Source organism: Nitrospirota bacterium, from assembly GCA_020846775.1.
Lineage (GTDB): Bacteria > Nitrospirota > 9FT-COMBO-42-15 > HDB-SIOI813 > HDB-SIOI813 > RBG-16-43-11.
The window spans coordinates 1-54,076 of record JADLDG010000102.1 but is presented as its reverse complement, the minus strand read 5'-3'; the positions used below and the strand labels follow the sequence as shown (position 1 = coordinate 54,076).

Sequence of the window (54,076 nt, the reverse complement as noted above, 5' to 3'; positions counted from 1 at the left end):
ATTGACATCTCATTTCCTGAATTCTCATGCCTCTGTCCGCGCTCTGGCTATCCTGACTATGCAATAATTAAGATTACATATGTACCTGACAAGTACATAGTAGAGTTGCGTTCACTAAAGCTATGCCTGAACAAGTACCGTGATCAGTATATCTCCCATGAGTCTGCTACTAATAAGATATATGATGATTTAAAGACCCTTCTGGAACCTCGCAGGATTTTGGTAGTCGGCGACTGGAATCCCCGGGGCAATGTGAAGACGGTCATAACAGTGTCAAGCGGGAAGCAAGTTTAGCAGCCTCTGCTATGCAGTGTCCGACTGATACCCCGTTAATATAGTTTCCTGCCAGGTAAAGTCCCGGAATACCCTTTAGATTTTCCAGAACCTCCTCTATGTGAGCCTGATGCCCGACATTGTATTGAGGGATTGCCTTAGTGTGACGTATTATGCGAACAAAATCGGGTTTATCATCTATCCCAAGGATAAACCTTAGATCTCGCAGAGTCATCTCTAAAAGCTCTTTATCACTGTGCTTCAGTATTTCACTGTTCCTTGCCCCGCCAAGCATTGTTGTTAATGCGGCCTTCCCCTCAGGCGCTCGTCCCCGGAATATTGCAGAGCTCCAGATACTTCCGAGGATATTGTAGCCGCGTGCCCGTGATTCTTTCCGGGGTATAAGACAGCCGAAGCCATCGAGCTTATGACTGATATGCTTTCTTTCAAAGCCTGTAAAGATTATAACTATAGGAACATGTTTTATTTGCATTAGATGGGCCGAAATAAACTCTGAAATAGGCTGGAGTAACCTTGCAGTCACATATGCCGGGGTAGCAATTACAACTGTGTCGGCTGTAAAGACCCACCCTCTCCCTATCCCTCCCCCTGAGGGGAAGGGGAATTTGGGGACAGAATTAAATTCTGTTTCCGGTGCTGGCGCTCGTCCTTTTGCAGCGGCCGCGGCTCTGCTCGTCCCGGAAGCGAGCGATGATTCTTCAGCGATAACTTCGAATCCATTATCCGTCTTTCTAACTGAAAGCACATTGCATCCACCGATAAACCGGTCTCCAAGCGACTTGTGTATTGCAGCAGGCAGTGTCTCAAGGCCATCCCTGAAAGAAAACAACCTCATCTTACGTTTAGGTTCACCCTTCTTTTTTCTTCCGAATAATGCGCCCTTCACGAGCCCGCCGTAGTCCTTTTCTAATGCATACATCTTCGGGAAACAACTCTTGAAAGAAAGCTGATAAGGGTCGCCGGCAAAGACTCCTGTAACAAACGGGTCAATGGCATAATCCAGAAACTCCTGTCCTGTCCTCCTTATGACAAACTCTGCAATTGATTCTTCCCGGGCGCCATTAAACTTACTGATGAACGGCTCGCACATAAGACGTAGTTTTCCATTTAGGGTCCAGAGGTCTGTGGACAGGAACTGGAGAGGCCCCATTGGTAAAGGTCTCAACCTGCCATCCCTTACTACATAACGGTTTTTTGCGCTCTCATTACCAAAAATCTTCTCTGCACTGAGACCGAGAGAGTCACAGAGATCGTCCGCCTCCGGGTATAGATCGAGCGTAGAGTTGGGGCCGCATTCTATCAGATAGCCTTTATCCTTAACTGTGCGGATAGAGCCGCCAGCCCTGTGCTCTTTCTCCAGCACAGTAACATCGTGGCCGCTTTTGTGCAGCCGGTAGGCTGTTGTCAACCCTGATATGCCGCCGCCTATGATAATAATTTTTCCCACTTGAAAATAGCCTTTCAAATCCCCCCTCACCCCCCTTTACTAAAGGGGGGAAAAACGAATTTCCCCCTTTGAAAAAGGGGGATTAAGGGGGATTTCCTAATCCTTGTCAGAAAAATGGGTTTGATGGGGGAATACATGCTGTAAGTACCATTTCCTTCAATGCATCAATCAACATTGGAGAGTCATTCAGGGCTGGTACCCTGTAGAAGTTTGTGATCCCGTAGTCCCTTGCCTTTTCCTTATAAAGGATATCCATCTCATAAAGGGTCTCAACATGGTCAGACACGAAGCTTATAGGTGCTAAAACAACATCTTTTATCCCGTCCTTCCCGAGCCTTTGCAATACTTCATCAGTTGATGGCCCAAGCCATTTCAATGGCCCCACTCGGCTCTGATATGAGAGATGGCAATTCTTCAGGTTCCCAAGCTTCCCGGTTACCAGCTCAACACTCTTTTCTACCTGTTTGGCATACGGGTCACCTCGTCTGATAAATTTCATTGGTAAACCATGTGCGCTAAAAACGATTGGTATCTTATGGATATCAAGCTTATGTAAAGCGGCAGTATTCTCTATAGTCTCACACACGGCATCTATATATGAGGGGTTATCATACCAGTCATTGATATAACGAATTTCGATAGTAGGAGTGCCTATCCCTTTTAAAACCCGTTTAAACTCATTGAATCCAGATCCGGTGGTTGTAACCGAATATTGTGGGTACAGCGGCAGCACTATTAGTTTCGTCAATGGAAATTCAAGCATATCCGTAACGGCCTCTTCTATCGTCGGGTGACAGTAGCGCATGGAAACAAAGACCCAGATATTTCCATGTTCCTGAAGCGCCTCTTCAAGCGCCTTTCCCTGCTGCATGGTAAGTTTCACAATAGGTGATTTACCCCCGATCAAACTGTAATATTTTTTTGCCTTCGGGGCCCTTTTCCGCGCAATGTATCTGGCCAGGACCTTTGTCAGGGGGGCTAACGCCTTGTTGTAGCCCATGATATCAGGGTCGGAAAAAAGGTTATACAGGAATGGTTCAACAGCCTCAAGGGAGTCAGGACCGCCCATATTTATCAAAAGGACTGCTGTAGTGGGTACGCGGCCAGTCATATCGTCCGTGAGAATTTCATCTCTCTGCCAGGTGCGTTAAGATGCGCATCGAATATCATTGCGATATTTCTGATGAGGATGCGTCCGGAGTCTGATATTTCTATCCTGTCGGGACTCAGTCTCAATAATCCATCTGCCTGAAATGCCTCAAGTCTCTTTAATTCATTGCTAAAGTAGTCATTGAATTTGATTCCGTATTTATCTTCGACAGCATGCTTTCTCAGTTCAAAGTCACACATCAACCTGGTAATAACATATCTCCTCAGGAGGTCATCATCTGTCAGCTCATAGCCCCTGTGAGTTGCCATTATTCCGGCATTGACGGCAGTGTAATACTCTTTAATTGCCTTGAGGTTCTGTGCATAGCAATTACCGACCATACTTATCGAAGTCATACCAAAACCGAGGAGGTCGCATCCGGCCTTTGTTGTATAGCCCTGAAAATTCCTGTACAGTGTCTTATCCCTCTGCGCAATGCATAACTCGTCGTCTGGCTTGGCAAAATGATCCATGCCTATATAGACATATCCTGCACCTGTAAATTTCTCTATGACCATCTTGAGTATCTCGAGTTTTTCCCTCCCTTTAGGAAGGTCTTCCTCATGTATCATCTTCTGACTCTTCTTCATCCAAGGGACGTGGGCATAATTAAATACCGCTATTCTTTCAGGATTTATGGCGATGACCTTGTCAACCGTCTCAGAAAATGAAAATGCAGTCTGGAATGGAAGTCCATAAATCAAGTCTACATTAATACTTTCAAATCCGAGATCCCTGCACCACTTGACCATTATTTCTGATGTCTCTTCACTCTGTATCCTGTTAACAGCCTCCTGTACCCTTGGGTTGAAATCCTGAATACCCATGCTGATACGGTTGAAGCCAAGCCCTTTCAATGTATTCACATGCTCAAACGTGGTCTCACGCGGATCGAGTTCAACCCCTGCCTCTGCATCAGCATCAATTGTAAAGTTTTCTGCTATATATCCATACAATTCCATCATCTCTGAAGGACTCAGAAAGTCAGGGCTGCCTCCGCCCCAGTGAAGCTGAACGACTCTTCTATCCCGATTGACAAGGCGCGATATATTTTCCATCTCCCTCTTAAGATGCGAGATATACTCCCCGGCATGTCCTTTTTTCCTCGTAATGATTGAATTGCATCCGCAATAGAAGCAGAGTGAGTGGCAGAATGGGATATGAAAATATAATGACAAAGGAGAGGTGCTGTCTTCCCTGTTCGTTTCAATAAGCTTATCCCTGAACTTTTCCGGACCAAACTCCTCATTCCAGACAGGTGCCGTAGGATAACTCGTATAGCGAGGGCCAGCCTTGTCATACTTCAGGAGGGTGTTAATGTCTACTTTTATTTCAGTCTTATTTCCCATACACACAAATTACATAAAATTATACGTGGATTAACTCTCTTAGACCCTGAAACAAGTCCAGGGCAGCAACAGGGACCTTTTACCAAGTCGTCATGAGTTGACGCTAAAAATGCCCCTATTTTTCAGCGACAACTGCTTTCTTCATGGACTATATCAACCAACGCCTTTGCATGATCAACCGGAATGTCGGGCAGGATGCCATGTCCAAGGTTGAATATATGCCCAGGCTCTTCTCCATATTTATCAATTATAGCCTTTGAATACTTTCTTATAACGGATGGTTGTCCATAAAGTACACATGGGTCTAAATTACCCTGAAGGGCTACACTCCTGCCGCTCCTCCTCACCGCATCTGCCATGTCTATCCTCCAGTCAAGACCGACTACATCGGCTCCTGAGGCAACCATATTTTCAAGAATCCCGCTGACACCATTTGCAAAATAGATTATAGGTACCCCTTTTTTATCAATCCCCTTGATCACCCTTTCTGCATAAGGAAGGGCGAATTCCCTGTAATCATCAGGTGCGAGCCATCCGGCCCAGGTATCAAACAACTGAACTGCGTGAACCCCGGCATTTATTTGCATGTCAAGGTAGCTGATTACGGTATCTGTTATCTTATCAAGTATTTTGTGCAAGAGTATCGGGTTTTCGTACATCATACGTTTAATCCATGTGAAATTTCTTGAGGTCTCACCCTCAATCATATAAGTTGCCAGGGTAAAGGGTGACCCTGAGAAACCTATCAGGGGAACCCGCCCTCCAAGTTCCTGAAGGATTAGTCTGATTGCCTGCGGGATAAATGGCATCAATTCCCCTGATTTAATATCATCAGGCACCAGGAGTTTTTCCAGCCCATCTTCTGACCTTACTGGGTTCGACAGAACGGGTCCTCTCTTGTCTGTAAAAGTAACCCCGATTCCCATTGCCTCAACAGGTATCAAAATGTCAGAAAAAAGTATGGCTGCATCCACGCCAAGAATATCCACAGGCAGCATGGTAACCTCTGCAGCAAGATCAGGGGTCTTACACATTGTAAGAAAATCTACCCTCTTTCTTATGTCACGGTATTCCTTCATATAGCGGCCTGCCTGCCTCATTATCCACACAGGTGTAAAATCAACTGGCTCCATCCTACAGGCCTTTAAGAAATTATCATTCTTTAACATCTAATATCCTCCAGGTTCATTAAATAGGGGGCAACACATATTTATATTATGATATGGTTACCAACAAACAGGCGTTGTCTCTAATCAATGCCCTTTCAAGTACTCTAAGCCATTTAATATTTACTTGTCAACTAACACGTGTGTCAAAATTATGGCACTAATTTTGCTATACTATACGTTGTTAACGTATTATTAACGGGGTTGGAAACCTCTGCAATGTTCTGATAATATTTCTCATTTTACAAAGAGGCAAATGGACAATAATAATTTCATCGGAGAACTAACTTCTGAGTGGACAGGGATTCTTGCCAAACTTGCAGATCTCACCTTACTATTTTGTAAAGAGGATAGATACATGGCCGGACAAAGGGACGAATCGAGGTTGTGCAAACTACTGCAGGAAGACCCTAACGGAAAGCTCTACTGTGAGAGGGATTGCTCGGCGCCTCTAACAGAAGCCCATAAAAGGAAGGAACCTGTATACTTTAAATGTTATGCCCACCTGAATAATGTAGCTATACCCGTCTCACAAAACATGGGAAATGGGGACACACGTTATATCCTTGGGGGAAGAATATTAACCTCTTATGATGACCTGGTTGCTTACAGAAAAGTTGCGGATACACTGGGGATTGATGATGACAGCATTTCTGATGTCGTCAAAGGGATTTCAACAAAAAATATAGCTGTATTCAAATCCTCTGCCGATGCACTAAAAAAAGTAGTGAACCAAATGCTTCAGAGCAGCAGCCGCCAGGCCAGAATGGAACATGATATTGCCCGTATAAACACTATAATCAGGATTGCCACTTCGCCAGGTATCTTGATGGACGAAAAGGCATTTTATGAAACTGTACTTAATACAATTGGTGTATTATTCAACGTAAAAACTGCAATGCTTATGATTAGAGAAGACGACAGTGATTATTTTTCAACTGAAGCTGTGTTCGGGTATGACATGGAATTTCTGACAGGATTCAGGGTAAATGAATCTAACCACATGGTTAACGAGGTTGTTATCAGAAAGGATGTGATGTCATCGTCAGAGGTGTTTGAGATGCCTGAGGCAGGCTTTCCCGATACATTTACATCCATTAAGATATTTCCGGTCATTATAGGTAACAGAGTTGACGGTTTGATAATAATATTCAATACCCGGATAACGGCTCAGGACGAAGAGCTTCTGAAGATGTTCTGCCAGTGCATATCAACAGTTTTGGGTAAGCACATCCTTGCGTCAGCCCGCTCAGATGTTGGAAACAGGGTCCTCGCATCATTACAGGCCCTCTACGCTATTGCATCGTGTACTGATTCCAGTGACCTCTTCACCAATATAGTGGAAAAATCCGCAGAGGTGGTCGGGGCAGAACAGGGTTCATTAATGCTGCTTAATGAGGAGACACACCAGATTGAAGTCAGGTCAACCAAAGGACTAAACTTTGCAATTCTGAGTCATATCAGGATAAGACCCGGAGAGGGAATAGCGGGAAGAGTATTGCAAACAGGGGTACCAATGGCAATAAGCAACATAGAAGAGGACAAAAGGGTCTCACGGCCTAACCGTCTCCGCTACAAGACCAAATCGTTTATTAGTCTCCCTCTTATGATACGGAATAAAGGCATCGGGGTATTAAACCTGGCCGACAAGAGAGACGGCACCGGTTTTTCAGAAAATGACATAAAACTGCTTGAGGCAATAGCCCTGTATTCTGCTGCCGCAGTTGAGCGCAGATTTTATTATCAGAGCTCTATTGACTTACGCAAGATATCCATTACAGACTCCCTTACAGGTCTCCTCAACAGGAGATATTTCGAAGAAAGACTTTCAGAAGAATTCGAACGCTCGAGGCGTCATAAACAGCCTTTTTCCCTGATCATCCTCGACATTGATAATTTTAAAAGCCTTAATGACTCCTATGGACATTTATTCGGAGATGAAATATTAAAGACCACTACCAGTGTAATAAGGAGATGTGTTAGGATAATTGACATCGCAGCACGATATGGCGGGGAGGAGTTTGCAATAATCCTCCCAACGACTGACAAAAGCGGCACAAGTATTATCGCAGAGCGTATCCGGGCCGAGGTTGAAAGCACTATAACTCATGTAAGGGACACTGGTGCAACAATCAATATTACGGTAAGTCTTGGAATTGCATCATTTCCGGAAGATGCCTCTGTTGCAGAAGAGCTTGTCAATAATGCTGACAGGGCCCTTTACAGGGCAAAGAGTCAGGGAAAGAACAAGGTGGTGATCTTTGGAAGTGTATAGAGATAGTGATGAACTACTGTCAATACTCAGGAATGGCATTGAAGGGCTTATTTCACTGAAAACAGAAGATCAGGTACTGGGAAACGCACTTAATATGTGCATGGCCATTTCAAAAACCACGGCCGGTTACATAATCAAGCGGACCGGGGAAGACCAGTGGAAGATTGTTGAGACGTGTCACAACATGTCCGTACCTTCTAACCTTTTAACAGATATAAACCGCAGGGGGACTTTTAATATCAATTCCGAATTGACCAACTTACTTCCTATTGAACTACGCAGGACGATAAACTCTATAATGCCGATCAATGTTGATGGGACAATTAATGCAGCGCTGTTGTTTCACAACGACAGCAGCACCCAGTGTTACTCTATCCTGTCACACTGTCTGTCGTCTGTCCTTTCGAGATTAAATATCCTGAAGGAGATCGAAGGGATGAAGTCTCATTATGATGATCTGCTTTTAAAGAAAGAAGAGGCAGAAAGACTGGCATCACTCGGATATGTCGCAGCAGGGCTTGCTCATGAAATTAAGAACCCTCTCGTCTCTATAAAGACGCTGGCTCAACTCCTTCCGGAAAGGTATGATGATCAGGAATTCAGATATCAGTTCACCAATGTAGCTATAAGCGAGATAGACAGGATAGACAATATAGTATCCGACTTGCTGAATTTTGCAAAAACATCAGAACCAATTTTCTCCCTGCTCGATATACAGGGTCTGATAGACGAGGTTATCGCCCTTCTCTCTGCAAGGTTCAGGGAATGCGGAATATTGGTTACCAGGCATTATCCCTCACCTGTACCTGCCATATATGGAGACAGGGCTAAATTAAAGCAACTTCTCCTTAATATCTTTCTCAATAGCCACGAGGCTATGAAAAAAGGAGGTGGGATTTCGGTAGATGTTACTGTTGGGAATGATTGCGATGGGAATAAAACAGTATTCATAAAGATAACAGACACAGGCACAGGCATTGATAAAGATACCATGCAGCATGTATTTGAACCCTTCTTTACTACAAAAGACAAAGGAACCGGGCTTGGTCTGTCGACTTGTAAAAGGATAATCTCAATTCATGGGGGAAAGATCTTTTTAGACAGTATAGATAGGCTGGGGACAACCGTTACAGTAGAACTGCCTGTTAATAATTCAACTTAGGAGTCATTCATCATGGAATTGCTATTGCTCATAACTTCATCTGCAGACCTGATAAACAGTTTCCAGTCAGCCCTTTCAGATACTGATATAATACTAACCGCTGACAGCATTAAAAAAGGCTCCCTCCTTCTTCAGGAAGAGCATATTTCAGTTATAGCAGTGGATGTTGCAATATCAGATAATATTCAAGAATTTACAGGAAAATACAGGTCTTCATCTGATACCCGGTTGATAGGCATTGTTCCTTTCAACCTGCCCGAGGAAGAACTGGACAAATATTACAACACATTTGATGAAATAATTTATACACCTTTATCACAAACCGGAGTGAGGGCTACACTTAGAAAGATTAGAGAAAGGCATAATATATTAGATAACGTCAGGAACCTGTGTCATACCTCCAATCGTTTACGGTATCAGCATCAGCCTGCCGAAGATACTATTCAATCGTCTTTGAAACATCTTGAGAAGGCCATTGAACTGTCCAAGACCTTCACCTTAAATAACTTCGATCTTGATAAGATGCTTAATATGTTTGTTGATACCCTTTTGGATACCACCGGGGTCGGCCGTGCCTCCATCCTGTTGTCAGAAATGAAAGAAGATGTTTTCAGGATAAGGTGTTCAAGGGGGCTGTCATCTGATTTCGCCTCAAAACTGCACCTCTCATATGAAAGTTCCATTGTCCTGTGGCTTTCGGCAAGCGGCAGGATATTGAAGAGAAACACTTCAGATCCTGAACATTCAGAGCAGCAGAATATCCTGAACAGCGCTTTGCGGGAGATGAAAATGCTGCACGCTGCTGTTGCTATTCCTATAGTAAACGAAGGTAAACTTCTGGGAATGTTGAATCTTGACAACAAGATAACCGGCATGCCTTTTACCAATACAGAACTTGAGCGGATATTTATACTTGCCACATATCTTGGGAAGGCGATACGTGACATTTATCACTACCAGAGTATATGCGCCCAAAAAGAATCTATTCAAAAGATACTCGAGCAAATAGAATCTGAGAAGAGGAAGGAAATTAATGAAGAGAAAACTGATGACTCCCCCAGGATATTTAATGAGTTGGTCGGAAGGATGTCCCACGAATTGAGAAACCCCCTTGTATCTATCAGGACATTTACTCAATTGATGAAAGAGCGATACAATGACCCGGAATTCAAAGATTTTTTCTTTACAACCGTAACGGGAGAGGTAGAGAAATTAAACGGCCTTGTAGAAAAATTGATTGCATTTACTCATCCTATAGAGTATAAATTTAACATGGTGGACATTGCCAAGGTACTGGATGACAGTATTTTGGCCGTAACCAGGAACATAAAACAATCTGAATTTCGTATCATAAGAAACTACAAGCGTGATATAATAAACCTCCAGGCAGACAAGGTTCAGTTGGTAAAGGCTTTTTCCCATCTTATACAGAATTCGCTAAATGCCATGACATCGGGAGGGTCCTTGACAATAGATGTTGACTGGATTGAGGAAAATGAAGCATGCAGCATCATAATTAAAGATACGGGGAGAGGCATACCTCCGGAAGACCTGGATAAGATATTTGATCCTTTTTATACTACTCCTGAAAAGGGGGTAGGTTTAGGTCTTCCATTAAGCAAGAAGATCATTGAAGGACATGGAGGAAAGATTACGGTTAGCAGCGTGCCGAATCAGGGTACTGCAATAACAGTTATTCTGCCTTCAAATCTAACAGACAAAAAACAGGAGGATTGAATGGAGGAAAATTGCAGCATACTCGTGGTTGACGATATGGTTGGTCCACGAGAAGCTCTCCGTATGATTCTGAAAAACAAGCATGAAGTTATTACAGCGGAAGATGGCAACAATGCTTTAGAGTGCATCAACAATAATGATTTCTATGTAGCGATCATTGACATTAAAATGGCCGGCATGGATGGCTTACAGCTTCTGAAGAAGATTAAGGAAAGAAAACCAGATATTGAAGTTATCCTGATGACGGCATATGCAAGCGTAGATACGGCAAAGAATGCCCTCCGCTTTGGCGCACTGGACTATCTTATTAAACCTTTTGACCACAAGGATGTAATAGAAATAGTGGAAAAAGGAGTTGCAAAAAGAAGGGAGCTGCTAAAGACCAGGCTCGAGATTGAGCGCCTGCACATAGCGACTTCTGAATTATCAAGGAAGGTGGATGACGCAAGACGCAATATTGAAAGTCATTATGCGAGCACAGTAAAGGCATTGCTCGCAACTATAGACGCCAAAGACCAGTACACAAGAGGACACTCTGAGAGGGTCGCAAGGTTTTCTGCGTTTCTGGCTGAAAAGACCTGTTTTCAACATGACAAGATATTAAGTTTGGAACAGGCGGCGCTTATTCATGACATTGGAAAGATCGGTGTAGAGGGATACATCCTGAAAAAACCGGGTTCGTTAGATTCCAGTGAATTCGATGAAATAAAGAAACATCCAATGATTGGGGCTAAGATAATAAAGTCAGTTGACTTCCTCCAGGATATGAAACCGATAATCTTGTGTCACCATGAGCGGTTCGACGGATCGGGATTCCCTGAAGGTATCAAGGGGTCTTCAATCCCGCTGAGTGCAAGGATAGTTGCCGTTGCTGATGCCGTTGATGCCATGCTTTGCGACAGGCCTTACAGACCGGCAATGCCGCTTGATCAAGTAAAAGAAGAATTAACACTCCTGGCAGGAAAGCAGTTCGACCCTGAAATAATATCTGTTGTTATAAACAGCGGCCTGCTTGAGTGTTATTCGGGTATATTCGACTTTCAACACCACTAATACTGTTTACCCTGAACAACGCCCATTTGCAGTGTAAACAGGGATGATATATTTAATAACAAGGAGACTAATATGAAAAAAGGTTTATTGTTTGTCGTGCTTTTTTTGTTCCTGATGCTGCCTCTGATACACTCCGCTAATGCTGCCGATAGTTCAAAGACCAATCTTGAGAATGAAATAAAGTCCTTGAAAAAAGACATGCAGGATTTAAAGAAAGAGGTCGAAACATTGAAGACGAAAATTGCAGCAGCTCCTTCTCAACCTTCTGAGGATACTCAGGACTTTACAGTCAGTATAGATGATGACCCATTTATGGGTAAAGCAGACGCACCTGTCACCATCGTAGAGTTTTCTGATTACCAGTGTCCCTTCTGCGGCAGGTTTGTAAAAAACACACTCCACGAACTTACTGAGAAATATATAGATACCGGTAAGGTCAAATATGTTTTCAGAGATTTCCCGCTCGACTTCCACAAAAACGCATCGAAGGCAGCTGAGGCAGCCAACTGTGCCGGCGATAAGGGCAAGTATTGGGAGATGCATGATAAATTATTCAATAACCAGACTGCCCTTACACTGGATGATCTCAGACAATATGCCAGAGATATTGGATTAGATGCTGATTCGTTTAATACATGTCTTGACAGCGGAAAACATGCTGCTGAGATAACGAAGGATTTAGAGGATGGCAGGAAGGCAATGATAAGCGGCACGCCATCATTTATCATAGGAAAGACCCAGAGCGGAAAAAAAGAAATTGTGGGAAAGAAAATAATCGGTGCGAGACCGTTTTCGTCTTTTGAGCAGGCAATAGATCAGCTGCTTTCAGAACAGGGCAATTAGAAAATAGAAGACAATCCCACCCCGTATCCGACGACGGGGTGGGATAATTAATTTCTTTTTTTTACGTCTGGTCAAACAGGGCATCTACAAACTCCCTCGCATCGAATTCTTTCAGGTCCTCAATTCCTTCCCCTACGCCTATCATCTTCACCGGAATCTTGAGATCTTCTGTAATGCTGAGGATAATCCCTCCCTTTGCGGTTCCATCAAGCTTAGTTAAAACTATACCGGAAACACCTATGTCTTTATTAAAGAGGCGCGCCTGGGACAGTGCATTCTGGCCTGTTGTTGCATCGAGAACAAGCAGGACCTCATGTGGACTGCCTGGATGCTCTCTCTCCAGGATCCTCCTGATCTTCTTCAGCTCCTCCATGAGGTTCACCTTTGTGTGAAGCCGTCCTGCCGTATCCACAATAAGGACGTCAGACCCCTTTGACCTGGCTGAAACAAGTGCATCATACACCACCGCCGCCGGATCTGCCCCGTCTGAATGCCTTACCACTGATGCCCTGCTTCTTTCACCCCATATGACAAGCTGTTCTGCTGCCGCGGCCCTGAAGGTATCTGCTGCAGCAATAATTACACTCCTGCCTTCCCTTCTGAGTTTTTCTGATAATTTTCCAATAGTCGTAGTCTTGCCGGTTCCATTTACCCCGATTATTACTATGACGGCCGGTTTAGCAACATCGAGATTCAACGGACTTTCATGCTCTGTCAGTATTGACAGCATACCCTCTTTTAATGATTTTTTTACACCATCAGGGTCATTTATCTTATCCTTTTTTACTTTTTCAATCAGTTTACCGGCTACGGCAGAACCAAGATCCGCCGCTATCAACACCTCTTCCAATTCTTCCAGGAGGAGAGGATCAACCTTCTTAAAACCTGAAAGAAGTGTGTCTATCGTTCCGACAAGTTTTTCCTTGGTCCGTGTAAGTTTACCGCTTAATTTGTCTGCTATCTTAGAGAAAAATTTCATCCGGCCCTCTCATTGCTCAATGCTTTCCACTCATTGCTGGTTGTGTGCCATGACTCATTCAGGTTCATCCGAAAATCTGAAATATCGCTATTGTAATTATGGTGCCGAGCACCGCCCCCCAAATAACCTCACCTGTCGTGTGAATGCCCATAGCCAGCCTGCTATATGCTACTGAAAATGACAATATAAACGTAAGTACAGATACTAATGCATTTTTTGTTAAAAAGGCAACTGCTGTACCAATGGCGAATGAGACTGCGGCATGACCACTCGGCAATCCACCAAGAAAAGGCCTCCCCCTCCTGTAATGAGACTTGGAAAGAACCACTGCGATAATTACAAGGATTAAAACTATTATTGTAAGATGTTCCGAAGTCTCCTCTATATAAGTTAGGCCTCCGGCAAGCGGCCGCTTCACATAGGGGAACAGGATCAGGTAACCTGTAATGATAGCGCCGGCAGAGATCAAAAAGACCGCACCGGCAGCCACATCTTTCGCAATCTTGGCAAGCTGATTATATTCCGGTGATACAAGGTCAACAATAGCCTCAATTGCCGTATTAAACATTTCAGACAGAAGGACTAACAAAATTATGAAGCTCAATATCAGAAACTCAATACGCGTGACGCCCAGCAAGAGGCTTGCTATAATAACAGCACCTGCTACCCAGAAATGATATCTCATATGCTTCTGGGTCTTGGCCGCGTAAAGAATTCCTTCTACAGCAACATTTGCGCTCTCAAAAAAGTTCCTCGGTTTCATGAAGACTTTATAATCGTGATAATATGAGTTTTTCTTTCCGACTCATCCTCTGAGCCTCCGCGCGTGATACCTCATGATCATATCCCAGCAGGTGTAAAATACCATGGATCAGCATGATTTTAAACTCCTTATCCGGGGAATGACCACGTTCTGCCGCCTGCGCATATATCTTTTCCATAGATATTACAATATCACCAAGAAACCTCACAGGTTTTCCATCTTCAGCCAACCTTCCCGAATAAGTAAAGGTAACAGGAGCGGGCAGAAATGACAGCACATCAGTAGTCTTATCAATTCCCCTGTATTGCCTGTTAAGGGTTCTCATAAACTCGTTATTCACAATGAGTATGCTTACCTCTGTATTACCCGAGCCGCACAATAATAAAATTTTGTCCGCATTACTAATTATACTTTGCCGGTCAACCTTGAACTTCCTCTGACGATTTGTTACTTCTGCAGTCATTGCTTTTTCGTCTTTTTAGATTTACCCTTCCTGGAAATAAATATATCATAGGCCTTGATTATATCCTGGACCAATTTATGTCTGACAACATCCTTTTCAGAAAAGTACACAAATTCTATTCCCTCTATTCCGGATAGAATATTTTGTATCTCAATCAGACCCGAGACCTTCTCCGAAGGCAGATCAACCTGAGTAATATCCCCTGTAACCACTACCCGAGAGTTAAAGCCGAGCCTTGTCAGGAACATCTTCATCTGCTCTGAAGTTGAATTCTGTGCCTCATCAAGTATGATAAACGAATCATTCAACGTCCTGCCCCGCATAAATGCAAGGGGGGCAATCTCTATATCGCCCCTCTCAATCAGCCGGTTCACCTTCTCAGTCTCCATCATATCGTATAGCGCGTCATAAAGCGGCCTCAAATAAGGGTTTACCTTTTCATACATATCACCCGGCAGAAACCCAAGTTTTTCTCCTGCCTCCACTGCCGGCCTCGCGAGTATGATACGGTTAACTTCTTTCTTGAGGAGTGAAGAAACAGCCATTGCCATAGCAAGATAGGTCTTGCCGGTTCCGGCAGGACCTATTCCTATAACAATGTCATTTTCTCTTATTGCCTTCACATACTCTGACTGTATATGTGACTTTGGGACAATCAGCTTACGTTTTGACGGAAGTGAAACTGCCTCCTGAAAAACCTCTTTGAGCTGAAACTCGCCATCCTTTACTGACTGCCTGATAATATAATCAACATCATCAGGTTTTACTGAATAACCTTCTTCAATCAAGGTTGTGAGATTTTTAATTACCTCTTCCCCGATCTTAACCCTGTCCTGGGGACCATCCAGAATAATCTCATGACCCCTGGCGACAACCTTGATACCCAGGCTCTCCCCTATTATTCTCAGATAAACATCACCGCCTCCAAACAGTGTACCGGGATCAATTCTGTCTTTAAGCCGAATCTTTATAGTCATATTTGCGTTACGCCTTTCTGAGCAGGCCCTGCACCATAGTATACTTGATAATGTCACTCAGGTTATGAAGATTAAGTTTCTTCATGATATTTTTACGGTGGGTCTCCACTGTATTGATACTAATACACAGACTCTCAGAAATGTCCTTATTCGTCATTCCGCCTGCAAGAAGACGAAGTATCTCTTTTTCACGGGCACTGAGTGATTCATATGATATGGCTGACCCGGCTGGCAAACTCCTGGTCTCCGTAGATATCTGAGAAAGGCCGCAAAAATATTTCCCTCCCGATGAAACGACATCTATGGCATCAAACAGCTCTCTGTCAACAGTCCTCTTTGAGAGATACCCTGATGCCCCGATCTTTTTCCCGTCTTCCTGGAGGAAATTATCTTCATGCATTGTAAGTAGAATAATCCTTGTATCAGGCAGAATTCGTTTTATCCTTTGAGTAGCCTCTAATCCATTAAGGTGCGGCATTGAAACATCCATCAGGATTATATCCGGGTTGATCTCACGGGCTGTTTTAACGGCATCATTACCATCAGAGGCTTCCCCCACGACGGTAATCCACTCCACTGACTCGAGGATGCGTCTCAATCCCTGCCTGAAGAGGACATGGTCATCCGCGATCAGAACATCAATTGCATTATCACGCAAGGCCGGTTGTCCGTAGTCACTCATATGGTATCTCCGTACGTACAGTTGTGCCATAACCAGGATCAGATTCTATCCAGACATTACCACCTAAAATTGCAACCCGTTCTCTTATCCCGATAAACCCCATGCCTGCTGCCCTCTCGTTTTTCGTAAGGTTAAACCCCTTGCCATTATCACTTATAGAAAAATATAGAATACCCCCTGCGTTTCTCAACCTTATCATGACACTTGTTGCTCCGGAATGTTTTGCAATGTTTGTCAGCGCTTCCTGAGCTATACGATACAAGTGTATCTCGTTCTGGGAATTTTGAAACCGGTGAATTTCACTGAGATAAGAATCAACATGTATTCCTGTCTTTTTTGTGAATGTCTCTATATACAACCTCAGGGCCTGAGATAATCCGACTTCGACGACATAGGATGGACTAAGGTTCTTTGATATCCTCGACACTTCATTCATAGTTTCCTCTACTTGACGAGCCAGCCCCTGAATTTCTGAAATGATATCCTCTGAAGAGTTGTTAAGAATTTTATTTTTTATGGTCATCAGTGTTAACTTCATTATTGCAAGAGACTGACCTACTTCATCGTGCAGATCACGTGAAATGCGCAGTCGTTCCTCCTCAGTCGCATAAACAATCCGGGATGTAACTTCTCTTGCAGTCATCTCCATACGTATTTTTTCCATGGCCCTTGAAACACGATGAATCAATATCTGGGAGGTAAAAGGCTTGGTCAGATAATCATATGCCCCATGACGCAGGGCCTCTGTCACTGTTTCCAGGGATCCATATGCTGTGATTATCAGCACCGCTGTCATTATTTCCTTCTGTTGGATGTAATCCAGCACCTGAATGCCACTGATGTCATGCATATTAAGATCAGCTACTACTACCGGATAGTATTCTTCTGACAGGATATGAAGGGCTTCTTTCCCGCTTTTAACTGTCCGGATTTCATACCCATGATATGAAAAAAGCGTCTCAAGATATCCCCTCGCTATTTCATCGCCATCAACTATGAGGATTCTTTCTTTAAATGTTTCGCTTTCAGTCGAAGGCATTGCTATTGGTAATATGACAATATATCAAACTATTTTATATTAGCCCATCTGAGAATGGTTGTAAAGCGGTCGCATTTACAAGGTTGACAGATTTCATGGATACTGTATGCTGTTGTCAAGATGGAACAATCGTGTGGTCTCGACCCATTTTTTTATCCACGTTCGATTGCAGTTGTAGGTGCATCACAGGACGTGACTAAACCATCCGGGATAATCTTAAAGAATCTGCTTCATGCTTTTAAGGGCATCATATATCCGGTAAATCCTAATCATACAAGTATCCTCGGAGTCCCTTGCTTCCCTTCTGTATCTGACATCCCTGATGATGTATCACTGTCGGTCTGTATCACACCAACAGCAACTATCCCATCCCTACTCAGGGAGCATGCAGGAAAAGGCATTCATCATATCATTATCGCTACAGCCGGCTTCGCAGAAACAGAGGGGGGAGAGGTTATACAGAGCGAAATAAAAGAAATTGCAGGCAACGCAGGTATACGTATTATCGGACCTAATTGCCTCGGCATCTTTCATCCTTCTGCCGGGCTCGACACTTTTTTCCTGCCTTATGACAGGGTGCCGAGGCCTCAATCCGGTAACATATCATTAATATCACAAAGCGGCTCCATACTGGGGACGACCCTTATCCTGCTGGAACAGGAGGGGCTTGGCGTCTCCAAGGCTGTGAGTTACGGAAACAGGGTTGATGTTGGAGAAACAGAGTTGATCAAGTACTTGAGTGATGATGACGAGACTGGCGTTATTGGTATATGCATTGAGTCTATAGGAGATGGAAGAGGATTCATAAGTGCAGCTCAAAGATGCACCAAGCCAATGATCGTCCTGAAACTGGGTCAACAACCGGCGGGTAAAAAGGCGTCCAGATCTCACACAGGTTCAATGGCAGGGAGATACGAGATATTTCAGGCGGCATTCAGGAGAAGCGGTATTCATGAGGCAAACACCCTTGAGGAATTCATAGACTTGTTAAAGACCTTTTCCCTGCAGAAACCACATACTGGAAAACGGGTATTGATTGTCACAAATGCCGGCGGAATAGGGGTAATGACAGCAGATTTATGTAATAAGGAGGGCCTGCTCCTGCCTGACCTGCCAGTAGAGACTAAAGATCGCCTCAGGTCATTATTGCCCCCCTATTATGCTCTATCAAATCCCATAGACCTTACAGGAAATTCTACAGATAAACAGTTTGTCATGGTACTTGAAGAATGCCTGAATCACTATGACGCGGCTCTCCTTATTCCTTTTATGACAGTCCCTGGAATTACGCAGGAACTGGGCAAACTGATTACGAATACCGTCAGGGACATTGCTAAACCAGTTGTATCACTTAATCCATTTTCAGGAAACGGCAAGAGATTGGAAAATACTTTCAGGCAGAGTAAAATACCGGTATTCCCTACACCCATCAGGATGGTAAAGTCAGCAGCAGCCCTTTTAAAAAACATTCCGGCAGAACCTTTCCCTGAGAATATAAGGGAATATCCGCTGATAAAGGGCTTGATCAAGGGTCCTCAGCCGGTCAATAGTAAAGACATGTTAGATGCAATGAGCATCAAGTACCCGGATTTCATATTCGCACGAAGTCAAAAAGAGGCATTGACCGGAGTTGTTGTACAAGAAATGGCACCATCAGGCATTGAGGTAATCATTGGTTCGATAAAGGACCCTGACTTCGGCCCTGTGGTAATGTTTGGACTGGGTGGAATATTTACAGAAATTATAAAGGACACAGTCTTTGACATCGCGCCAATAACTCATAATGGCGCATTGAGAATGATAGAAGCAATCAGGGGATATGAAATACTCAGGGGTATAAGAGGCGCCAGGGGTGTGGGCATGGGAATATTGGCTGATACGATAGTGAAGGTCTCTGAGGTTGCAACACTGTTCCCTGACATAGTAGAATTAGAGTTCAACCCGGCAGTTGCATATCCTGACGGGATCATTGTAGTAGATGTGAAAATCATATATAAGTGAACTGTCATGAGCCGCGGGCTCACAAATGTACATGAAAATAATCCCCCTCACTCCCCTTTTTCAAAGGGGGATATTAGTTACCCCCCTTTAGAAAGGGGAGGGTCAGGGGGGATTTGAAAAGCTATGTTCGGATTAAAAAATAACTTCTACATAACAGTTGTACTGGCCCTCCTCCTTCTCGGCTGCAGCTCCTATCCTTCAGCAAGGAAGGACGCATCACCTCCTCCCTCCAAGGAGATGGGGAGGGCATTTGTCAAAGAGGCGCTCCAACATTACCGGTTCGTTAAAGACCCGGATGTAGTGAATTTAGTCAATAGTGTCGGACGCCGTATTGTCAGTAAAATCGGGGCTAATCCTGACAGCTACCATTTCCTGGTCGTAAGGGAAAACCAGCCTAACGCATTTGCCATACCAGGTGGATATATTTTTGTTTTTGACGGTCTTCTGCCTCAACTCCGGGATGAGGGTGAACTTGCCGGCGTCCTGGCCCATGAGATTGCACATGTGGAGAGGAGCCACTTTTTTAAAGACGACAAGAAGATTGCGGCACTGGATATTGCAACTATTGCTGCAATCCTTTTGAGCGGAGGAAACCCCGCTGCCCTTACTCTTGCCGGAGCCGCCAATCTCGACGTACGTTTACAGTTTAGTCGCGAAAATGAAAGGGAAGCTGACAGTTATGCAATGAGATATCTGGAAAAGGGAGGTTACTCATCAGAAAGTCTCCTTAATTTCTTTGACAGCTTGATCCGGTATGAGAGATTTAATCCCCAGACCGTCCCTGCCTATGCATCTACTCACCCGGGTCTTGAAGAAAGGCGAGACCGGGTTGCCAGTTTTCTCATGAAGACACATGACTCTGCATCCACTGCAGCAGACACTGATTCCAAAACTAATACAGCCCAAAAATGGACGCGCATGCAGGCATCACTTCTGTCCCGTAATATAGCATTGAAAGACGAGTCTATCCTCCTGCAATCAATGGGTATTGAGAAAATCCCTGAAGAAAGAAGGGATGAAACGGCGAACTATCTTCTCGGCATTGTTTACATGAAGGCAGGACTATACAGTGATGCCATTCCCAGATATCTAAAGGCTATCGGGTTTAATGAGGGAAATTATGTCTATTATGCGGACCTTGCATATTGTTATCTAAAACAACAGGACATCGTTAAAAGCAGGGAAGCCGCACTCAAAAGTATTTCCTTAAACAAAGATTATGCCCCTGCTCACGTCATCATGGGCATTTTAGAGATGGATTCCGATAATCTTGCAATGGCAACTTCCCATCTTGAAGACGCACTCAGATTGGATGAAACAGACGATATGGTCAATTTCTATCTTGCAATGGCATACAGGAAAAGCGGAGAATCCGGCAGAGATGCCTTCTATTCTGCCAGATATTTCAAGATAAACCTGGACCCTGACAGGGCGCTCAAGGAGTTTAACAGGGCAAAAGATCTGGTAAAAACCGATACCCCCATGCACTTCAGGATACTGCAGGAAATAGATGAAATTAAACGCGAGGGCCTGTAAACGGCTGCTATATTTTTACTATTGACTTATTATATCCTGCTGATAAAATAACGTCTCAGCTAAAACCCTATTACCTTCCCTGAACTGGGCAATATTAAACATAAACTAAGAAATAACATGGTATATTTGCTGATTATAAGAGGCTAAGGGATGAGATTTATCAGGCTTAGAACGGCAGCTCTTGTTGTACTGATTATTATAGTTGCGGCCTTGCTGTGGTTGCTTATACCTCTGCACCCATCGGCACGAAAGGATACCCTGTATGGGCAGGCTTATATTACAGGTGTAGTAAGGATAAAGCCCCTTCTGGACAAACCCTTTTCCGCATTTGTTTCTGCAATACCTGGTAACCCTGCAGCAGCAGGCAATGTACCTTTTTTTTTAAGACCCCTTATTCCTCCTGTAATGGAGTTCTATCTTCAGGGCAGCAAAGAAGGAAACGGCTGGGCTATAGTTACAGACCTCGGATGGAGGTCAAAACTATTCAGGATGTTTCACGGAATTATTATAGGGCAGATGCAATACAGGGGTATGGGAGCTGTTGAGGGCGAATCTGTCCTGAGAGCCCCTTCAGGCCAGAGAATCCTCCTTTATCAGGATGGCCGGACGCTTTTTTTTGCAGAGGGAGAAAACATTATAGATAAGATTATCGGGCCCGTATCAACAGCTAATCCTGCTGCAGACAGGTCGGATCTTCAAATATCAGGATCTGAGACAAGTGATAACAGGATTATATCAAGCGTCTCGTTTTCAAATATTGACGGAGACGTTACAAAGGCTATTGAGTCGCTGGAGGGCAGGGCAGGCTTCGTGCTGATGCCTTCTGCAGGCAGTATGGTTAAAGGTTCATTTGATATCAGGCAAACGGGCAGTGATACTATCTCCGGAATGATCGCCCTTACAGGTCGTGAGGATGGCGATTTTGAGGGATTGGAAGGTGACATAACCTATTTGGTCAGCCTGCTTGAAAGATATCTCTACGCGCAAAATATGAAGACTGACGTTACAATTAACAGGGAAGAGAGTACAATAACAGCTCAAATAATGATTCATCCTGAAGGAGGGAAACAATGAAAAAGATATTCATCAGTATAATTATTACCTCACTATTGATCCTCGGTATAAAAGGTGGGGTCCATGCACTCACCTTTGAATTCAATAAGGATAAACCAGGGGTTAAAGAATTTATATCAAAAAACCTCCGCTTTTCTTCTGAGGGGGAAGACATAATATCGAAGACCCCATCGTCATTTTATTTAATCACTTATCCCCCCGACATCTTACCGGTAATTGCATATAAGGGCACGACGGCAAACTTAGATAAGATCGCCGGTGGTAAAATCGCTAAAAACATCAAGGGCCCGCACGGTGAAAAAATTTTCTATAATCCAAGCCAGCCCCCGGAAAATAAACAATTATCATCATATGCCCAGTGGGATGGATGGGTCTTTATAGGAAATAAGAAAGAGTCACTGCAAAATGTGCTTAAACGATTCAAGAATCCTTCAGATATTTCAAGCTCGGGTATCCTGACACCTACTTTTAAGGAATGGAAAGATGGGGGCATACGGTTCTGGGGAAATAACTCGGACGATCACATGTCTCTAATCCTTGAGGCACAGAAAAACGCCTTGTTAATCCCTGCCTTCAGAAACCCTAAGGACATTCATGCCATGGCAGGCGCATTCACCCTGACACCTTCCGGAAACATCCGGGGTAAGATCATAGTAAAGCCTGTGAACCAGCAGCAGGCATATAAAAACATTGAAGGAGATGCCAAATTTATAAGCGAGACTGTGAGGAGACGACTCCTGGCAGTAAAATCACCATACGAAGGAAAGGTAAGCAGCTCAGACGGTAATGTGGTTTATGATCTCGTCATTGGAGATTATACGGCAGCTCAGAAACAGATAGTAAAAAGTAAGTAATAAATCCATAAAGTCTAATGGGGGACACTTTCTTTACAAGGAAATGTCCCCCTGCTCTTTTCACTGCTGCCTATTTTTTAATTCCAAGAGTTGTCTCCCATATATCTGCATGTCTTTCTTCGTCAGACAGGATCTTTTCCATCATCAGCCTGCTTGTAGGGTCACCTAATTCATCAAAGAGCTTAATGTCAGCCTTGTACTGAGTTATCGCAGTATTCTCACCCTCAAGATCATCCTTCATCATCTTAACGAGATCTCCACCCTTCTTAATCTCAGCCGGAATTGTCGTCGGATCACCCCCGAGGTAATTAATCCTCTCTGCAATCATCTCCATGTGCTTCATCTCATCGCGCCCTATCTTCTCAAATAATTCAAGTACTGCCGGGCTGTCATACCCCTCTCCTGTCCAATGATGATGCAAATACTGAAGAGTTGCTGCAATCTCCAAAGCAAGGTCCTTGTTAAGCGCCTCAATAATTTTTTCTTTGCTCATTTGTCACCTCCTGGGTTATAAGTATTATTATACATGATGCATCTTCTTAACGAAAATCTCTTTCGCCAGCTCCCCGTCAAGCGCAAGCTCTGTCTCCCCTATCTTTATTAAATATGTAGGTTGTTTCTGATGCAGGCGCAAGATGCTCCCGGGGACGATACCAAGCGAACTCAGCCTGTCAAGCCTCGCATGATACTTTGATGATATAAAAACGATTCTCGCATCTCCTCCTATAGGAAGTTCTGTAAGGGGCGCTACAAGTGGCTTTAAATCATGGGAAAATCTCTTACAGCACTCACCCCTTGGGATTGCCTTTCCGTGCGGACATGTCGGGGGGTGCCCTAAAAAAGCGCAGATGCTGTCTACGACAACCTCGCTCAGGACATGCGTATGCTCCAGTTCACATGCATGGTCCTCGAGCTGTTTCTCTTCTATCTCGAAGACCTCTGACAGCAGCCTTTCAGCAAGCCTGTGCCTCCTGATTACGTTTTCAGCCCGTTTCTCGCCTTGCTGGCTGAAAGAAAGACGGCCATCATCAGTTAAAACCAGTTGTCCGGACTCAGCGATAGTTAATATCTGCTCCACGTCAGGGTCCTCTGATATTTTCCTGACATCATCTATTCGTGATTCTCCTTCTTCCCGCAGCATCCAGATCGCCTCAAGGAGTTCGTCTATACGGTCCTCTTCATGAAGGTCTTTGACCTTATTATAATCCATCATCCGTAACCTCACAAGCAGAAACAGCGACTACTAAATGTTCATACGCTGTCCCTGATTTCATAATTTAATGCCAAACAGGATAAAGACAAAGTTTAACACTCCTCCTACTAAAAATGCAAAAGGGAATATAAACATCACAATGGCAAGGGCTGTCTTAAGCCCGCACTCTTTGACCATGACAAGAAGATTTGCGACACACGGGACAAATAGGGTGATGGTCACCAGGCTCACAACAACCTGGTTTGGATTAAGTTGTCCTGACTGCGCAAGCGAGAAGAGTCCGGCCGCACCGTAGTCCCTCCTGAGAAAGCCTATCAGGAATGCCTCTGTAGCCTTACCAGGCAATCCAAGAAAACCGACGACTACCGGATTTGCTATTCTCTCAACTGCTGCAAGCCCTCCAATCTTATCGAGGGTAAACAGTATCAGCGTCCCGACAATAAACAGGGGGACAGCCTCTTTTAGATACCAATTAATCCTTGAGAGTGTCTTAAAAATAATGTTTGATAATACCGGTATGCGGAGCGGCGGGATATCGAAGACAAAATCAGACCCTTCTCCCTTCAATATTTTAGAGGACAGGAATCCTACAATAAATAATACCAGTAACACCACAAATGCCCAGATGAGAGTAGCAGAGGCTGAAACACCGCCAAGCATCCCCAGGATCACGCCCAGTTGCGCTGAGCACGGGACTCCGAGGGCAAGAAGAAGTGTCACGATTACCCTCTCTTTCCTTGTCTCCATTACCCTTGCCGTTAAGGTAGCCATTGTGTCGCAGCCAAGTCCCAGGACCATAGGGAGCACGGCCTTTCCGTGCAGTCCCATAAGTTTGAATATCTTGTGAACCATTACGGCAAGTCTCGGGAGATATCCGGAATCCTCGAGTATGCCAAATGCTATGAAGAAGGTACCTACTACAGGAAGTATGATGGCGATAGAATAAGTCAGCGCCATTGTGATGATACCGTATTCTCCAACAAACAGATCCCTGAAGAATGAGTCTCTGATAAACCGCTCAGCAATGATTGTCATATAAGGATTTATATAAACTCCAAATAGTCCTTCTTCGAGAAGTCCTGCAAGTACCTGCGCTCCGAAGACACCGACAAACTCATACATCATAAATAATACGGCCAGAAGTACCGGTATTCCCCATATGGGGTGCATAGCCCATCTTCCGAGTTTAGTGGTAACTGTGGTTCCTTTTCCCTGTGATCTCGACATGACGCCTGCTACAATATTCTCAGCCTTCTTTATCCTGGCCTGATTAATTACATACCCCAGCGGTTCATGAAACCTGTTCTGGATATCCAGTCGTATGTCTTCAATTTTATTAATATCTGAGGGGGTTATGCTCTTGCTAATCCATGGTTTCAGACTGGCGTCTCCGGCAAGGAGCATAAGGGCAATAGAACGTCCTGAGATCTTCGTTTGAGGCAGAAGTGCCTCGAGCCTTTTAATGCCCCCCTCTATAATCCGTCCATATGTAATGCCGAGAGAAGAAAATTTCCTGTCTGACAGGGAATCGCGTAGTTCTTTTATACCTTTTCTTTCCACACCAACGGTAGGTATAACCGTAGTACCAACAATACCGGCAAGTTTCTGCGTGTTTATATCCAGACCACGGTTTCCTGCCTCATCCCACATGTTAAGGACAAGAATAAACGGGAGGCCCATCTCTGCAAGCTGTATACTAATCTGCAGTCCGCGTCCGAGGTTTTTTGCATCTGCAACCTGTACAACGAGCCTTACCTCATCATTCAGGAGAATGTCCCTTGTTACGACCTCATCTTCAGACATGGGGATGAGGGTATTAACACCCGGGGTATCAGTGACCGGCAGGTCTTCACCACCTACCCTGCATGACCCTGTAGTCAGAGTAACCGTAGTCCCGGGGTAATTGGAAACCGTCGCGTATCTTCCTGTCAGGAGACCAAAGATTACACTCTTTCCAACATTGGGGTTTCCGACAATTGCAATCTTGCTGACTGTTTTATTATCCTTTACCGTGTGCCCATGCATAAGGCTTACCCTAAATATTGAAATTGGTTATCAATTTCATTGTAACTACTATAGTAAAAACTCAGGTACTATGTCAATAGCTGTTTTGTGGCAAATCTCAGACAATACAGGTTATAATCAAACGATGCTCCTTGGCGCACACATGTCAATAGCAGGAGGCATTGATAAGGCAATTGAGAGGGGTGTGTCCCTATCATGTTCGGCAATCCAGTTGTTTACTCAGAACTCCAGCCAGTGGATGGGGAAGCCTGTTACCGGGGAAGAGGCCGGCAGATTCAAGGAACTTCGCAAAGACAGCGGTATACTGCAGGTCATAGCTCACGCTTCTTATTTAATAAACCTTGCCTCAGGCAACGATGAGCTCCGAAATAGATCCGTAGACGCCCTGATCAGCGAGATGGAGAGGTGCAGGATACTTGAGATTCCGTATATCGTTTTACACCCTGGTGCGCATACCGGGATAGGTGAAGGTGAGGGTATAAAGAATATTATCATGTCTCTCGATATAATATTCACCAAAACCGACGGGTGGGGGGTTGATATCGCTTTAGAGACTACAGCAGGTCAGGGGACAACCATAGGATACAGGTTCGAACATCTGAGCAACATCATCTCTGGAGTTATACATAGTCACAGAATAAAGACATGCATTGACACCTGCCACATATTCGCTGCTGGATATGATATAAGGACAACTGAAGGATACGAAAAGGTAGTAGATGAATTTAACAACATTACAGGACTTGACAGACTTGTCTGCATTCATTTAAATGATTCAAAGAAAATGCTGGATAGCCGCGTTGACAGACACGAACATATAGGAAAGGGATTCATTGGAATAGAGAGTTTTCGCACTATAATGAATGACGTGAGATTCAACAATGCAGCCAGGATCATTGAAACACCTAAGGGCCCGGATATGAAGGAAGACAAGATAAATCTGAAGTGTTTACGACAAATGATTGTGCTATAATATTGCCAACCAGGAGGAATCGAAATTATGTCCGCTGAAGAAACACCTGTAACAATAGTGAATAAATTAAACCGGATTGCCTATAATCTATGGTGGTCCTGGAATCCTAAAGCCCAGGATCTTTTTGCGTCTATAGATAAAGTTCATTGGAAAGAAGCAAAAAATAATCCTGTGATCTTTATAAGACGCCTGAGCAAAGAGGCGCTTATTGAGGCGGTATTTAAAGAAGAAGTACTTACCCTGTATCGTAATGTAATTAAAGAATTTGACGATTACTGCAATCCTAAGGAGACCTGGTTTACAAGGACATACCCAAACCATAATAAGATGTCTATTGCTTATTTCTCAGCGGAATTCGGCCTTCACGAGTCCTTACCAATATACTCAGGCGGCCTCGGCGTCCTTGCCGGGGACCACTGTAAGGCTGCAAGTGATCTTGGGCTTCCTTTTGTCGCCGTCGGACTGCTCTACCGGCAGGGATACTTTAAACAGCAGATAAATAAAAGAGGTGAGCAGGAGGCAGTCTATGAAAGGTATGACTTTACTGACATGCCTGTCAGACCTGTTATGAATTTGTCCGGTAATGATATTGTTATCAGTGTTGAACTGCCAGGAAGGACACTGAAGGCAAAGATCTGGAAGGTTGATGTAGGACGAATAAACCTTATATTGCTTGACTCAGATATAGAAGAAAACAGTGTTGAAGACAGGAGATTAACATACAATCTCTATGGCGGCGACCATGAGGTAAGGATATCGCAGGAGATTTTGCTCGGCATAGGTGGTGTAAAGGCGCTTGAAGCAATCGGCCTGCGCCCTAATGTATGGCACATGAATGAGGGACATTCAGTCTTTCTTGGTCTTGAACGGATACTGAGATTAACAAGGGAAGAAGGACTGACATTTGCCGAGGCACTGGAGGCAGTTAAAGGCAATACTATTTTTACGACCCATACACCGGTTCCTGCCGGAAATGACGCCTTCTCACTCATGCTGATAGAGAAATATTTTAAGAAATACATAGATAAATTCAGTGTCAAATTACACGAGTTCATGCGTTTTGGCCTTCGTCCTACAGGCGGAGGATCTGACCTCTTCAGCCTTACTATTCTTGCCTTCCATTTTTCTGCACAGAGCAACGGGGTAAGTAAACTGCACGGCCAGGTATCGAGAACCATCTGGAATGACGTATGGTTCGGCGTACCCCTCGGTGAGATACCAATCGGGCATATAACAAACGGGGTCCACACAATGACGTGGATTGATCCCTCCATAAGACGTCTTTTTGACAAGTATGTCGGGACAGACTGGCAGGACGGTCTTCTTGAACCTGACGTATGGAAGAAGGTATATGATATTCCTGATGCAGAGCTGTGGGAGGTACAAAAGGGTATGAAGGCATTGATGATTAAGTCCCTTCGGAATATTCTATCTCTTCAGGCAAACAGATTTTCTGACCATGAAAAGAAGGGAACGACAGCAGAAGTCGTTCTGAATCCTGATGCACTCACAATAGGATTTGCCAGGAGATTTGCTACCTATAAGCGTGCAACTCTTATCTTCAGTGATCTTGACCGGCTGAAAAAGATTTTGAATGATAAAAAAAGACCCGTTCAGCTGTTGTTTGCAGGAAAGGCACACCCTGCTGATAAACCGGGACAGGCCTTCATTAAACGGGTTTATGAAATCTCACAGATGAAGGAATTCATGGGTAAAGTAGTAATGATTGAAGGCTATGATATGCATGTCGCACGTCATCTTGTTGCAGGTGTTGACATCTGGTTTAACACGCCGAGGAGACCTTATGAGGCAAGCGGCACAAGCGGACAGAAGGCCGGTATAAACGGCACAATTAATTTCAGTGTTCTGGATGGGTGGTGGGTCGAAGGCTACAACGGAAAGAATGGCTGGCCGATAGGCAGCAACGAAAATTATGATAATGAAGATTTACAGGACAAGACAGACAGCGAAGACATTTATGAGAAATTAGAGCAGGAGATTGTACCTCTCTATTACCGCAGGGATGAAGCGGGCATTCCTGAACAGTGGCTGAGCGTTGTAAAAGAGTCAATACGCACAACTACTCCGGAATTCAGCACAGCCAGGATGGTCAGTGATTATACCACAACTATGTATATCCCGACCTTTGAGAGAGGTGACAGGATCAGGGAAGATAATTTTGCCAAATCAAAGGAACTGGCTGAGTGGAAGGCATGGATGAAGAAGAACTGGGAGTACATAAAGATTGTCTCCATAGAGAAGGGTGAAAACCTTAAAGACGGGGAAGGAAACATCCTCCCTGATTTCGAGGTAATCATAACCACTGATCTTGGCCCTATATCTCCTGGCGACGTGACGGTAGAAATATGCAGGGGCATTATGGACAAGAATGGTCAATTTAATTCCATGGGTATGATACCAATGCGGCGCCTCGGGGAAATATGGGAGGGATTCTACAGCTATGCTGCAACCGCCACACCCGATGACAGGGATGGATACGGCTTTTTCTTTCATGTAGTGCCGACACATCCGGACCTCGGAAATAAATATGAGTTCGGGCCGATACGTACAACATATGTGGAGATGAAGAAGTTATGAAGACCTATCCAATACTTGACAACAAATAAGCATAAATGTAACATTGCCGGGGTAAGGAACTGGATCATGGGGCTGTAGCTCAGCTGGGAGAGCGCTTGAATGGCATTCAAGAGGTCGGCGGTTCGATCCCGCTCAGCTCCACCAGGATAATCAAAGACTACCTGATAATGACAATCCCTGCCCTTTTCCTCAAACCATCCGAGTATTCTTTCAAACGGTTTTCTGACTCTATACTAAATAGCCGCATCTTTATCTGATCATGAACCTCACTGTAAGTCTGCTCTCCAAATTCTTCTCTATTTTTTTCATAGAATTCCTTTATCACTTCCTCAGATATAACGATGAAGAAGTTTATCCTGAATTTAATAAACTTCTCTGCCATAACCTGATCTGTCAACCTCTTGAGAACGTCTGATTCCGTAAGACCGTATTCTCTCAGGAAATCCTTATAACGCTCTCCCGCCAAATATTCTCTGACCGACTTAAGCCTCCCCTGAACCTTTTCAATGTCTTCTTTAGCTTCTGTTATCTTGAATTTCTCTGCCTCCTGTAAATAGAGTTTTCTGTTAATCAGGTCCTGCAGGGCACTTTCTTCGTCCTTGTCGTATAAATTCAGCATGAGTTCAACCTTCACATCGCTGTAGGTGATTATCTCTTCACCTACAACTGCCGCTATCCGGTCAATAAGAAGCTCCTCAGCCTGTACTATGCATTCCCAGGACAATAAAATGCATATAATCATAAAACATACCGACAATCTGCGGGATAACATCCATGCATTATAAGTAGTGTTTCTATAACAATCAATATCGTTTTTTCAATGTGTTTCAGCCCGATAGCGGGCCAAAGCGCAGGCTTGACACTGCCTTATATAGATGATAACATGTCAAATCTTTGTAAAGTCATGACACTAATAGAAATTTTAAAAGCCAGGGGCAATGAAAACCTGGAGATAATTGCAGCAAAAATTAACGGCCAGCCTGTAGATTTAAACACGCCTGCATCTGAAGGTTCCGACATAGAGTGGATAACTGCCTCTTCTCCTGAGGGTCTGGAAATTCTCAGGCACAGCACAAGCCATCTCATGGCTCAGGCAGTAAAGGAGCTCTATCCGGAAGTCAGGGTAACCATAGGTCCTTCTATAGAAGACGGCTTTTATTACGACTTTGACTATGACAAGACTTTTACGCCTGATGACCTGATCAGGATAGAGAAGAAGATGAGGGGGCTGGCAGACAAGAACATACCAATCTCCCGGATGGAGATGTCTAAGGAAGACGCCATCACGCTCTTTGAAAATATGGGTGAGAATTACAAGGTAGAGATAATCAGAGAGATACCTGATAAGACCGTATCGTGCTATAAGCAGGGCAGCTTCGTAGACTTGTGCAGGGGACCTCATATCCCGTCTACCAATCGTATAAGATCATTTAAGCTCCTTCAAACTGCCGGGGCATACTGGCGTGGTGATGAAAAAAACAGGATGCTTCAACGCATTTATGGGACGGCATTTCCGGAACAGGCAGACCTCGACAGCTATCTCAGCAAACTTGAAGAGATAAAAAAGAGGGATCACCGGAAGCTCGGTAAAGAACTGGAACTCTTCAGCATCCATGATGACATTGGTTCGGGCCTCATATTATGGCACCCCAATGGGGCAATAATAAGAAAGACCATTGAAGACTTCTGGAGAGAGGAACACCTCAGGCATGGATACAAGCTCCTGTACACGCCCCATGTGGCAAAGCTGGATCTATGGAAGACCAGCGGCCATACGGAGTTCTATCAGGCCAACATGTATAAGCCTATGGATGTCGAGGGACAGGACTTCCAGTTAAAACCGATGAACTGCCCGTTCCATATAGCTATTTATAAATCGAAGATGTATAGTTACCGGGAAATGCCTATAAGGTGGGCTGAGCTCGGCACTGTATACCGTTATGAAAGGTCAGGGGTCTTACACGGCCTTTTGAGGGTAAGGGGATTTACACAGGATGATGCACATATATTCTGCAGGCCCGATCAGATCCGGGATGAGATCACCTCTATACTGGATTTTACAGTTGATCTGCTGACTACGTATGGTTTTGACAGGTATGACATCTACCTGTCAACAAGGCCGGAGAATTACGTAGGGACACTTGATAACTGGGAAAAGGCTACAGATGCATTGCGTAACGCCCTTGAATTAAAGGGCCTCCCTTATCAGATAGACCCGGGCGAAGGGGTTTTTTACGGCCCTAAGATAGATATCAAGATAAAGGATGTACTGGATCGTGCCTGGCAGTGCACCACAATTCAGGTTGATTTTAATCTCCCTGAAAGATTCTCCCTGACTTATGTTGGTGAAGACGGCCAGCAGCATCAGCCGATTATGATACACAGGGCGCTGATGGGGTCAATTGAGCGATTCTTTGGTATACTGATTGAGCATTACGCCGGGGCATTTCCATTGTGGTTGTCACCTGTACAGGTTAAGGTACTCCCGATAACGGATAAACAGAATGAATATGCTGAAGAGATCAGGGACTCACTTAACAGTGAAGGTGTGCGGGTGGAAGTAGACAGCCGAAACGAAAAGATAGGACACAAGATACGAGAAGCACAGTTGGAAAAAGTTCCATATATGTTTATAATAGGCGGCAGGGAGGCAGAGTCCCGCACAATAGCAGTAAGGATGAGAAAAGAAGGCGATATAGGGGCATTGCCGCTTGAAGAAGCAGTTAACAGGGTAACACAAGAAATTAACCAGAAATCATGACTGGCCGTTGACACTCAAAAATGTCCAGGTGCAAGGAAGGGCTTTAATTTTGAGCTGAGGCGTACTATGTTGTACGTTGAAGCTCAAAATTAAAGTCCTGACGCCGCACGACCCATTGCATTTGCATGCAGCAATGGGTACCCCGCGTTTTTCAGTGTCTAACGAGAGGAGGTGAGGGAATATCGCAGAGCCACGTATAAGAGTCAACAGAGAAATTCGAATTAAAGAAGTCCGTGTTATCGGCCCGGAGGGGGAACAGCTCGGGATACTACCGACGTTCGAGGCCATTAAGAAGGCTGTTGAATTCGGCCTGGATCTTGTTGAGGTAGCGCCTACGTCTAAACCTCCTGTCTGCCGTATTATGGACTTTGGAAAATATAAATACGAGCTTGCAAAGAAGCATCATGGCGCAAGACAACACCAGCGCAGTATGCAGCTTAAAGAGGTAAAGGTAAGACCTTATACTGACAAACATGATATAGAGATAAAGATCCGAAATGTCCGAAGATTCCTTGAGGATAAGAATAAGGCAAAGGTGACTCTTACTTTCAGGGGAAGAGAAATGGCATACAGGGAGACTGCAAAGGGAATAATGATATCATTTGCTGACGGGGTAAAGGATATAGGTGTAGTTGAAGTTCCGGCAAAGATGGAGGGAAACAGTATGATTATGATCATCTCTCCCAGATCAGATGCACAGAAGTCAAAGGGCACTGGTACGGAATCAGTAATAACGGCAGAAGGGAGGGAAGATGTCTAAAACCAAGCTCAAGACACACAAAGGCGCATCAAAGCGCTTTAAACTTACCGGAACAGGCAAGATAAAAAGAAGCAGGGCATCAGGAAATCATTTGCTGACAAAGAAGACCTCTCGAAGAAAGAGGGCATTGAAGAAGGCAGCAATGGTTCATGAGAGTAATGTGAGGAATGTTAAGAAACTAATACCGTACGGATAGTAATTCAGGTAAAAAGGAGGTTAGACAACAATGCCACGCGCAAAAGGCGGACCAAAGACAAGACAACGCCGTAAGAAGGTGATGAAGGCGGCGAAGGGATACTGGGGCGGCAGACACCGTTTATACAGAAGCGCCACAGAGGCAGTTGACAGGGCCCTGTGCTATGCCTACCGGGACAGACGGCAAAAGAAACGCAGTTTCAGAGGCCTCTGGATTGCGAGGATAAACGCAGCAATCAGGCTGCATGGGCTTTCTTACAGTAAGTTTATCAGCGGCCTCAAGAAGGCAAATATAAATTTAGACAGGAAAGTGCTTGCTGACATTGCAGTGAATGACCCGGCAGGATTTGCCAGGATAGCCCAGACAGTTAAAGAAGTAGCGTAAACAGCAGGGATCTATTCATACCTCAGGGCTGTAATCGGATCTTGCCGGGCAGCCCTGTAGGCAGGATAGACTCCGAAGAATATCCCTACACCCGCTGAAAATAATGTCGCCACAATAACAGACCACAAAATTACAACAGGCGGTATGTGGCTTAATACTGTCAATTCTGGTATAAAGCAAGAATCTTATCAATGGCAATTTCAAAGGCGCTGCATGGCGCATGAATGTCCCATGCGGTTAAAACCTTTGGATGCATTTCACCAATGAAACCGATGACATTTTCACCGGCATGTATCCAACCCATCCTTCCGTTGATAAATGAAGGATGGACCCCGGGAACCAGCCTGTAGTCCATCTGAAGATAATACATAAGGGTATCCAGTATCGAATGGACTTCAGAAAAATTAGCGGTGTGATGGGAGATAAGGGCGGCACACATAATAGCTGTTCGGGCTGATAAATTTTCTGACTCATCATAGACTGCTGTCTCCCCTGCCTCAAATATCCTGTGGGGATAGAAACTCTCACTGCTTGCTGATTCTGCACGTAATAAAGACGGGAGGATCCAGTGCCTCAGGACTGAATAGCTCTGTGACATTATGTTATCCACCTCAATGACCTTCTCATTCTCAAGCCCCATCTTATACATGTTGTCTTCTTTGGATGTTAATATGTTAGAGATAATTTCCTGGAATCCTGCCCCGACCATATATCCCCTGATCCTGTCTGAGAACTTTTCAATTTCTGACAAGGAGCCTACTGTCATCTGTGACGGCATAACAGGTTTAAAATGACCGTAACCACGGCTGATGGCAATATCCTCGCAGAGGTCAACAGGGTGCATAATATCATCCCTGTACGGAGGTGGAGTCACCATGACTGTTTCTCCTTCCCTCTTGACCCAATGACTATAACTATCAAGCAGAGAGGAGATCTCTTTCAGACTCAGTCTCTCACCGATGACCCTCTCAGCGTTATTTACTGTAAGTGATATATGATCTGCGAAATCACAGGGGATACTCACATTACTGCCAAATCCTGTATCGTAGGGATACTTGACTTCAACCCTGCTTATCTTAGCCCCCCGGTCATGGACGTTAACGGACAGGACGTTCAGGACTAATAACACTAGCCTCATATCTGTACCTGTTACTTCTATAAATAACTCGCTATCCCCTGCCCTGACCTCACCAACCTCCCGGCTGTTGATAACAGGCGGGAATGATAGGACACTCCCCTTACTGTCAATCAGTATTGGATATTTCTGCATACCTCTTAATATATCTTTGTATGCCTGTCCCTTGGGGTGTTTCTCCAGTATTTCCTTCGGGGTCATCTCTTCATCAAAACCAAGCGGTACAAATTTAAGGTCCTCAGGCCCTATGGCCTTATAGTGAACCGGGAAGTTTATCTTAGAGAGGCTGTATATCCCGATTGATATCCTCTTCCTCTTGCTTCCAAAGATCTCTGATATCTTTTCCTGAGTCTGGATCATCTGAACCAGCATCTCATCATCTATTGTCACTCCGGTGGCAATAAAACCGCCGACATATGGACGAATATCCTTCATCTCTCCGGATACTATGATCTCTCCTGCCTTATCACTCCCGTCTGAGTAAAAGAACTCGTAGTCTCTCCATGCCCCTGTGAGCTTCCCCTTAATCTGCCGTGCAATCCCCTCACAGCACCAGAGGTCAGGCCGGTTGCTGTCGCTTAACTCAATCTTCAGCTCATCCGTCCCCTCATCGTAACCCTTCAGCTCTCCCTTAACCAGTTGGAGGTGATGTTCAAGTTCATGAAGGGGAAAAGATATGCCTGTAAGATTTTCGAGGTCTTTCTTTTTTATGTTTATCGTTGGCAACTTAAAAACTCCTGATTCATCCAAGAATCCAGTTTCAAATCCCCCCTTACCCCCCTTTTCTAAAGGGGGGAACCTGATTTCCCCCTTTGAAAAAGGGGGATTAAGGGGGATTTTTCATGCCCCATTGTGAGCCCTGGCTCATGAGGGGTTCAACTGATTATATCCATTGCACGCGTTTAGTCCTTATCATATCCAGGTCGCCGGAGAACAGGTCTCTTATGTCATGAATCTCCAGCGCTACCATTGCCATCCTGTCGAGGCCCAGCCCCCATGCTATTACAGGGACATCTACTCCAAGCGGGATCGTGACCTCAGGCCTGAAGATACCTGCACCGCCAAGCTCCATCCAGCCGAGCTTAGGGTGTTTAACATGAAGCTCTACAGACGGCTCTGTAAAAGGGAAATATGCAGGCAGGAATTCTATCTCCTTTGCCTTTGCAACCTCCAAAGCAAATAATTCAAGGAGGCCTAACAATGTGCGGAAATTTATATCCTCACCAATAACAATCCCCTCTATCTGAAAGAAGTCCTGTGCATGTGTGGCGTCCACCTGCTCATACCTGAAACAGCGTGCTATAGAAAAATATTTACCCGGATTCTTCGGGCTGCGTGCAAGTGTCCTTGCTGAAACTGCTGTCCCCTGACTGCGGAGCATGAGCCGTTTTGCTTTTTCTATATCAAAGTGATACTTCCATCCCCTTGAACCTGTCTCGCCTCCTGAGTAATGTGCCTCTGAAACCCTTGTCCGGAATGGCTCTTCTATCTCTTTTGATAATCCCGGTTCCTTTACATAATAGACATCATGGATATCCCTTGCCGGATGGAACTGGGGCATATAGAGGGCGTCCATATTCCAGAACTCATTCTCAACAAGCCCTCCCCTCATCTCTTCAAACCCCATCGCAACAAGCTTGTATTTTACGTTATCAAGAAATTCCCTGTAAGGATGCTTCCTGCCGGGTGTAATCCTTGGTGGAGGAAGCGTAATATTGTATTTCCTGAATGATTTACCCTCCCATGAACCGTCTTTCAACATCTGTGGGGTTAACTGTGCTATTTCTTCAACCGGGATCCCCTTCTCCAGCACTGCTGCATGGATGTTGATACCTGTGTCCGTCAGTACGTATGAACGGTTGACCTGTTCATTTATCCTGAAAATACCCTTGGACTTACCCCTCTTCCTGTGCAACCCCTCTATAATCGTCTGTTCTTTTTCAGGCAGGCCAGATAAGCTGATCTCCCCTTTTTCTCTGACTAAACTGATGAGCCGCTGTATTTCATCAAACTCAGATATCAATGACTCATCATCCAGCTCCAGCCGTCCGCCTGCTGCAATCTTTATTATCCCCTTTTCCTTAAGAAGACCGACTGCCGAACTTATCTCAGCAGGCTCAATGTCATCACGCCCTTTAACATCCGCCATGGAATAATCAGGATTTGCCTTGATGGATTGGAAGATGCGGAGTTCAGGTATCTTCAGATCAAAATACCTCTCGCCTGTTTCCGTCAGGACAACAGACCGTTCAACTGTCTCTGCGGCAACCGAAAGTATCCCCTTGGCAAGCAGCCACCCTATCGCCATATCCTTCTGAGACTGCTCTATTGACGCCTCATTGATCAGGATATTATCATCTACGGACTTTCCTGCTTCAAAGACAAAGAGGATTTTCAGCTCAAGGGGGTGAAGGCTTTCAACTATATTTTTTAACTCTTCTGTATTCATATGATGCCTAAGGCAGGAACTATAGACTGACCCTCTTCTTCATTTCCCCTATTGTCATTTTATAATCCTGAGTCCCGAAAACCCCGGAGCCCGAAACGAACATATCAGCTCCCGCTGCTGCAATCTCTGCAATGTTATCAAGTTTTATCCCGCCGTCAACCTCGAGATATGCCTTTGAACCGATCTTGTCGAGCATCCGCCTTGCCTCCCTTATCTTTTCCATGGAAAACGGAATAAACTTCTGACCGCTGAAACCGGGATTCACAGACATTATGAGCAGAAGGTCAATGTCTTCAAGGACACACTCTACCATAACAAGAGGTGTTGAAGGGTTCAATGACACGCCAGCCTTCTTGCCGGACTCTTTTATCTGCTGAATCGTCCTGTGGAGGTGCGTACATGCCTCAACATGTACTGTAATTATATCAGCGCCCGCATCGGCAAATGAAGATATGTATCCCTCAGGCCTCTCTATCATCAGATGCACATCAAGAGGTAAAGATGTCGCCTTTTTAACGGCCTCGACCACAAATGGTCCAATTGTAATGTTAGGAACGAAATGCCCGTCCATTACATCCACGTGTATCCAGTCAGCCCCTGCATCCTCCACCCTCCTGAGTTCTTCACCAAGTTGGGCAAAGTTCGCAGACAGGATAGAAGGCGCTATTTTCATCTCCCTCATGATTAATTTCCTCCCGGTAATTCAAGCGCTGCCGCTCAGAGAAACCAGCCCCAGAGTCATATATAAAAACATAAGAGACCTTCAAAGTCAACGAAAATGAAGCATGGTAAATCCCGGAATTGACCAGGGAAAGTCATATAGTATCAATTTGGGTGTTTTTTGATATCTATTGACCCTTCTATGGGTTTTCTGTCATAATTTTGGAGTTTACGCTGAAAAATACCCTTTTGGGGCGTTCTGACTCCTTCCTTGCAACTGGACATTTTTGAGCGTAAACTGGGACATCGTTTTTGTCATTAATTATTCATGAGAGCCGGGTTTTGATAATAGGTATTGGGATTGATATTGTGGAGATCAGCCGGATAAATGAGGCTGAAAAGAGATGGGGAGAGAGATTTCTTGAGAAGGTATTTACAGAAGGTGAGATTAAATATTCGATGCTTAATAAATCCCCTCATCAGCGCCTTGCAGCACGATTCGCAGTTAAAGAGGCGATGTCAAAGGCGCTGGGGACGGGTATTGCCAGTGGCATCACGTGGAAGGATACAGAGGTCATCAGCAGGGACAACGGCAGACCTGAAATTCTTCTGCATGGCAGATTAAGGGAAATAGCGGAATCCATGGGGGTTACCGGAATCCATGTGAGTATATCCCATGATGGTGATCATGCCATAGCACAGGTGGTGCTGGAGGGTTGATGGAGTGAGTCATGCCATAATAGCAAAGAGTGATCAGCAATGAGCAATGAGTTGGGGACGGATAATGACAAACAACAGGTATTTTCGAGTGAACCGTCATGAGCCGTGGGCTCACAAAAGGGGGAAATTAGTTACCCCACTTTAGAAAAGGGGGGCAGGGGGGATTTGAAAGACTATTTTCGGATGAGCTTCTCATGTACATAGCCACTGCACAGGAAATGAATAATATAGACCGGCGTACCGGGGATGAATATGGCATTCCTACCCTGCTCCTCATGGAAAATGCGGCTTCAGGCATTACACGCGCCGTGGAGCAGATGCTTGTCTCAATCAGCGGGAAACGGATTACAGTTATGTGCGGCAGGGGTAATAATGGCGGGGACGGTCTTGCCTCTGCAAGGCAACTGCATAATCTGGGGGCGAGTGTGACAGTATATCTCCTCTCTGATACAGCAGATTTCAAATCAGAACCGGCAATAAATCTGAATATTGCATTAAAGATGGGTATCGAGGTTAATGAAAAAGGGAAATACAGTCTGAGGACACTGAGTTCACGATTAAGACACAGCCATATGATTATAGATGCAATGATCGGTACCGGGCTCGCATCGGCAGTTAAAGAAGAATATATGGAGGTTATAGAACTTATCAATAGCTCTAAAAGACCTGTTATTGCGGTAGATATTCCTACAGGGATCAATTCCGATACAGGTGAGGTCATGGGCGCAGCAATAAGGGCAACAGCAACAGTAACCTTTGCCCTGCCTAAGAGGGGACATTACTTATATCCGGGGCCTGACTATACAGGGAAACTCCAGATAACTGATATATCCATACCAGCAGCAGCTGTTGAAAAAGAGGCGATATACCTGAGCCTTTTGACAGGGAATGATATGCAGGACATAGTCCCGTCGCGACAGTCTGATTCACATAAGGGAACGAACGGACATGCGCTGGTAATCGCCGGCTCCATTGGTAAAGGCGGGGCTGCGGCTATGACAGCGCTCTCATGTCTCCGGACAGGGGCGGGGCTTCTGACACTTGCGGTTCCGAAGAGTGTGCAGCCTATAGTTGCAGGAAAACTGACAGAGGTAATGACTCAGCCGCTTGCTGAAACAGACGAACAGACAATCGCCGCTGATGCTGCTGAGACTATAATGGCTGCTTGCTGGGATAAGGCCGTTGTCGCGATAGGACCCGGTCTCACGACTAACAAGGAGACTGTGTCATTCGTAAAGAAGCTGATTGTAGAAATCAGCATCCCGCTGGTTGTTGATGCAGATGCTATAAATGCACTGGCAGGCTCAACTGAACTTCTAAGGGAGAGAAGGTCTGCAACTATACTTACACCTCATCCCGGAGAGATGGGCAGACTGACAGGAAAGAGTACAGCAGAGGTTCAGCAGGATCGTATAGGTACGGCAAGGAATTTTGCGATCACCTATGGTGTATACCTGATCCTGAAAGGGGCGCATACTGTGATCGCTGAACCCTCCGGAGCAGTGCATATTTCCCCTACCGGTAACCCTGGGATGGCAACCGGAGGGACAGGGGATGCACTGACAGGAATTATTACAGGCCTCATCGCACAGGGTGTTGAGCCTTCAGACGCAGCCAGGCTTGGAGTATACCTGCACGGTCTTGCAGGAGACATAGCCGCACAAGAAACAGGCATGGCAGGCATGATTGCAGGAGATCTTATTGAACATATACCAGCAGCAATTAAACAACTGGAACGTAAGAAATGGCTTTAGACAAGGAGACAGTATGGCCACAGCCAAAGACATAATGACCAAAGAGGTCATAACAGTTACAACGGACGTAACCATAGAAGGCCTCGCCCGCATCTTTACAAGGCATGACATCAGCGGGGCAGCAGTAGTAGATGAGGATGGAAAGCTCATCGGAATGGTCACAGAAAATGACCTTATAAAGATGGAGCAGAGACTCCACATTCCCACGGTAATCAACATTTTTGACGCAGTAATATATCTTGGAAGCTCTAAGAGATTTGAAGAAGATATCAAGAGGATGGCAGCAACTAAGGTCGAGGATATATTCACGAAAGTCGTAGTATCAATATCAGAGAGCTCCACTATTGAGGAAATAGCCACAATTATGAGCGAAAAGAAAATCCATCACCTGCCAGTCCTAAAGAGGGGTAAGCTTGTCGGGATAGTGGGAAAGAAGGATATTGTAAAGGCAATCGCAAAAGGCGAGAGGTAAAGGGTTACCCTATTACAATTAGGACAGCGAGTGTTAAAGAAACAATGGAGGTTGGGAAAAGACTCGGGAGTCTTTTGTCGCCGGGAGATGTAATTTTTCTGACAGGAGAGCTTGGGACCGGAAAAACATGTTTCGTCAAGGGGATCGCAGACGGGCTTGGAATAAAAGATGCCCGCGTAACAAGCCCGACATTTATCATAGTAAACGAGTATAAGGGGAAGATACCTCTATATCACATAGACCTTTACAGGATAGGCATCATCGAAGATCTGAGAGACATCGGGATGGAAGAAATCTTGTATGGTAAAGGGGTAACGGCAATTGAATGGGCTGAGAGGATTAAGGACACACTGCCGGATGAGAGGTTGGATATAACCTTGAAGTGGGTGGATGAGGAGACACGCACAATTGACATAAAGGCGTTTGGAAGTCATCACAGAGAAATATTGAAGAATCTAACAGGTGAGTACTAATTGTTAATAAAAGAACAGTAATGAAGAGCATTATTCATGGATCATAGTAAAGATGTTCTTGAAATGATAAAAGATGTCAGGGAATACCTGCTTTCGCTGAAGGAAACCGGTGTGGACGAAATTGGAATAGAAACAGTGGTTACAAAGGAGCTTAAAAATCCAGCCTGTCATCCTGAATTTATTTCAGGATCTCCTACGTTGCAGGGTCAGGAGATTCTGAAACAAGTTCAGAATGACAGGGGTATGGTTCAAAGTGACAGGGAGGATGATGAAAATAATCCCCCCATCCCCCCTTTAGAAAAGAGGGGTAAAGCTTGTCCTGAGCTTGTCGAAGGAGGGGGATTTGAGCGGCTTCAAATGCTGCGTGATAAAATTGGGGACTGCCAGAGATGTAAACTCTGGAGCGGCAGGACCAGCATAGTCTTCGGAACAGGCAATCCCGAGGCACGACTATTGTTTGTCGGTGAGGGGCCCGGACGGGAAGAAGACAAGCAGGGTATACCATTCGTTGGAAGGGCAGGAGAATTGCTTACAAAGATGATCACCGCTATGGGGCTTTCACGGGATGATGTATACATAGCAAATGTGATCAAATGCAGGCCGCCTGACAACAGGAATCCGGCGGATGATGAGATTGCAGCATGTAAACCATTTTTACAAGAGCAGATTGGCGTGATTAAGCCTGAGGTTATATGTGCCCTGGGGACATTCGCCGCACATACTTTGCTTGACACGACAACAAGGATCAGTGACCTGAGGGGAAGTGTGCATGATAAAGGTGATTACAAAATAGTTGCCACATTTCATCCGGCATATCTACTGAGAAATCCAAATGAGAAACGCCGTGCATGGGAGGATTTGCAGCTTGTGATGAAAGAACTTGGAATGGATAAGAATATCCTCTAATGACACGTCATGAGCCGGGGCTCACAAAGGGGGAAATTAGTTACCCCACTTTAGAAAAGGGGGGGCAGGGGGGATTTGAAAGGCTATTTCGAGTGAACCGTCGTGAATGGAGGATTCTGGAGTGAAGCAAATATGGGCGCCATGGCGATTGACTTATATCCTGGAAGGTAATACTGAGGAGTGTATATTCTGCGTAAAGCCTAAGGAAGATGCAGACAGAGACAACCTGATCCTGTTCAGGGGAGAACATGCCTTTGTTATCATGAACCTTTTCCCTTACGGAAACGGCCACCTGATGATAGTCCCTTATGAACATGCAAATGACCTTAACGGGCTGTCAGAGGAGACACTGCAAAGCCTGATGCTCCTGACAAGAAAGTCAGTGAATGTCCTAAAGAAGATATTTCAGGCGCAGGGTTTCAATATCGGCATTAACCTCGGCAAAGAGGCAGGGGCCGGGATAGATGATCATCTGCATGTTCATATTGTTCCAAGATGGACAGGGGATACTAACTTTATGCCTGTGCTGGCAGAGACAAAGATCATACCCCAGCATATCCAGGCAACATACGACCTCCTTTTGCCATTTTTCAGGGAGGAGTCGTCATAAACCGGGGTTTAAACTGGAAGGAAGGTAGAAAATGCTTCGTGTCATAATTGCTCTTATTATCCTGATCACACTAGCTATAATGGCAATAGCCAACAAGGAATTGGTCCAGGTCAACTACATTATTGGAGCCACATCACCGATGCCGCTCTATCTCGTGCTGATTGTAACTTTTTTAATCAGCGGATTACTATTCTCACTCATCCTGCTGCCACTATGGATACGAGACAAGATGGAAATAAGAAAGCTGAGGCGCAGATTGAAAGATAACAGCGTTGCAGACAGGTAACTGAGATAACAGCAGATGGCAAACCAGGATCAACTAACCCCTCTCTTACGGCAATACCAGGAAATAAAAAATAACCACAGGGACGCAATATTATTCTTCCGGATGGGAGATTTTTATGAAATGTTTTTTGATGATGCCGTCACTGCATCAAAGATACTCGAGATAACGCTCACGACAAGGGACAAACGAAATGATAATCCCATACCAATGTGCGGTATCCCATATCATGCAGTTGACTCATACCTTCCGAAGCTTATACGGTCCGGATACAAAGTAGCCATCTGTGAACAGGTAGAAGACCCGGCAACAGCTAAAGGTATAGTGAGGCGAGAGGTTATCCGGATAGTAAGTCCAGGGACCATACTCGACGGAAACCTCCTTGATTCGAGGGAAAATAATTATATAGCATCTGTTTATTTCGGGGACACTTCCCAACGTGCTGCACCAGGCGAAGTGTCCCAGACTGTCGCCATCGCCGGGCTTTCATTTGTAGACATCTCTACAGGTGATTTCTATATTGCGGAGATAAATACCCCTATATCCCCCTTTGCAAAAGGGGGAACTCGAATATCTCCATTTAAAGAAGAAGGAACTGGCATATTCCCATTTACGAAAGAAGAAACTCCTATTCCCCCCTTTAATAAAGGGGTGAAGGGGGGATTTAATACCGTAGACAAGCACATATGGATGGAAATTTCCGACGAAATAGCCCGCATAGCCCCGAAAGAGTTAATAGTGCCGCAAGGTCTTGACTGCTCAGGATTTCTGAGCAGCAGTCAGCTGCAAATGTTGTGCATCAATAGATGTCCCGCTGAAATGTTCGAATTTATCAGGGCTTCGGCAGTATTCAATGAACATATAAAAGAGAAACAAAATGAATCAATAAGTATTGATGCGCACAGTCCTGTTATAAACGCCGCCGGCGCACTCCTCGGCTATATTTCCGGGACTCAGAAGACCTTACTAAAAAACATCAACCGTGTAAAGGTCTGGAGGCAAGGACAGTACATGACGGTAGACGACCAGGTGCAGCGTACGCTCGAGCTCGTCAGGTCATCACAGACAGGACAACGAAAAGGCACCCTTTTTCACCTGCTGGACAAGACCATGACACCGATGGGAGGGAGACTGCTGCGGCACTGGATACTCAATCCGCTTATGGACTGTGATGAGATCATAAGGAGACAGGATGCGATCGAAGAGTTGAGGAATCATTTTACGCTAAGATACAAATTGCGCGAGCTTTTAAGAAATATTCATGATATGGAGCGAATTATCAGCAGGATTACACTCAAGGCAGCAAATGCACGCGACCTCACGTCTCTTAATCAATGTCTTTCAATCATACCTGAACTGAAAATCCTCCTGTCCGATTGTTCAGATACCTTCATCAGTAATGCAGTTGACATGATTGACGGTATCGGAGAATTACAGAAGTTGATCTCTGAAGCTATAGCAGACTCCCCTCCCCTGTCAATTACAGACGGCGGTGTTATAAGGGATGGTTTTAACCCTGACCTCGACAGACTGCGTGAAATAAGCCGGGAGGGGAAGGGTTGGATTGCAAGGCTTGAGGCAAAGGAGCGTCAGAGGACAGGTATAGATTCCATGAAGATCCGCTACAACAGGGTCTTCGGATATTACATGGAAGTGACAAAGACAAAACTTCATAATGTACCTGAGGACTATATCAGAAAGCAGACGCTTGCCGGGGCCGAACGTTTTATTACACCTGAGCTGAAGGAATATGAAGAAACAGTGCTTGGAGCAGATGAGAAGATAAAAAGACTCGAACTACACCTTTTTGAAGAAATCAGGGAAACAGCGGCGAGGGATGTAGAGCGGGTGCAGAATAGCGCCAGGGGGATTGCAGGCATAGATGTAATTGCCTCACTTGCAGAGGCAGCACACTCATTTAATTATATACGGCCTGTGATAAACCATGGCCTTACAATAATGATTAAAGACGGCAGGCATCCCGTTATCGAACAGATGGGACTTGGTGAGCGCTTTGTACCCAACGACATTGAACTCGATTATGAAAAAAACAGACTCATGATACTGACAGGGCCCAACATGGCCGGTAAATCAACATACATGCGGCAGACAGCTATCATTGTACTGATGGCTCAAACCGGATGTTTTGTCCCTGCCAGTGAAGCACATATAGGAGTAGTTGACCGTATATTCACGCGAATAGGGGCGTCAGACAACCTGAGCGAGGGGCGCAGTACATTCATGGTTGAGATGGAGGAAACTTCAAATATCCTTCGCAATGCAACCCACAGGAGCCTGATTCTGCTTGATGAAATTGGACGCGGGACAAGCACGTTTGACGGCATTAGCATCGCGTGGGCAGCCGCTGAATTTATAAACAGGAGGCTTAAGGCAAAGACACTGTTTGCCACCCACTATCATGAACTGACGGAACTTGCCCTCACAACTGAAGGGATATTCAACTCACACATGGCTGTACGCGAATGGAACGATGAGGTTATCTTTTTGCGAAAGGTAATGCCTGGCACTGCAGACAAGAGCTATGGTATCCAGGTGGCAAGACTTGCAGGCATACCTGCAGAGGTTATAAACAGGTCAAAAGAGGTGCTTGCAAACCTTGAAAAAGAAGAACTTGACGGATCAGGCATGCCGAAACTGGCACATTCTGATAAAGATAAAGCACAGCATGTGTCACAGACAGATATTTTCAGTACACCGGCTGAGACACACCCGGTTCTGAGTGAACTGAGAGAATTGGACATAATGAACTTGACACCATTGATGGCACTAACCAAACTGGATGAATTGAAAAGGAAGATTAGTAATTAGTCAGGATGAATCGAGGGATTTTCGAGTGAACCGTCGTGAGCCGCGTGCTCACAAACCAGGAGCATGAAAAAATTCCCCTTAATCCCCCTTTTTCAAAGGGGGAAATAATGTTCCTCATACTATTAATGGAGAATCAAGTTCCCCCCTTTAGAAAAGGGGGGTCAGGGGGGATTTGAAAGGCTATTTTCGGATGAGTCATGTTTCATCAGCTCTTACGCAGTAATTTCCCCATGTCATGCCAGAGTGAGTTGATTATGTTTATCGTCGCAGGTAAGTCCGTCTCTACTTCTGTTCTTGCCTTTTTCAAAGTAGCCTGAAATTGTTCAATAGCCTTCTTATCTCCATTTGCTGCTGCGGTCCTGGCTTCTTCAAGCATATTGTTCAGAAAGTCCATTTCACCCCTTGCCGAGGCAATATTATTTGAACGTAATTCCACATACACCCTCAGGAGATGGCTCCTGAAGTTCGCCAGTGAGGCACTGAACTCAATACGCTGCAAATTTCCCTTCGTCTCTTTCCTGACCGAATCGAGGGCTTCTGACTGTTTCCTCGTTGAATCATCTATTGCCTGTTTCTGTTGACTGATGGCCTTGTCAAATGCCCCATTCTGTTTATTTATGAGCTCCTTGGTCGCTGATAAACTCTTTTCGAGGGAGGCTATCTTAACAGCGTTGGAATTGACTGTCTTTATTATTTTGCCGGCCTCTGCATCAGGCGGAAACTGGGTCATCTTCATTGCCTCCTCATCATTCTTGACAAATTCTTCTATCTTATCAAACCGCTGTTTCATATCCTGGAGATCGGCTTTTATTACTGCGGTCTCGTTCCGAATGAGGATAGGTATTCCAAAATAGCCTGCACCTGCCGTAACTAAAATAAGTACGAATAAAACGATAATGATGCTTTTCATAATTTGATCCCTCCATAAGGATACTTTAAGACTATAATAAGTTGCAATTATACAGGATTTTGTTTAATATTTACAAGTAAAGTCTGGAGGCAATATGAAGGATATCTTTACAATGATATTGGCCGGCGGAAGGGGAGAAAGGCTGCACCCTCTTACGGCAGACAACGCAAAACCGGCGGTTCCCTTCGGCGGCAAATACAGGATAATAGATGTTACCCTCAGTAATGCAGTAAATTCAGGCCTCAGAAAGATAGCTATTCTTGTTCAGTATAAATCATTGTCTCTCGATAACCATATAAGAAAAGGGTGGAATATCCTGAGTAGTTATCTTGATGAATATATTATCACCATCCCGCCCCAGCAGCGGGTAAGTCAGGATTGGTACAGGGGAACCGCTGATGCCATTTATCAGAATTTCTATGTTATTGAAAATGAAAATCCGGAATACCTCCTTGTACTTTCAGGTGATCATGTCTACAAGATGGATTACATGGAGATGTATAAATTCCATAAGGAAAATAATGCAGATGCCACTGTAGCTGTTATTGAATTTGACAGGAAAGAGGCATCCAGTTTCGGGATACTTGAAGTAGAACAAGACTACCGTATAGTCGGTTTCGAAGAAAAACCGAAAAATCCCAAGACCATTCCTGGCAATCCAAATCTGTCTCTATGCTCTATGGGTGTATATTTATTTAATACAGATGTCCTTTACTCAAATCTTGACGCTGATTCAAGAGAAGATAGTGCACACGACTTCGGTAAAAACATAATTCCGCGTATGATAAAATCAAACAGGGTTTATGCGTATAACTTTAAAGACTTGAATAAGAAAGAGGCAAAGTACTGGAGGGACATCGGTACTATTGACGCATACTGGGATGCAAACATAGAACTTACATCAGTGGACCCTGTATTTAATTTTTATGATAAAGAATGGCCAATAAGGACATATCAGGGACAATACCCTCCGGCAAAATTTGTCTTTGCGCAGGAAGAAGAAGGGGGTCGCCTCGGAATCGCCATGGATTCCATTGTATGCGGAGGTGTAATCGTCAGCGGCGGACGTGTTCAAAGCTCAGTAATATCTTCCAATGTAAGAATCAACAGTTATGCTGATGTCAGGCAATCGGTAATCCTGGAGGATGCAGAAATTGGCAGATTCTGCAAGATCAACAAGGCAATAATAGACAAGAAGGTCACAGTCCCGCCTAAAACAGTCATAGGATACAACCTGGAAGAGGATAAAAGGCGTTTCTTTGTTTCCGAATCAGGAGTTGTAGTAGTCACCAGGGGCATGAAATTCGATTAACCCGTGTAAACATATAATCAAGCTCCTTCCCGTTCACTTGATTATAAAGCATCATTAGCGTATAGTAATACTGATCTATCCTGCAGGCAATAAACCGAAATCATTTTATAAAGTGCCGACTGTCATTATCATTACAGACTTGGATGGTACATTACTGCATCCGGTAAATTATTCATTTGCTGATGCCATCCCTGCTCTCGAAGTTATTAAAGAACGAAGATACCCGGTAGTCTTATGCTCCAGTAAGACCAGTGCTGAGATTCGTGAATACCGCAGCCGGATGGGGAACAACGACCCTTTCATAACTGAAAATGGCGGAGGGATCTTTATTCCTGAAGGATATTTCAATAACCCTGTATCTGGTGAATGTAAAGGAGATTACAGGATTATCACACTTGGCAAATCATATCATCATATCAGAAGGGTATTTCATGATATACGGCAAAGGACGGGGATCAGGGTAAAGGGATTTGGTGATATGAACCACGAAGAAATCGCACGTCATACGGGTCTGCCATTATCAGATGCCGTATTGTCCAAGGAGAGAGACTTTGACGAACCTTTCATATTCGAAGAAGGAGAAGACCGTGTTACGGAGTTTATTGATGCGATAGAAAAGGCCGGACTTTTCTGGACTAAGGGGAGGTATTATCACATCCTTGGTGACAATGATAAAGGTAAGGCCGTTAAGATACTCATGGATTATTATAAAAGAGAGTTGGGAAGGATCGTGACAATAGGACTTGGCGACAGTTTCAATGATCTTCCGCTACTGCAGAATGCAGACTATCCGGTTCTTGTTCAAAAGGAAGACGGAAGTTATGAAGAGAAGATACAACTTCCTAATATAATAAAGGCAGATGGCATAGGCCCAGCCGGATGGAACAGAGAAGTTATCAAACTGATTACGAGTGAACTGTCATGAGCCGCGGGTTCACAAAGCTTGAATATAATCCCCCTTAATCCCCCTTTTTCAAAGGGGGAAATTAGTTACCCCACTTTAGAAAAGGGGGGCAGGGAGGATTTGAAAGGCTATTTCGAGTGAATAACAGAGAAAACATTTTAGATATTTTTTACGCCGGACTGAAATCAGTGGATTCGTACGATTCTGTCCGTAAGGCCATAAGCCTTCGGGATAATGAAATATTTATCAATGGACAGACTACATATAAGACTAACAACTTCAGTAAACTAATTGTTGTCGGGGCAGGCAAGGCAACGGCACCAATGGCTCAGGCAGTCGAGGATATATTCGGTGAGCTTATTGATGATGGCATAATTATAGTAAAATACGGACATACGAGACCGCTAAGAAAGATACGTCAGATTGAGGCATCGCATCCCCTTCCTGATACGAGCGGCCTTAAAGGGACAGAGGACATTACAGACATCCTGAAGAATGCGGATGCTGAGACGCTTGTTATATGTCTTCTTTCTGGAGGGGCGTCAGCCATGCTTGTTTCACCGGCTGGTGATATTTCACTCGATGACAAGAAGCGTGTGACAAACCTTCTGCTTAAGGCCGGGGCGACCATAAATGAATTAAACGCTGTCAGAAAGCATATCTCACAAGTAAAAGGGGGACGGCTTGCAGAGATGGCGTATCCTGCGACAATAGCGACCATTATACTGTCTGACGTAATCGGTGACAGGCTTGATGTCATAGCATCCGGGCCGACTGTCCCCGATGGTTCAACCTTTCGTGACGCGATGGTGGTATTGGCAAAATATAATCTTGAAGATAAAGTGCCTGATAGCGTTTTAAGATATATTGAGAAGGGTTTGAAAGGAGGGGCTGAAGAAACACCCAAGAAAGACAAGTTATTTTTCCTGAATGTAAGGAATATTATCGTAGGAAGCATCAGGAAGGCCCTTTCTGCGGCAATGGTAAATGCAGAGTTACTTGGATACAAGACGGAAATAACAGCTCCTGATATTCAGGGTGATGTCAGGGATGCCGCACGATCTTTGGCAGACAAGGCAATGGCAGTAAATAAATCATTAAAGAGCAGGAGTGTCCCGGTTTGCCTGCTCTCAGGAGGAGAGACTACTGTGTGCGTAAGAGGCAGCGGAAAAGGAGGCAGAAATCAGGAATTGGCCCTTGCCTTTGCGACAGCAATCGAAGGCGAAAAAGGTATAACTATGCTTTCCGCCGGTACGGACGGGACAGATGGGCCTACTGATGCAGCCGGAGCCATAGTGGATGGAGAAACTATAAAACTTGCATTGAAATACAAGATTGACCCTATGGAATATCTCCGGAATAATGACTCGTATAATTTTTTCAAGACCCTTGATTCACTGTCAGGGACGCAACATCACCTGATCACAGGACCGACATGGACAAATGTCATGGACATTCAAGTCATAATAGCAGAGGCAGGTGATAAATAGATGGAAAATACCGACATCATCGTTGGGATCGCCAGTTATAACAACGCAAAAACCATCGGTCACGTAGTCAAGGCCGTTGGCGCAGGCCTTGCAAAATATTTCCCTGATAAGCGCGCCCTCATCGTAAATTCCGACGGAGGCTCTAAGGATGGCACACCAGATATTGTAAGATCAGCGACACTCGATCATGCCGCAATATTCTTATCTCATCCTGTTTATCCTATACACAGGATCAGCATGCCGTATATTGGAATACCAGGAAAAGGAAGCGCCTTCAGGGCGTTGTTTCGACAGGCTGTAGATCTGAATGCAGAGGCATGCTGCGTAGTGGATGCGGATTTAAGGAGCATAACACCTGAGTGGATAGAGCTTCTTCTGTCACCGGTAATTAAAAATGGTTTTGACTTTGTAGCCCCATTCTACAGCAGGCATAAGTTTGACGGGACTATTACCAACTCAATCGTTTATCCATTAACAAGGACGCTTTATGGCAGGAGGGTCCGTCAGCCTATCGGTGGTGAATTTGGATATTCCGGAAAGATGGCTGAGTTTTATCTGTCGCAGGATGTATGGGAAAGCCACGTTGCCCGCTTTGGCATTGACATATGGATGACTACGGAGGCCATTGCCAATGATTTCAAGGTCTGCCAGACCTTCCTCGGTGCAAAGATTCACGACCCTAAGGATCCTGGGTCAGACCTGTCAGACATGCTGTTGCAGGTAGTTTCCACCCTCTTTAATCTGACGGAAAGGCACTATGACAAATGGAAGGATGAAAGGGGTTCCTCAGATGTCCCGACATTTGGTTTCAGATATCATGTAGGACTTGAATCTGTAAAGGTAAACGCAGAGAAGATGCTCGGCATATTCAGGGCAGGGCTTAAAGACCTTCGGCACATCTGGCTGGATATCATGGGGCCCGGGGATCTTGGCGAGATAGAACGTATTGGAAGACTTTCCAACGGTGAATTCAGGTTCCCTGCCGGATTGTGGGTTAATGTAGTATATGACTTTGTTGTTGCCTATCACAGAAAGGTGATGTCTCCGGAACACCTTATACGGTCTCTTGTCCCTTTGTATCTGGGGAAGACGGCTTCATTTGTAATTGAAGCGGAAAATATGGAACAGGAAGGTGCAGAGGCAGAGATAGAGAGATTGTGTCTGGAGTTCGAAAATAAAAAAGACTATCTTGTAACTAATTGGAAATAAGGAGGTGATATCATGGAAAACTTTATGGATTTGTTATTGCAGCCGCTCAGGGATTTCGGATTGACAATCTTTGAGTTCATACCAAATCTTCTTGCAATGCTGATAATTTTTATCGCAGGTTTCTTTTTGTCCCGCCTGATTAAAATGTTTTTTCTGCGGGTCTTCAGGGTTATAAACTTCGACAGCTGGTGTGACAAGGCAGGTTTAACCGCCATTATAAGAAAAGGTGATGTTTGGTCAAGGCCGTCTGATGTATCCGGAGGTATAATCTACTGGTTTCTTATTATAATGTTCCTGATGATTGGATTGAATGCACTTCAGCTGGAGACCATTGATAATCTGACAGCGCAATTCTTCCTCTATATCCCGCGTGCATTCTCCGCCCTTGTTATCCTTATTGCAGGATATATCCTGGCAGGATTTATAAGCAGGGCGGTGTTGATTACTGCAGTTAACAGCGGATATCACTATGCAAAGATACTTGCCGAGGCAGTAAGGCTTTTGCTTATCGTCCTTATACTTGCAATGGCCCTTGAACAGCTCCAGATTGCGCCTGGAATCGTGATAGCTGCCTTTTCCATAGTCTTTGGCGGTATCATCCTTGCCCTTGCTATAGCCTTCGGCATAGGTGGAATTGATGCTGCTAAGGGGATAATTAAAGGCAGCGAGCCGGAGCATAAAGATGAAAAGAAGAATGAAAAAGAAAGAGAAGCTGAATATTTATAGGAGGTGAATAATGTCGGACTTCTATCAGACAGATTTGATAATTACCTTGCACAGGCTTGGAAATCCAGGTCTGGAAAGGGTAGAGTCTGAACTTATGGAATATACCAGACAACGGCCTATAGCGCTGGTGCTCCCTGCCCTTGTTACAGAGTTTGAGGGAGAGGCAATTAAGGGGATTATTTCAGAATTAAAAAAAGTCAGGTATATCCGTGAGGTGATCCTCACACTTGGAAGGGCGAATGATAAGGAATTCAGATATGTCAGAGACTTCATGTCTCAGCTTTCATGTGAAGTAAAGATTATTCATAACGAGGGGAAAAGGGTTAAGGAGTTATATGCAACCCTGGACCGCAATAACGTATGGGCTGGTGAAGACGGAAAGGGGCGTTCGGCGTGGATAGCCTACGGATATGTAATCGCTAACGCACAGTCTGAGGTTATTGCGCTGCATGACTGTGATATAGTCACATACAACAGGGAGATGCTTGCCAGGTTGTGCTACCCGGTTGCAAACCCCAATATAGACGTTGTGTTTTGCAAGGGCTATTACAGCAGGATAACTGATAAAATGCACGGCAGGGTAACACGGCTGCTTATAACCCCTTTGATAAGGGCGCTGCAAAAACTTGTGGGACCAAACCCATTCCTTATGTTTCTGGACAGCTTCAGGTATCCGCTCGCAGGGGAATTCGCAATGATAACGGACATGGCAAGGACTAACAGGATACCATGGGACTGGGGTCTGGAGGTCGGTGTATTATCTGAGGTCTTCAGGAATTATTCCCCTCGAAGGGTTTGCCAGGTTGATATAGCTGACAACTATGAGCACAAGCATCAGCTACTATCCGCAGACGATGCAAAAAAGGGGTTGATGCGGATGACTGTAGACATATGCAAGTCTATTTTCAGATTCCTTGCTGCTGAGGGGATTGTACTTTCGGACAGTTTTTTTAAGTCTCTGCAAGTTGCATACATAAGGCTTGCCGAGGATACCATGGTTAAATTCGAGGCAGATGCTGCAATCAACGGGCTCAAATTTGACAGGCATTCGGAGGCAAGCGCTGCAGAGGCATTCTCATATGCAATCAAGTTAGCGGCTGATACCTATTCAGAAAACCCAATGGCCGCCCCGCTGATCCCAAACTGGAACAGGGTAACCTCAGCCATACCTGGCATACTTGACATGCTGAAACAGGCTGTGGATGATGACAATAAATAAGACCTATAAACCTGTTGAATTTCTTCAAATATCCTGCTAAAATCAGTCGTTGCTCAAAAATGTCCAGTTGCAAGGAAGGAAGATAGATTTGGACCGTAGGCGTACTTCCTGTACGCTGAGGGTCAAATTTATCTTCCTGACGCCGCAAATGGGCGTTTAACAAAGCAGCTAAGTGTAATTTGTGTTCAAAAATGCCCAGGTGCAAGGAAGGACATATAATTTGGACCGTAGACGTACTACCCGTACGTTGAGGTTCAAATT

General features: G+C 44.7%; 48 protein-coding genes and 1 tRNA gene. 31 read left to right on the top strand and 18 right to left on the bottom strand.

All coding sequences use genetic code 11. The annotated features are described in order from the left end of the window. Window positions 1-294 (top strand): preQ(1) synthase (queF, locus tag IT392_12380; GenBank protein MCC6545272.1); only part of this gene is annotated, 294 nt, incomplete at its 5' end. Here queF and hemG read toward each other — a convergent pair. The 4 genes from hemG to hemE all read right to left on the bottom strand — a co-directional run bounded on the left by hemG (window position 263) and on the right by hemE (window position 5,409). Next, entirely contained in the window at window positions 263-1,741 is a 1,479-nt protein-coding gene (gene hemG / locus IT392_12375) for a protoporphyrinogen oxidase (GenBank protein ID MCC6545271.1), read from the bottom strand. The genes queF and hemG overlap by 32 nt on opposite strands. Before the next feature lie 106 nt (window positions 1,742-1,847). Further along, window positions 1,848-2,852: a ferrochelatase gene (gene hemH / locus IT392_12370; protein MCC6545270.1), complete on the bottom strand. Its 1,005-nt coding sequence runs from the start codon at window positions 2,850-2,852 to the stop codon at window positions 1,848-1,850. Next, window positions 2,849-4,240 carry an oxygen-independent coproporphyrinogen III oxidase gene (hemN, locus tag IT392_12365; protein ID MCC6545269.1) on the bottom strand — a complete coding sequence of 464 codons (1,392 nt, stop codon included), beginning with the start codon at window positions 4,238-4,240 and terminating at the stop codon, window positions 2,849-2,851. The genes hemH and hemN overlap by 4 nt, the downstream gene beginning before the upstream one ends. A gap of 122 nt (window positions 4,241-4,362) precedes the next feature. After that, window positions 4,363-5,409 carry a uroporphyrinogen decarboxylase gene (gene hemE / locus IT392_12360; GenBank protein MCC6545268.1) on the bottom strand — a complete coding sequence of 349 codons (1,047 nt, stop codon included), beginning with the start codon at window positions 5,407-5,409 and terminating at the stop codon, window positions 4,363-4,365. 253 nt (window positions 5,410-5,662) lie between these two features. Between hemE and IT392_12355 the strand changes: the two genes are divergently transcribed. From IT392_12355 to IT392_12335, 5 genes are all read left to right on the top strand, one after another. After that, on the top strand, window positions 5,663-7,681 hold the full coding sequence (locus IT392_12355; GenBank protein MCC6545267.1) for a diguanylate cyclase: 2,019 nt from the start codon (window positions 5,663-5,665) through the stop codon (window positions 7,679-7,681). Between the two features lie 625 nt (window positions 7,682-8,306). Next, window positions 8,307-8,843 (top strand): hypothetical protein, encoded by a 537-nt coding sequence (locus IT392_12350; GenBank protein MCC6545266.1) that lies wholly within the window; start codon window positions 8,307-8,309, stop codon window positions 8,841-8,843. A gap of 12 nt (window positions 8,844-8,855) precedes the next feature. Next, complete coding sequence (locus IT392_12345) at window positions 8,856-10,580, top strand: GAF domain-containing protein (protein ID MCC6545265.1); 1,725 nt, start codon at window positions 8,856-8,858, stop codon at window positions 10,578-10,580. Continuing rightward, window positions 10,581-11,633: a response regulator gene (locus IT392_12340; protein MCC6545264.1), complete on the top strand. Its 1,053-nt coding sequence runs from the start codon at window positions 10,581-10,583 to the stop codon at window positions 11,631-11,633. A gap of 72 nt (window positions 11,634-11,705) precedes the next feature. Beyond that, the gene (locus IT392_12335) at window positions 11,706-12,476 is read left to right on the top strand and encodes a thioredoxin domain-containing protein (protein MCC6545263.1); all 771 of its coding nucleotides are present in this window, start codon (window positions 11,706-11,708) and stop codon (window positions 12,474-12,476) included. 61 nt (window positions 12,477-12,537) lie between these two features. Here IT392_12335 and ftsY read toward each other — a convergent pair whose 3' ends face one another. The 6 genes from ftsY to IT392_12305 form a co-directional block, all read right to left on the bottom strand. Then, window positions 12,538-13,455: a signal recognition particle-docking protein FtsY gene (ftsY, locus tag IT392_12330; protein ID MCC6545262.1), complete on the bottom strand. Its 918-nt coding sequence runs from the start codon at window positions 13,453-13,455 to the stop codon at window positions 12,538-12,540. Between the two features lie 64 nt (window positions 13,456-13,519). Further along, window positions 13,520-14,218, bottom strand: coding sequence for a diacylglycerol kinase (locus tag IT392_12325; protein ID MCC6545261.1), 699 nt, complete (start codon window positions 14,216-14,218; stop codon window positions 13,520-13,522). Window positions 14,219-14,225: 7 nt separating this feature from the next. Beyond that, window positions 14,226-14,681, bottom strand: coding sequence for an rRNA maturation RNase YbeY (gene ybeY, locus IT392_12320; GenBank protein MCC6545260.1), 456 nt, complete (start codon window positions 14,679-14,681; stop codon window positions 14,226-14,228). Continuing rightward, a complete protein-coding gene (locus IT392_12315; GenBank protein ID MCC6545259.1) occupies window positions 14,678-15,658 on the bottom strand; it encodes a PhoH family protein in 981 nt (326 codons plus the stop codon). Before IT392_12315 ends, ybeY begins: the two co-directional genes overlap by 4 nt. Before the next feature lie 7 nt (window positions 15,659-15,665). Beyond that, window positions 15,666-16,340, bottom strand: a complete 675-nt coding sequence (locus IT392_12310) for a response regulator transcription factor (GenBank protein MCC6545258.1) — start codon at window positions 16,338-16,340, stop codon at window positions 15,666-15,668. Continuing rightward, the gene (locus tag IT392_12305; protein ID MCC6545257.1) at window positions 16,333-17,379 is read right to left on the bottom strand and encodes a response regulator; all 1,047 of its coding nucleotides are present in this window, start codon (window positions 17,377-17,379) and stop codon (window positions 16,333-16,335) included. Before IT392_12305 ends, IT392_12310 begins: the two co-directional genes overlap by 8 nt. A gap of 120 nt (window positions 17,380-17,499) precedes the next feature. On the opposite strand from IT392_12305, the gene IT392_12300 reads away from it, so the two are divergent. The 4 genes from IT392_12300 (at window position 17,500) to IT392_12285 (ending at window position 22,844) form a co-directional block, all read left to right on the top strand. Beyond that, entirely contained in the window at window positions 17,500-19,380 is a 1,881-nt protein-coding gene (locus IT392_12300) for an acetate--CoA ligase family protein (protein MCC6545256.1), read from the top strand. A 123-nt stretch (window positions 19,381-19,503) separates the two neighbouring features. Further along, window positions 19,504-20,916 (top strand): M48 family metalloprotease, encoded by a 1,413-nt coding sequence (locus IT392_12295; protein MCC6545255.1) that lies wholly within the window; start codon window positions 19,504-19,506, stop codon window positions 20,914-20,916. A 150-nt stretch (window positions 20,917-21,066) separates the two neighbouring features. Beyond that, the gene (locus IT392_12290) at window positions 21,067-21,990 is read left to right on the top strand and encodes a hypothetical protein (GenBank protein MCC6545254.1); all 924 of its coding nucleotides are present in this window, start codon (window positions 21,067-21,069) and stop codon (window positions 21,988-21,990) included. Further along, the gene (locus IT392_12285) at window positions 21,987-22,844 is read left to right on the top strand and encodes a hypothetical protein (protein MCC6545253.1); all 858 of its coding nucleotides are present in this window, start codon (window positions 21,987-21,989) and stop codon (window positions 22,842-22,844) included. The genes IT392_12290 and IT392_12285 overlap by 4 nt, the downstream gene beginning before the upstream one ends. Window positions 22,845-22,914: 70 nt before the next feature. Here the strand turns inward: IT392_12285 and IT392_12280 are convergent, their stop codons facing one another. The 3 genes from IT392_12280 to feoB are packed head-to-tail and all read right to left on the bottom strand — an operon-like array spanning window position 22,915 to window position 26,082. Next, entirely contained in the window at window positions 22,915-23,337 is a 423-nt protein-coding gene (locus IT392_12280; protein ID MCC6545252.1) for a ferritin-like domain-containing protein, read from the bottom strand. A 27-nt stretch (window positions 23,338-23,364) separates the two neighbouring features. Next, entirely contained in the window at window positions 23,365-24,057 is a 693-nt protein-coding gene (locus IT392_12275) for a metal-dependent transcriptional regulator (protein MCC6545251.1), read from the bottom strand. Between the two features lie 57 nt (window positions 24,058-24,114). Continuing rightward, window positions 24,115-26,082, bottom strand: a complete 1,968-nt coding sequence (feoB, locus tag IT392_12270) for a ferrous iron transport protein B (GenBank protein MCC6545250.1) — start codon at window positions 26,080-26,082, stop codon at window positions 24,115-24,117. Between the two features lie 124 nt (window positions 26,083-26,206). Here feoB and IT392_12265 point away from each other — a divergent pair, with 124 nt between their 5' ends. The 3 genes from IT392_12265 (at window position 26,207) to IT392_12255 (ending at window position 29,797) form a co-directional block, all read left to right on the top strand. Beyond that, window positions 26,207-27,055 (top strand): deoxyribonuclease IV, encoded by an 849-nt coding sequence (locus tag IT392_12265; GenBank protein MCC6545249.1) that lies wholly within the window; start codon window positions 26,207-26,209, stop codon window positions 27,053-27,055. A gap of 27 nt (window positions 27,056-27,082) precedes the next feature. Next, window positions 27,083-29,653, top strand: coding sequence for an alpha-glucan family phosphorylase (glgP, locus tag IT392_12260; protein MCC6545248.1), 2,571 nt, complete (start codon window positions 27,083-27,085; stop codon window positions 29,651-29,653). A gap of 68 nt (window positions 29,654-29,721) precedes the next feature. Beyond that, window positions 29,722-29,797 (top strand) — tRNA-Ala (locus tag IT392_12255). Window positions 29,798-29,810: 13 nt separating this feature from the next. Here the strand turns inward: IT392_12255 and IT392_12250 are convergent. Next, the gene (locus tag IT392_12250; GenBank protein ID MCC6545247.1) at window positions 29,811-30,395 is read right to left on the bottom strand and encodes a hypothetical protein; all 585 of its coding nucleotides are present in this window, start codon (window positions 30,393-30,395) and stop codon (window positions 29,811-29,813) included. A gap of 141 nt (window positions 30,396-30,536) precedes the next feature. On the opposite strand from IT392_12250, the gene thrS reads away from it, so the two are divergent. The 4 genes from thrS (at window position 30,537) to rplT (ending at window position 33,754) form a co-directional block, all read left to right on the top strand. Then, complete coding sequence (thrS, locus tag IT392_12245; protein ID MCC6545246.1) at window positions 30,537-32,414, top strand: threonine--tRNA ligase; 1,878 nt, start codon at window positions 30,537-30,539, stop codon at window positions 32,412-32,414. Between the two features lie 181 nt (window positions 32,415-32,595). Beyond that, complete coding sequence (locus IT392_12240) at window positions 32,596-33,174, top strand: translation initiation factor IF-3 (protein ID MCC6545245.1); 579 nt, start codon at window positions 32,596-32,598, stop codon at window positions 33,172-33,174. Further along, window positions 33,167-33,370 (top strand): 50S ribosomal protein L35, encoded by a 204-nt coding sequence (gene rpmI, locus IT392_12235; GenBank protein ID MCC6545244.1) that lies wholly within the window; start codon window positions 33,167-33,169, stop codon window positions 33,368-33,370. The genes IT392_12240 and rpmI overlap by 8 nt, the downstream gene beginning before the upstream one ends. A 30-nt stretch (window positions 33,371-33,400) precedes the next feature. Next, entirely contained in the window at window positions 33,401-33,754 is a 354-nt protein-coding gene (gene rplT, locus IT392_12230) for a 50S ribosomal protein L20 (GenBank protein ID MCC6545243.1), read from the top strand. A 160-nt stretch (window positions 33,755-33,914) separates the two neighbouring features. On the opposite strand, the gene pheT is transcribed toward rplT, so the two are convergent. The 3 genes from pheT to IT392_12215 form a co-directional block, all read right to left on the bottom strand. Continuing rightward, window positions 33,915-35,615, bottom strand: coding sequence for a phenylalanine--tRNA ligase subunit beta (gene pheT, locus IT392_12225; GenBank protein MCC6545242.1), 1,701 nt, complete (start codon window positions 35,613-35,615; stop codon window positions 33,915-33,917). A 157-nt stretch (window positions 35,616-35,772) separates the two neighbouring features. After that, a complete protein-coding gene (locus tag IT392_12220; GenBank protein MCC6545241.1) occupies window positions 35,773-37,338 on the bottom strand; it encodes a phenylalanine--tRNA ligase subunit alpha in 1,566 nt (521 codons plus the stop codon). A gap of 19 nt (window positions 37,339-37,357) precedes the next feature. Beyond that, window positions 37,358-38,011, bottom strand: coding sequence for a ribulose-phosphate 3-epimerase (locus IT392_12215; GenBank protein MCC6545240.1), 654 nt, complete (start codon window positions 38,009-38,011; stop codon window positions 37,358-37,360). 329 nt (window positions 38,012-38,340) lie between these two features. Here IT392_12215 and IT392_12210 point away from each other — a divergent pair, with 329 nt between their 5' ends. From IT392_12210 to mutS, 8 genes are all read left to right on the top strand, one after another. Further along, on the top strand, window positions 38,341-38,718 hold the full coding sequence (locus tag IT392_12210; GenBank protein ID MCC6545239.1) for a holo-ACP synthase: 378 nt from the start codon (window positions 38,341-38,343) through the stop codon (window positions 38,716-38,718). Window positions 38,719-38,912: 194 nt separating this feature from the next. Next, entirely contained in the window at window positions 38,913-40,472 is a 1,560-nt protein-coding gene (locus tag IT392_12205; GenBank protein MCC6545238.1) for an NAD(P)H-hydrate dehydratase, read from the top strand. 13 nt (window positions 40,473-40,485) lie between these two features. Next, window positions 40,486-40,944 (top strand): CBS domain-containing protein, encoded by a 459-nt coding sequence (locus tag IT392_12200; protein MCC6545237.1) that lies wholly within the window; start codon window positions 40,486-40,488, stop codon window positions 40,942-40,944. Between the two features lie 11 nt (window positions 40,945-40,955). Further along, entirely contained in the window at window positions 40,956-41,417 is a 462-nt protein-coding gene (gene tsaE / locus IT392_12195; GenBank protein MCC6545236.1) for a tRNA (adenosine(37)-N6)-threonylcarbamoyltransferase complex ATPase subunit type 1 TsaE, read from the top strand. A 36-nt stretch (window positions 41,418-41,453) separates the two neighbouring features. After that, window positions 41,454-42,323, top strand: a complete 870-nt coding sequence (locus tag IT392_12190; GenBank protein MCC6545235.1) for a uracil-DNA glycosylase — start codon at window positions 41,454-41,456, stop codon at window positions 42,321-42,323. 121 nt (window positions 42,324-42,444) lie between these two features. Further along, a complete protein-coding gene (locus IT392_12185) occupies window positions 42,445-42,933 on the top strand; it encodes an HIT domain-containing protein (GenBank protein ID MCC6545234.1) in 489 nt (162 codons plus the stop codon). 31 nt (window positions 42,934-42,964) lie between these two features. After that, window positions 42,965-43,219 (top strand): LapA family protein, encoded by a 255-nt coding sequence (locus IT392_12180; GenBank protein MCC6545233.1) that lies wholly within the window; start codon window positions 42,965-42,967, stop codon window positions 43,217-43,219. Between the two features lie 15 nt (window positions 43,220-43,234). Beyond that, entirely contained in the window at window positions 43,235-46,045 is a 2,811-nt protein-coding gene (gene mutS, locus IT392_12175) for a DNA mismatch repair protein MutS (protein MCC6545232.1), read from the top strand. A gap of 205 nt (window positions 46,046-46,250) precedes the next feature. Here the strand turns inward: mutS and IT392_12170 are convergent, their stop codons facing one another. Then, window positions 46,251-46,955 (bottom strand): hypothetical protein, encoded by a 705-nt coding sequence (locus IT392_12170; protein MCC6545231.1) that lies wholly within the window; start codon window positions 46,953-46,955, stop codon window positions 46,251-46,253. 94 nt (window positions 46,956-47,049) lie between these two features. On the opposite strand from IT392_12170, the gene glgC reads away from it, so the two are divergent. From glgC to IT392_12140, 6 genes are all read left to right on the top strand, one after another. Then, window positions 47,050-48,267, top strand: a complete 1,218-nt coding sequence (gene glgC, locus IT392_12165) for a glucose-1-phosphate adenylyltransferase (protein ID MCC6545230.1) — start codon at window positions 47,050-47,052, stop codon at window positions 48,265-48,267. Window positions 48,268-48,379: 112 nt separating this feature from the next. Continuing rightward, window positions 48,380-49,192: an HAD-IIB family hydrolase gene (locus IT392_12160; protein ID MCC6545229.1), complete on the top strand. Its 813-nt coding sequence runs from the start codon at window positions 48,380-48,382 to the stop codon at window positions 49,190-49,192. 116 nt (window positions 49,193-49,308) lie between these two features. Next, window positions 49,309-50,661 carry a glycerate kinase gene (locus IT392_12155; GenBank protein ID MCC6545228.1) on the top strand — a complete coding sequence of 451 codons (1,353 nt, stop codon included), beginning with the start codon at window positions 49,309-49,311 and terminating at the stop codon, window positions 50,659-50,661. Next, window positions 50,662-51,870 (top strand): glycosyltransferase, encoded by a 1,209-nt coding sequence (locus tag IT392_12150; GenBank protein MCC6545227.1) that lies wholly within the window; start codon window positions 50,662-50,664, stop codon window positions 51,868-51,870. A gap of 12 nt (window positions 51,871-51,882) precedes the next feature. Beyond that, window positions 51,883-52,596 (top strand): hypothetical protein, encoded by a 714-nt coding sequence (locus IT392_12145; GenBank protein ID MCC6545226.1) that lies wholly within the window; start codon window positions 51,883-51,885, stop codon window positions 52,594-52,596. A gap of 10 nt (window positions 52,597-52,606) precedes the next feature. Next, entirely contained in the window at window positions 52,607-53,815 is a 1,209-nt protein-coding gene (locus IT392_12140; protein MCC6545225.1) for a glycosyl transferase, read from the top strand. The last annotated feature ends 261 nt before the right edge of the window (window positions 53,816-54,076 follow it).

Coding starts and splice junctions, on each gene's coding strand:
- IT392_12215 (MCC6545240.1), bottom strand. CDS start 38,011: ATGAAAATAGCGCCTTCTATCCTGTCTGCGAACTTTGCCCAACTTGGT.
- IT392_12190 (MCC6545235.1), top strand. CDS start 41,454: ATGGATCATAGTAAAGATGTTCTTGAAATGATAAAAGATGTCAGGGAA.
- IT392_12345 (MCC6545265.1), top strand. CDS start 8,856: ATGGAATTGCTATTGCTCATAACTTCATCTGCAGACCTGATAAACAGT.
- IT392_12280 (MCC6545252.1), bottom strand. CDS start 23,337: ATGAGCAAAGAAAAAATTATTGAGGCGCTTAACAAGGACCTTGCTTTG.
- ftsY (MCC6545262.1), bottom strand. CDS start 13,455: ATGAAATTTTTCTCTAAGATAGCAGACAAATTAAGCGGTAAACTTACA.
- IT392_12340 (MCC6545264.1), top strand. CDS start 10,581: ATGGAGGAAAATTGCAGCATACTCGTGGTTGACGATATGGTTGGTCCA.
- IT392_12290 (MCC6545254.1), top strand. CDS start 21,067: ATGAGATTTATCAGGCTTAGAACGGCAGCTCTTGTTGTACTGATTATT.
- glgP (MCC6545248.1), top strand. CDS start 27,083: ATGTCCGCTGAAGAAACACCTGTAACAATAGTGAATAAATTAAACCGG.
- rplT (MCC6545243.1), top strand. CDS start 33,401: ATGCCACGCGCAAAAGGCGGACCAAAGACAAGACAACGCCGTAAGAAG.
- IT392_12220 (MCC6545241.1), bottom strand. CDS start 37,338: ATGAATACAGAAGAGTTAAAAAATATAGTTGAAAGCCTTCACCCCCTT.
- IT392_12250 (MCC6545247.1), bottom strand. CDS start 30,395: ATGATTATATGCATTTTATTGTCCTGGGAATGCATAGTACAGGCTGAG.
- IT392_12295 (MCC6545255.1), top strand. CDS start 19,504: ATGTTCGGATTAAAAAATAACTTCTACATAACAGTTGTACTGGCCCTC.
- ybeY (MCC6545260.1), bottom strand. CDS start 14,681: ATGACTGCAGAAGTAACAAATCGTCAGAGGAAGTTCAAGGTTGACCGG.
- IT392_12180 (MCC6545233.1), top strand. CDS start 42,965: ATGCTTCGTGTCATAATTGCTCTTATTATCCTGATCACACTAGCTATA.
- hemH (MCC6545270.1), bottom strand. CDS start 2,852: ATGACTGGCCGCGTACCCACTACAGCAGTCCTTTTGATAAATATGGGC.
- IT392_12315 (MCC6545259.1), bottom strand. CDS start 15,658: ATGACTATAAAGATTCGGCTTAAAGACAGAATTGATCCCGGTACACTG.
- IT392_12265 (MCC6545249.1), top strand. CDS start 26,207: ATGCTCCTTGGCGCACACATGTCAATAGCAGGAGGCATTGATAAGGCA.
- IT392_12285 (MCC6545253.1), top strand. CDS start 21,987: ATGAAAAAGATATTCATCAGTATAATTATTACCTCACTATTGATCCTC.
- feoB (MCC6545250.1), bottom strand. CDS start 26,082: ATGCATGGGCACACGGTAAAGGATAATAAAACAGTCAGCAAGATTGCA.
- IT392_12275 (MCC6545251.1), bottom strand. CDS start 24,057: ATGATGGATTATAATAAGGTCAAAGACCTTCATGAAGAGGACCGTATA.
- IT392_12205 (MCC6545238.1), top strand. CDS start 38,913: ATGTACATAGCCACTGCACAGGAAATGAATAATATAGACCGGCGTACC.
- mutS (MCC6545232.1), top strand. CDS start 43,235: ATGGCAAACCAGGATCAACTAACCCCTCTCTTACGGCAATACCAGGAA.
- IT392_12325 (MCC6545261.1), bottom strand. CDS start 14,218: ATGAAACCGAGGAACTTTTTTGAGAGCGCAAATGTTGCTGTAGAAGGA.
- rpmI (MCC6545244.1), top strand. CDS start 33,167: ATGTCTAAAACCAAGCTCAAGACACACAAAGGCGCATCAAAGCGCTTT.
- IT392_12305 (MCC6545257.1), bottom strand. CDS start 17,379: ATGCCTTCGACTGAAAGCGAAACATTTAAAGAAAGAATCCTCATAGTT.
- IT392_12300 (MCC6545256.1), top strand. CDS start 17,500: ATGGAACAATCGTGTGGTCTCGACCCATTTTTTTATCCACGTTCGATT.
- IT392_12170 (MCC6545231.1), bottom strand. CDS start 46,955: ATGAAAAGCATCATTATCGTTTTATTCGTACTTATTTTAGTTACGGCA.
- glgC (MCC6545230.1), top strand. CDS start 47,050: ATGAAGGATATCTTTACAATGATATTGGCCGGCGGAAGGGGAGAAAGG.
- hemN (MCC6545269.1), bottom strand. CDS start 4,240: ATGGGAAATAAGACTGAAATAAAAGTAGACATTAACACCCTCCTGAAG.
- thrS (MCC6545246.1), top strand. CDS start 30,537: ATGTCAAATCTTTGTAAAGTCATGACACTAATAGAAATTTTAAAAGCC.
- hemE (MCC6545268.1), bottom strand. CDS start 5,409: ATGTTAAAGAATGATAATTTCTTAAAGGCCTGTAGGATGGAGCCAGTT.
- IT392_12140 (MCC6545225.1), top strand. CDS start 52,607: ATGTCGGACTTCTATCAGACAGATTTGATAATTACCTTGCACAGGCTT.
- IT392_12310 (MCC6545258.1), bottom strand. CDS start 16,340: ATGAGTGACTACGGACAACCGGCCTTGCGTGATAATGCAATTGATGTT.
- IT392_12335 (MCC6545263.1), top strand. CDS start 11,706: ATGAAAAAAGGTTTATTGTTTGTCGTGCTTTTTTTGTTCCTGATGCTG.
- IT392_12200 (MCC6545237.1), top strand. CDS start 40,486: ATGGCCACAGCCAAAGACATAATGACCAAAGAGGTCATAACAGTTACA.
- IT392_12355 (MCC6545267.1), top strand. CDS start 5,663: ATGGACAATAATAATTTCATCGGAGAACTAACTTCTGAGTGGACAGGG.
- IT392_12150 (MCC6545227.1), top strand. CDS start 50,662: ATGGAAAATACCGACATCATCGTTGGGATCGCCAGTTATAACAACGCA.
- IT392_12145 (MCC6545226.1), top strand. CDS start 51,883: ATGGAAAACTTTATGGATTTGTTATTGCAGCCGCTCAGGGATTTCGGA.